Genomic DNA, 57,671 nt, shown 5'->3' with positions numbered 1-57,671 from the left:
AAATACGCTTCGGACCCCAGACCGATGAGCACGACTATCAGTTCAAGCTCAAGCATGCCCAGGAGTTCCTGCTCGAAGGCAACAAGGTGCGCGCTTATGTATTCTTCCGTGGACGCTCAATCCTCTTCAAGGAGCAGGGAGAAGTTCTTCTCCTCCGTTTTGCCAACGACCTGGAAGAGTATGGCAAGGTAGAGTCGATGCCCGCACTTGAGGGAAAGAAGATGTTCCTCTATCTGGCACCCAAGAAGGCCGGCGTGGCAAAGAAGAGCCAGCAGAAGCGCGACCGCGAGGCAGAGGAAGCAAAGGGCAGTGCCAGTGGAGTGGCAGAAGTGGAGGAGGCACCCAAGGACGGTGGCCTTTTCGGCAACGCCAAGAATGGTGCCGAGGCTCTGCAGAAGCTACAGCGCGATTAAGACAAGAGCATAGTGTGCGTAACGTCTTGGTATATACGTTACCACCTATATTATAAATAATAACAATTAAACAATTAACAAAAATGCCAAAAGTTAAGACAAATTCCGGCGCAAAGAAGAGATTCACATTCACCGGTACTGGTAAGATTAAGAGACATCACGCTTACCACAGTCACATTCTGACTAAGAAGACAAAGAAACAGAAGAGAAATCTTGTTCACCAGACTCTGGTTGACAACTCCAACCTGAAGCAGGTACGCGATCTGCTCTGTCTCCGTTAACCGTTAACTTTTTAGTCGAACTTTAAAAGAAAGAAATTATGCCAAGATCAGTAAATCACGTTGCATCTAAAGCAAAGAGAACAAGAATTCTGAAGCTCACCAAGGGTTACTTCGGCGCCAGAAAGAACGTATGGACCGTTGCTAAGAACACTTGGGAGAAGGGACTTACCTACGCATACCGCGATCGCCGTAACAAGAAGCGCACTTTCCGTGCTCTCTGGATTCAGCGTATCAATGCAGCTGCACGCTTGCAGGATATGAGCTACAGCCAGTTGATGGGAGCTCTCCACAAGGCAGGTATCGAGATTAACCGCAAGGTCCTCGCTGACCTCGCAGTCAACAACCCTGAGGCTTTCAAGGCTATCGTTGACAAGGTAAAGTAAATTGAGAATAGGTAAAAGAGCCTCGCTCTTCTATTTATAAGCTATAAAGCGCAAGACTGTAATGGTCTTGCGCTTTTCTTTATCCCCATAACTGGCGGGACCAATGCCATCTTGATGCGATAGAAAGACGCAATGCTGTTTGGCTTGCCAAAGAGTTTGGCCATCGTGAAAATGTTGGTTTCGTGGTTTGAATTTGTGAATTCATGGTTTGAATTCTCGGTTTCATGGTTTGATTTTGTTATTTCATAATTTGATTTTGTTATTTCGTGGTTTGGTTTTATTTTTAGGTTGGTCTCTGGCGGTTTTGGCCTTTTCCCTTTTCCCGATTATGCATCTTGCTTGCTTCGGTCGGCCATTAGGTTTTGCTGGGGCGATAGTGGAGTGGTGCGTTAGGGCAATGTGAGGGGGGATGGACGGGATGAGATGCGTTAAGGGCTGGATCCGTTTGTGCCGAATCCAGCCCTTGATTGTGCTATGGCAACTGACCCGTATTGTTGACTTTACCTTCAGGCTCGGTGCCTTGTTCCTCTGTTTGCGTGTCTGTATGGATGGGTGCGCTGTGGTCGCTGATGGCTATGTCGGCGGGCTGATGGGGAGTGACAGGAGTGACGGGCTGTGAGATGGAATAGACCTGCGGACACTTAGACATCGCGCATAGACAGCGAGATGCGGTGGCGCTGGTGGTCTATGCCTATCACCTTGACCGTGACGTGCTGCTGCAACTTTACCACCGTGCTCGGGTCGGAGACAAACTTGTTGGCCAGTTGGGAGATGTGGACGAGCCCATCCTGATGGATGCCAATGTCGACGAAGGCGCCAAACTGGGTGACGTTGGTCACTATTCCCGGAAGTATCATCCCTTCCTGCAAGTCGTCTATCGACTTGATCGAAGCATCAAACTCAAAGTTCTCCAATGCCATACGTGGGTCTCTTCCGGGCTTCTCGAGCTCTGCCAGAATGTCGTTCAGCGTGGGCAGTCCCACCGTGTCGCTCACATAGCGCTCAGGCTTTATCTGCTTCTGTATCTCCTTGTTCTTAATCAGTTCGGCAATGCTGCATTTGAGGTCCTTTGCCATCTGCTCCACGATGTGATAGCTCTCGGGATGCACCGCGCTGTTGTCGAGCGGATTCTTGGCGCCGTTGATGCGTAGGAAACCGGCACATTGCTGATAGGCAACCGGTCCCAGGCGCGGTACCTTCTTCAATTGGCTGCGGCTTGTGAATGCTCCATGCTCGCTGCGATATGCTACGATATTCTGAGCGAGCGACATGCCCAAGCCACTCACATAGCTGAGCAGATAGGCACTTGCTGTATTGACATTGACGCCAACGTGGTTGACGCAACTCATCACTGTGTTGTCGAGAGCATGCTTGAGTTTGGTCTGGTCTACATCGTGCTGGTACTGACCCACGCCGATACTCTTCGGGTCTATCTTGACCAGCTCGGACAACGGGTCCATGAGCCTTCTGCCTATCGACACGGCGCCTCGCACTGTGACATCCTCGTCGGGGAACTCCTCGCGCGCTATCTTTGAAGCTGAATATATTGACGCCCCATCTTCGCTCACCACGTAGTAGGGGATGTCGCTGAGACTGCCGATTGAACGCAGCCATTCGGTAGTCTCCCTGCTTGCCGTGCCGTTGCCAATGGCGATGGCTTCAATCTTGTATTTGTCTGCCATGTGCAGCAATGCCGCTGCAGCCAGCGCACTCTTACGCTGTGGCGGGTGCGGATAAATAATCTCGTGGTGCAACAGCGTGCCCAGTTCGTCGAGACATACGGTCTTGCATCCATTGGCAAACCCCGGGTCTATGGCCAGCACGCGCTTCTGACCCAATGGCGCAGCGAGCAACAGCTGGCGCAGCCCTTCGGCAAACACGGCTATGGCCTCTTCGTCGGCCTTGTCCTTGCTGCTGTGGGCATATTCGGTCTCTATCGACGGCGCCAGAAGTCGCTTGAGGGCGTCGTCCACAGCCTCACCCATCAGTCGCTGACATTCTCCTTGGCCTCTGACGTAGTGACGCTTGAGTCTGTCGGCACACTGGGCGCGGTCTATGTCGATGCTCACACGCAGCACGCCCTTGTCTTCGCCCCTTAGCATGGCGAGAAGCCTGTGGGACGAACACCGACAGAGCGGCTCGCTGAAGTCGAAGTAGTCACTGAACTTGGCAGCCTCGTCTTGGTCTTTCTGCGCCTTGTTGACTTTGGATGTAATGGTGGCAAAGCGTCTGAACTCTCCACGCACCGCATTGCGTGTGCCCTCGTCCTCGCTTATGATTTCGGCTATGATGTCCTTGGCTCCAGCCAATGCTTCCTCTACGCTGATGCCCTTGGACTTCCAGCGGGCGGCGATGCCCTCTATGTTGCGCTCGCGCTGCAGCATGATGATGTTGGCCAGCGGCTCCAGTCCCTTCTCGCGGGCTATCTGTGCCTTTGTGCGCCGCTTGGGTCGATAGGGCAGATATATGTCTTCCAGCAGGGTGGCGTCCCAGCAGTCGTCTATGCGCCGCTGCAGTTCAGGCGTCATTGCGCCAGCCTCGGTGATGGTGCGCACGATGGTCTCCTTGCGCTTGGCGAGTTCCTTCAGTCGGCTATACTGTTCGTCGATTTGTCCAATCTGCACCTCGTCCATTCCGCCCGTCTTCTCTTTGCGATAGCGGCTTATGAATGGAATCGTGGCGCCCTCGTCAATGAGCGCGAGGGTATTAAGCACGTAAGGCTCTCCGATGTGGAGAGCCTTAGCGATGATATTTGAAAAATTGTTCATATTCAATTGTTTGTCTTTAAGGCCTGCCCCAATATGCTGGGTCCCATTCGGCCTCCACCTTGGCCTCGATGTCGTCGGGCAGGTTGCAGAAGAAGTCGATGCCAGTACGCTTCTCGAGTTCGTCGATGGAGATATATTCGGTCTTGCTTCCTGTAGCGTGGGGAGACCAGATGCCCAGTGCGCGGTAGACGCCATTCTTGACACTCAGGATGGCTATATAGAAGTATTTGGGCACAATCAGTCCGCTGGAGGTATGCGTCATGATGTTCTGGTCGTCTATGGTGGCAGCCTTGACTACATAGAGCGTGTCGCGCATTTTGTCTGTGTTCCACTTGTCACGCAGGCGCACCTCCAATGTGTTCCATACTCCACCATTGTGTCCCTGTATCTGTGGCTGCATATTGGAGAGATAGAACGTCTGGCTGTTCTGCTCGCGCGAACATAGTCTGTCTGACGACGGACAGAGGTGGCCGCGGCTGTAACCGCTTCCCTTGTAGTCGCCGAGGGTAGATTGGTATCTGGAAGGTATGTTGGGGTCTTCGCGGAAATCTTCACTTCGCTTCACGTTCTTCTTGCTATTATCCTTGTGCATCTGGTAGCAGGTCCAGCGGTTGGCTCGCTTGGCGCAATCCCATTCCAGAGAGTAGGTGATGCCGTAGGCCGCGGTGCTGTGGGTAATCACGAGGTTCATGTCGTCGCCCTTGATTTTGGGGAACTCCAATCGCCATACCTCCTTGTTGGCAGACTTGGACACATTGTTGCAGTTCTTGTTGTTGGGGTCTTCGGTGCCTGGCTTTTCTTCACCTCCACCGCCTCCGCCAGTGCTTCCACCGCCGGTAGAGGTAATCTCCTGGAGCTTCACCTTCATCAGCTCCCATGTCGACGAACTGTTGCCGCATGAGTGGTAGAAGGCGATGGTAACATTGCTCTCGCCGAGGAAGCGCGAGGGAATGTCGCAGTTTACAGTGATGGTCTTGTTGAATGTCATCGGGTTTTCGATGTCATCCTTGAGCGTGGTCCACTCTGTCGTGGCGGCGTCGCCGGTAAAGCAGTCGGTGATGAGCACCTTGACGGTCGAACCGGCGTAGTTCATCTTGTAGCTGAACTCCAGGGAAGCCTCAGTAGTGTTGGTGAAATCAAACTCGGATGAATAGAGAAATGTCTCCGAGGGTGTGGTCTTGTTGTCCTTGAATCCTGTGGCTAATGCGCACTTGTACTGTGTGCTGTAGTCCCATGATATACCTTTGGGCGTGGAAACCTCGAATACGCCCAAAGAGTTGGAGAAGTCCTCATTGATAAAGAATTTCTGGAAAGCAGGGTAGCCGATGTCCTCATAGTTGGCGGGACGTGTAAAGACAATGCTGTCAATGTTGGCTTTATCATAGATGTGCTCGTCGTCTCCGGTGAATATACGTACCTTGCCGTAGGTGCCGAGATCAACACGGTCAATCTTGCTGCGGTCGTATAGGTGGTAATTGGCAAGATTCTTATTCTGTGAACTGTGTTTGCACACGGCCATTTTCTCCTGTGCGCCTGCGGTGAAGGCAAACGCAATCGAGAGGATTAAGAATAATGTTTTCTTCATGTCTGTTTATGCTATAGTAATATTTTGCAAAATTAATGGTTTTATCGCGCGCAACCAAGCAAAAACCTATAATTTTCTATCTCACTGCATAAATGACTTGAAAACAGATGGAGAAAAGCGCAACATCAGCATTTCTACTATACCGCGCATGGCCAGATAGGCTATCAGCGCCAGCCATAGAGCGTGGTTGTGGAGTGTGGGGGCGAGGGTAAAATAGAGTGCGAAGAACACTATCGCCGCCAGTGCAGTGGACCACAGCATGGGACGCGTGGCGGTGAGCCCGATGAACAGTCCGTCGAGCAGAAAAGCGGTTACACCGGCGATGGGTATGGCCACAGCCCAGGGCAGATAGGGTAGGGCTGTGCTGATGACATCGTGTTCGGAGGTAAGTAGGTGGAGCAATGGCTTTCCGCCGAAGGCGAAGACGAGGGTGAACACAATGGCGACAATGATGCCCCAGAGAAACAGGCGTCGTGTCAAAGTACTGAAGGTCTTGCGGTCGGCAGCTCCGCAGTATTTGCCGCCCAAGGCTTCGGCGGCATAGGCCAGCCCGTCGAGGAAGAAGGAGGTCAGGGTAAACAGGGTGAGCAGCAAGGTGTTGGCAGAGAGCATCAGGGTGCCTTGGCGGGAACCGAAGGAGGTGAAAAACAGGTTGACCATCACCAGAAAGAGCGTGCGCAGGAATATGTCGCGGTTCACTGCAAAGAAGCGGAGCATCCCGTGGTGCCACTTCGTGCCAGGCTTGTCGCTGTCCCTGTCTTCCACCTTGGTAAGGCTCCTCTTGAGCCACATCAGCGCCATGCCGAAGCCTGTCCATTGGGCTATCATCGTGCCCAAGGCTACGCCCTCGATACGGAGTCCGAATCCGAAGACCAAGGTGATGGAAACGAGCAGGTTGGTGATGTTTTGCGCGATGGAGACATACATGGGGATGCGCGTGTTCTGCATGCCGATGAACCATCCGGTAAGGCTGTAGAGTCCCATCACGGCAGGGGCTCCCCATACGCATATAGAAAAGTAGGTGTCGACGGTCGCGCTCACTGTGTCGTCGGGCTGCATGATGAGGGTAGTGGCATGGAAGATAGCCCGCTGGCAGACTATCATCAGCGTGGCTATGATGAGTGCGGCGGTGATGGACTGGCGTAGCAGATGGCGTACCTGCCGGTGGTCGTTTGCCCCCAATGCCTGCGCAGTGAGCCCGCTGGTACCCATGCGTAGAAATCCGAATATCCAGTAGATGACGTTGAACATCATCGAACCTACTGCCACGGCTCCGATATAGACAGCGTTGCCCATGTGTCCCACGATGGCAAGGTCGGCCATGCCCAGCAGGGGTACGGTGATGTTGGTCACCACAGCCGGAATGGCAAGGCCGAATATCTGCTTGTCTATATCTCTCATCGCGGGTTAGAAATTCAACTTGACATCAATGCCCATGTGGAACGGGTTGGCTTGTTGGGCGAAGACAAGTGGTTTGCCGGTTGCACTGCTTTCCACGACGAAGGTGTTGGGGCGGGAATTGGTGATGTTGCGGCCCCACAGACTTACAATGACATTGCCGCACAATGCGTCGCAATGGGCGCCAAGTGTAGCGTAGAATGGCTGGCTCAGGGTGTTGGCCTCGTTCCAGTAGATGCTGCCTTGGGCGGCCATATTGGCACCGATAACCAGGGCATGTATACGTGGGTTGTGCGTGTCGATGCGGTAGTCAATCGTCGAACCCAATGTGTGGCAAGGGATGAAGGGCACGCGGTGATGGCGGTAGTCTATCTGGGTGGTGGTGTTGCCTGTGGTTGCGGCGTCGCGATAGTCTCTGAATGTCGATTGGGTAAAGGCGTAACTGGCTGTCCATGTGAGGTGATTGTCAAGATGACTTCCTCGCAGAGAAAGTTCTCCACCCAGACTGCGGCTACGGCCTGCGTTGACCATCATTCGGCCGAAACCGTAGTTTCCGGCCATCACCGACAACTGCAGGTTGTTCACGTTGGTGAGATAGACGGCCATATCCATCTGGATCTTATTCCCGGGCAGATTGATGTGGGCTCCCAGTTCGTAGTTCCATGTCGTTTCGGGGGCGTAGGCTATGGTTTTCTCGATATCCTTGTAGTCCTCTTCGGTATGGGGTATCTCGTAGTCGCCACGCTGGCTGGAGTTGTTGCTGAGTTCGGTCTGTAGAATGTCTGAAAACATCTGATAATTGTAGCCACCGGCACGATAACCTTTGCTGATGGCACCATAGAGGTTGGAACCGTTATCGCCAAACTTGTAGCTCAATCCTAATTTGGGCAGAAGTTGGTGGAAATCATTGTGGTAACTGTTGCTGAGTTTGGATAAGAGGTGGCTCGAAGCTGCGCTGCCCATCATCATGACGTTGCAGTTCATCTCCGCCCGCGTGTCATAGTCGAGTCTTACCTTGGAGTAATCATAGCGGAGTCCCAAAGTCAGTGTCAGACGGCGCGTGAGGTCGATGTTTGATTCGTGGAATACCCCTTGGTTGAATGTAGGGAGTCGGAACGTGCCTGGGATGACGCCCAAATCGGTGGTAACTGTTATTCCGCCGCGCTGTTCTATCATCTGCTCAGCCATCTGCTTGGCTCTGTCGGGAGCCATGCCAGTTGCCTCGAAGCGTGCCGCCATTGTCTGTACTATAGCTTTATACATGGCGGTTTGGATGGTGGTTCCCAGCATGTTATCCATATCTCCAAAGAACGCAACTGGCGCTTCGGTCTTGTTCCATTGGTATGAGGTAAACGTACCTGTTGTCCACCGCCACGCACGGTTGGTCTCCGCCTCCGTCAAGCCTATCTGCCCCTTGACAACCATCTCGTGCGTAATCGAGTTTTGGTGTTGGCGTTCTTCCATTTGCATGAAGTCGGCAGCCATATAGTCGATATCCATCAGCATGTAGTCCTTGAGATATTGGAAGCTGGTGGTAGAACTGAAGGTGGTGTTTTCCCAACGCTTGGAGATGACTACGCCGGTGTTGAGCATGTTACGGCGATAGTTGGACTGACGGTTGGCGACAGTGGGTTGAGTTTCGCCGTTCCAGAGTCCGTAGGGGAACGCGTTCTGGCGGACGTATTGATAGTCGAGGATATAGTCGACGCTGAAGCCGTTACCTTGCTGATAGATTAGGCGCAGTTTGCCGCCGGCTTCATTGCTTTTATCAGCTCTCTCACCAGTTGTGTTGTTGGTAAAGAAACCTTTCTGACCCTTATAGAAACCGGCAAGCGACCAGGCAATGTGTTCGTTGGGCTTGGCATAGTGAGCCACCTCAGCATGACGAGTGAAGTGGGAGCCAAGGCCCAGTTTGATTCTCGTGCCTTGATAGTTCATCGGACTGAGGCTATAGGTACGTATCAGTCCGCCCTCAGTGTTGATGCCGTAGAGCGTTCCCTGTGGACCACGCAAGACATCGGCGTGCGCCAACTCATAGTTGTGATAGTTGTATGCGCTCTTGCTCATCAGTGGCAGCCCGTCGGCATAGACGCCCACAGCCGGACTGTTGATGCGTGAACCGATACCGCGAATATAGATAGAGCTGGTATAGCGCGAACCGTAGGAGGGCATCGTAAACGAGGGGACAAAGGCAGAGAGGTCACGTAGGTCGTTCATGGACATACGTTGCAGGTCGTGGGCATCGAGCATCGAACTGCTCAATGGCTGCTGACGCAGATAGAATGCCTCTTTAGGTTGTGACACCACTACTACCTCGTCGATATCCACTACTTTTGATGTGTCGTTGGCTACCGGTGTGACGTAGCGCGATTCGCTTGCTGATGCAGCAACGGCCAGCATCAGCGAAATACATGTAGTTACAATTGTCTTGTTATAGTTCATCCTCTTGTATTGTTGTTTTGAACGGCTGCAAAGGTACTCATAATCCTCTGCAATCCCAATCCTCATTTATGAGGAATTGTGCCGCGATGGCGTCATACGTTGAAGGCGCCGCAGTGAGGACATTCGCCTTTTTTGCGTAGCAGTGCGCCACATTTTCCACAGACATAGGTCATGCGGCTATGGGTGCGGTATTGCCTGATGGCGTATATGAAATACAATACGAGCAGAATATAACCTATAAAATATAAAGAGGTGATGCTGAAGACTATGTAGTCGATGGCGCAAACTGCAGCCAGTCCACTCAGATAGAGTATGGCTTCGCCCGTTGCCAACTGACCGCGCACGTCGTCCAGCACTGCGACACCTACAATCAGCATCGCCCAAACCAGAAGCAGAAATAGCGCCAGTATGGGTGGCACCGACAGCGGGTTGAGTGTCGGGTTGAAGTAGAAGTGCCGCCATACGTCTGGGGCAAATGTCTGGATGCTGGCATAGAGCGTCGCTGCCGACGCCACCAGTAGCGTGAGCAGAGTGGGATAGAAGGAATGGATGTCGCGGAAGTGGACGATGGGTACATCCATACGCTTCAGCTTCCTGATGAGATAAGCGGCAGAGATGACGCATATCACGATAAGGAAAATAAGGAGGTGGGTGTCAGAGAAAGTGGATATGAACTCGGATATGGGATCATCGGGCACGACAGAGCGGAGCAGCTTTCCTTCATGTACCCATCCGAAATGGCGCGAGGCAGTTGCCACCTGTATCCATACAGAGTCTGCCAGGTCCTGTGGCAGTGTGCGATAGTCTGCCACAACCAGATGTTCGCCGTGCCGGACTGTAAATGAGTCGGTGGGCATGTTGCTCAGTACCTCTTCCGGTTGCTGCGCAACGAGCGTAAGCGAGTTTGAGCGTACGATGAAATTATAGTTGACCGTATAATGGTGCAGTGTGTAGAACGACATGGTATCTGTCTGTACGCCAGTGATTTCCCCGGTTACATTCGCGTAACGGTGCGGGCGGTGGTAGCACGACGCCAGCATCGTTATCATCAGCAATAGCAGCGCTGTGTATTTACTCGTTTTCATCATCATTATCCTATTCTTTAGCATAGATATTCATCTGACACTCGTCACAGACAAACTTGAGCTCGAAACTTCTTCCGTCGGCAAGGCGCAGACTCAGAGGCTCTTTCCATTCTGGTTGGCGACCGCCGCGACGCACACAGTAGCCCAGCGCATAGCGCAGACAGTGACGGCACTGCATGATGAGCGGATGTGAGGTCGGCGAGAGCTCGTAGGCAGGAGCCAGCTCATGACGGTGATGCTGTTGGTAGAAGGCGCGGGCTTCGCGGTTGGCTATATTATATAAATAGGTGTGCTGGATGTATTCGCGCTGCCATCCGTTGGGCATCATGGCATCGTCGGCCACCATCTGCTGATTGTCCTGGCTTGAGGTCTGCTCCACAGGAGCCTCTTCGAGTTGTGCCACAACCATTCTTCGCAACTCTGCCAGCAGACTCGACGGGATGAAGAGCATCTCTGCACCCTCGGCTATGCTCACGTCGGCCAGCGTATAGGGCGTGTTGCCCAACTTAGATAGCTGTCTTACGATGTTGTCATGCTGGTTGGTCCGCGCCGGTTGATGTTCAAAGGTCACAGTGGCCCTTGCATGAAGCGCTTCGAGTGCAAAGCCGTCGTCCGTTGTCGATAGGGTCATGTGCAGAGGCAACTTGCGCTCAGCCACAGTTGATGCGAGCAGCTTGGAGAACGCCACATCGTTGTTGCGGTATAGCGCTGCTCCAGGGCGGAGCGACTGCGGCATGCGCTGGGGGAAGAGACGGTTGCCCTCGGCGCGGTTGACGCGGAATCCCTCAAGCTCGTGGTTGCTGTTGAAGAAGCAGAGCCCGTCGCCATTGGCAAACTCGGCCACGCCCGCTACGTTGAACGAGTTGCCGCGTATCTCCTTAACCTTGCCCACATACTCGCCCATGGCCTTGGGGGTGTCAAAACTGGCGATATCTGCCTGGCGGCCGTTGAGGAAGTAATGGGTATAACCTCTATTGAAAGTCTTGCGCAGATTGGGCTCGAAGTGATAGGTCACCTGACCCTTCGAGGCGCGGCAATAGTCGTTGGGACGCTTGCTTACCAGCCTGTCTATCTGCTGCGAGTATGCTGATACGACATTCTTCACATAGTCGGCGTCCTTGAGTCGGCCCTCTATCTTGAACGAACAGGCACCGGCGTCGGCCAGCTGTTCGATGGCATCTATCTGGCACATGTCTTTGAGCGACAGCAGATGGCGCTGGTGCTCTATCTCCCTGCCAGTGGCGTCGACGAGGTCAAACTTGAGTCGGCAGAACTGGGCACACTCGCCGCGGTTGGCGCTTCGGCCGAAGCAGTATTGCGAGGCGTAGCAGACGCCAGAGTAGCTCACGCACAGGGCACCATGGACAAAGACCTCGAGCTCCAGTTCGGGCGAAGCCTTGTGTATCTCGGCTATCTCGTCGAGCGACAACTCGCGAGCCAGCACTACTCTGGTGAAGCCCAGCGACTCCAGCCACAGAGCCTTCTCTGCCGTTCGCGTGTCGCATTGGGTCGAGGCGTGTATAGGCAGAGCCACCCGTCCCACCAGACCCATGTCTTGCAGCAGCAGGGCGTCCACTCCTGCCTCGCGCAGTTGCTCTGCGAGCGCCAGCGTGTCGTCCATCTCGCTGTCGTAGATGATGGTGTTGAGCGTGACATAGACCTTGGCGTCAAAGCGATGCGCATACTGGCACAGCTGGCCGATGTCGTCGACAGAGTTGCCGGCTGCAGCGCGGGCGCCGAAGCGTGCGGCACCGATATACACGGCATCGGCTCCGCAGTCGATGGCTGCGATGCCACATTCCAGGTTCTTGGCGGGAGCCAACAGTTCGAGTTTTCTCATACGTTTATGTTTTCATCTGCCTCTTGACGACAGACATAATGATTGATCCAGTTGTTGTAAAAGAGCGTAGCCGCTGCGCGCCAGTTGCAGTGGGGCTGGGCGCTGGGGTCGTCGTTGGGGTAGTAGTGCTGTGGCAGATTGACATCATCGCGCTTGCCCAGGTCGCGACGGTACTCGTCGCCAAGTGTCCACACGGGATATTCGAAGTGGCCCAATACATAGAAGTCTCTATGCTGGCGCGAGGCGCAGATGCACAGACCGGCTTCGGCCGACTCGGCGAGGATGTCCACGCCCTCGGTATGCTCGATGTCCGGGCGCCTTATCTCGGTATGGCGGCTGTTGGGCATGCTGAAAGTGTCGTCGAAACCGCTGAATATGGGATGGTGCAGATCGGCTGGCGTTACCGTAAACACGCCGAACCTCTTTGCTGGAAGGAGATACTTGGAGATGCCGTAGAAATGGTAAAGCGCAGCCATGGCTCCCCAGCACAGATAGAGCGTGCTGCGCACGTGGCTGTGGGCCCAGTCCATGATGGCCGTGAGCTCGCGCCAATAGTCTACCTCTTCATAGGCGATGGTCTCTACTGGTGCGCCGGTGACTATCATGCCGTCGAAGTGCTCATCTGCCAGTTCGTCGGCATACCGATAGAAGCGTTCCAGATGTTCTGCCGTTGTATTCTTTGAGGTATGCGAGCGCAGCTTCATGAAACTCAACTCTATCTTGTGTGAAGAGTAGGCCAGCACACGCGCCAGGTCGCACTCTGTTTCCTCCTTCTTGGGCATGAGGTTGAGGACCACGATGTGTAGAAGGTCCTCTCGGCGGGCGCAGTCGCGTCCATATCCTTCGATGCCGTCCACGTGTTCGTATCTCAGGGTCTGGATGGCGGGAATACCTTCGGGTAAATATATGGGCATAACTGTTGTGGAATTACTACTTGTCAATAATGTGGGGCGTATTGCAGTTGCAAAAATAGCAAAAACCGATGAAAAACAAGTAGGGCTGTCAAAGTATTTTCTGACAGCCCCCACTTTTATCTTGTCTTACGATGTGTTACCAGAGGTCCAGACGGTTGGCCTTGGGGATAAAGAGCTTGTCGTCCTCCTTCACTCCGAAAGCCTCGTACCACGCATCTACATGGGGCAGAGCGCCGTTGACGCGCCATTTACCCAGTGAGTGCGGGTCGCGCTTTACGCGGTTGCGTATTTCCTTCTCGGTGATGTTCTGGCCCCAAACTCCAGCGTAGGCGATGAAGAAGCGCTGGTCGGCGGTGAAGCCGTCCTTCTGCTTGAGTGGTTTCTCGGCAGTGGCGTTCTTGTAGGCAGTGAAAGCCAGTTGCAGACCACCGTGGTCGGCGAGGTTTTCGCCCAGCGTGAACTCACCATTGGCGTTGAGGTCGGGCAGCACCTTGATGTTGTTGAAGAAGTTGGCATACATATCGGCACGCTCCTTGAAGCCCTCGGCATCCTTGGCGGTCCACCAGTCCTTGAGCATACCGTCGGCATCGTACAGACGGCCCTTGTCGTCAAATCCGTGGGTCATCTCATGACCTATCACTACGCCGATGGCACCATAGTTGAATGCTTCGTCGGCCTTGGGGTCGAAGAAGGGGTACTGCAGGATGCCCGCAGGGAAGCATATCTCATTGGTGGTTGGGTTGTAATAGGCGTTGACGGTCTGTGGGTTCATAAACCACTCATCGCGGTCAACGGGTTTGCCGGCCTTCTCGGCGATATGCTTGTCGTGGGCAAAGGCGCGACAAGCCATCACGTTGTCATAGTAGCTCTTTGATGGGTCTATGGTCAATGCGCTGAAGTCTGTCCACTTGTTGGGATAGCCTATCTTTACGTAGAACTTGTCCAGTTTGCGGTGTGCGTTGGCTTTGGTTTCGCTTCCCATCCACTTCTGGGCGTCGATGCGCTGACCCAAAGCTATCTGCAGGTTGGCCACCAGCTTCTCCATCATCTTCTTGGACGACTCGGGGAAGTAGCGCTGGGTGTAGATTTTGCCCAGAGCCTCGCCCATCTGTGCCTCGACTTGTGCGGTGGCGCGTTTCCATAATGGGTAGTCTTCTTTGCGGCCGCTCATGGTCTTGCCGAAGAAGTCGAAGTTGGCTTCTCTTATCTCGTCGCTGAGGTAGGATGCCGAGCTCATGATGATGTCCCACTCCATGAGCGCCTTGATTTCGTCGGCGGTCTGCAGAGCCACAATCTTGTCCAGACCCTTCATAAACTCGGGCTGTCCCACGATGAGTGTCTGGATGTAGTCCTTGTTTACGCCCTCTGCCAGGCACATCTGCTCGAGCGGGATGTTGGGATAGTGCTCGGCAAACGCCTTCATGGTCATCTTGTTGTAGTTGGCCTCGGGGTCGCGCAGCTCGGTTTCGCTCTTGGAGATGAGGGCGAGGATGGTCTCTTGACGGAACACGGCGTCGCTCTTCTTCTGGGCCTGGGCGGCGTCAAAACCGTAGAGCCCGAACATGCGGGCGATGTGCTTGCGGAAAGCCTCGCGTATGGCCACCGTGGCAGCGTCGTTGTTGAGATAGTAGTCTTTCTGCTCCAGAGTGAGTCCGCTCTGAGAGATGTGCATGATGTTCATGCTCACATTCTTGGAGTCGGCGCCGAAGTATGAGGCATACTGTACGCCATAGCCCTGGGCGGCATACTTGAGCTGGAGCTCGCGCAGCTGGGCCACGGTAGAGGCGCTCTCTATCTCGTTGAGCAGAGCGGCAACGGGGGCTGTGCCCTCGGTATTGCGTCGCTCTACGTTGAGAGCCAGCTTGTAGAAGTCAGACAGTTTCTGCTCGATAGTGCCGGTGGCATATTTCTTCTTTTCCAGGTCGGAGAGGATGGTGTTGATACGCTTGCTGTTGTTCTCCTGCAGCTGGTCGAAACTGCCGTAGCGGCTGTAGGCGGCAGGGAGAGGATTGTTCTTCTGCCATCCACCAGTGGCAAACTGATAAAAGTCATCGGCAGGCTTGACGGTTTTGTCAAGGTTTGACATTACCAGTCCCGACTTGTTCTGTCCCATGCCCATGATGGGCGCCGATATCATGAGGACTATCGGAATAATTGGTTTCAGTTTCATTGTATTGTTGTTTGGTTGTTGATTATTCGTTTTTGAGACTCTCGAGCTGTTCGGAGAGTTCCATCCACTGCTCGTTGGCCTGCTCGAGGGCCTGGTGGGTGGTGGTATACTCGGTCACGAGTTCCATGTCGGCTGCGTTCTCAGGCTGCATGAGCAGGGCGTCGAGTTCCTTGAGCCTCGTCTCCATCGTGGCAATCTTGCGTTCGCACTCTTCTACCGACTTCTGCGCCTTGCGTATGCGCTTCTGCTGTTCCTTGTGCTCGGCATAGGAAATCTTCTGCTGGCTCTGGGGCTGTTCTACAGGCTTGGACTGGGTCACTACAGGCTGTGCAGCCAGTGCCTCGTGGATGCTGTCGGCATTGTGGGCACGCAGATAGTCGTAGATGCCACCGAGGTGCTCGCGCACATGGCCTTGGCCGAACTCATAAACCTTGGTGACCAGACCGTCGAGGAATTCGCGGTCGTGGCTCACGATGATGGCTGTGCCGTCGAAGGCGCGGATGGCCTCTTTGAGCACATCCTTGGACTGCATGTCCAGGTGGTTGGTGGGCTCGTCGAGGATGAGCAGATTGACGGGCTCCATGAGCAGACGTATCATGGCGAGACGGCTGCGCTCGCCGCCGCTGAGCACCTTGACCTTCTTCTCAGAGGTCTCGCCGCCAAACATGAAGGCACCCAAGAGGTCGTTGATCTTCAGGCGCATGTCGCCGGTGGCTACGCGGTCTATGGTGTCGTAGATGGTGATGTCTTCGTCGAGCAGCTGGGCCTGGTTCTGGGCAAAATAGCCTATCTGCACGTTGTGGCCTATCTTTAGGGTGCCGTCGAAGGGGATTTCGCCCATGATACACTTGACGAGTGTAGACTTGCCCTCGCCGTTCTTTCCCACAAAGGCCACCTTCTCGCCCCGCTTGATGGTGAGCGTCACGCCCGAGAAGACGTTGTGGTCACCGTAGGTCTTGGCTACCTCGTCGCAGATGACGGGATAGTCGCCGCTGCGCAGACATGGGGGGAACTTGAGGTGCATGGCAGAATTGTCGACCTCGTCAATCTCGATGGGAACTATCTTTTCCAACTGCTTGAGGCGGCTCTGCACCTGCACGGCTTTGGTCGCTTTGTAGCGGAAACGCTCTACAAAGTCCTTGATGTCGGCTATCTCTTTCTGCTGGTTCTCGTAGGCGCGCAGCTGCTGCTCACGGCGCTCGGCGCGCAGCACCACATACTGGTCGTATTTGACCTTGTAGTCTTCGATGTGGCCGCAGGTTATCTCGATGGTGCGGTTGGTGACATTGTTGATGAAGGCGCGGTCGTGGCTCACCAGCACCACGGCTTTGGCAGACTGGGCGAGAAACTGCTCAAGCCACTGTATGCTCTCGATGTCGAGGTGGTTGGTGGGCTCGTCGAGCAAGAGCACGTCGGGCTGTTGCAAGAGAATCTTGGCGAGCTCTATGCGCATGCGCCAGCCACCGGAGAACTCGCGCGTGGGGCGGTCGAAGTCGCTGCGCTGGAAGCCCAGACCGGTGAGGGTGCGCTCGAGGGTGGCTTCGTAGTTGTCGCCGCCGAGCATCATGTAGCGGTCGTGCTCGAGGGTGAACTTCTCGACCAACTGGGCATAGCTCTCGCTCTCGTAGTCGGTGCGGTCGGCCATCTCCTGCTGCAGCCGCTCGATGCGCTCCTTCATGCGGGTGGTGTGGATGAAGGCTTTGCGGGCCTCTTCGATGACGGTGGTGTCGTCGGCGAGTTTCATCACCTGGGGCAGATAGCCTATGGTGGTGTCGTTGGGGATGGCTACGGTGCCCGAGGTGGGCTTCTGCTGTCCGCAGAGTATCTTGAGCATGGTCGATTTGCCGGCGCCGTTCTTACCCACGAGCGCTATGCGGTCGCGGTCGTTGATGACAAAACTCACGTCATGGAAGAGCGGGCGGGCGCTGAACTCTACAGCGAGATTTTCTATAGAAATCATATTTCTGGTCTTCAATATGCTTGCACGGCTCTGTCTTGCTGGGGCGCAGACGGCAGACAGGGCGTGGCGGTATGTTTATATATTCGGTTTAACTATAGTTCGCGCAGCGGGCATGACGCGCAGACCCGTAGGGGCGACCTCTGTTAGTAAAGTGCAAAATTACGCTTTTTTTTTGTTAAAACCTAACTATCACCGCTTTTTCTCCCGACATCGGGGGAGATAAGGTTGTGGCTGTGGGGGATGGAGCTGGTGGAGGGGCTGTATGCTCGCCTATAGTGGAAATCATCTGCGGTCAGCCTCTGGCATGTAGCATCAATATCGCCTTCGCGGCAAAGTTTAACGCAATGGCTTTCAAGTAGTTTCCAAACTACGATTTACTTGTTTCAAACTGCGAATTACACTTTTCGCGATGCGAAACAAACAAATCGCACCACGATTTCTCCATTTCCAACCCTGCAAATACTTTGTCGATGGTCAGTGCAGAAATGGAGATGGACTCTCTTCGTGCGAGCGGATGTCTGGTGCGATTGTGCTGGGTCGCGGCAACAAAAAACGGGAAGAGTAGCCCCTTCCCGTTGATAGTTTTTGTAGATAATATTTATCCGATGAGTCCGGCCTTACCGATGAAGTAGAGCACGGTGTAGCCGAGAACCATGCTGATGATGCCCATGGTGATACCCGTCTTGAGCATATCGTTCTGCTTGACCAGTCCGGTAGAGAAGGCGATAGCGTTAGGAGGAGTAGAGATGGGGAGACACATGGCGCTGGATGCAGCAAGGGCAATACCGATGATGATGGTAGAGGTGCCGCCAATGGCGCCCAGTTTGTCGCCCATACCTGTACAAACGACAGCAAGGATTGGAACCAGAAGAGCTGCGGTGGCAGTGTTGCTGATAAAGTTGCTGAGGAAGTAGCAGATAAGTCCAGAGATGAGCAATATGGCGATGGGAGAGAAGTCGCCGAAAGGTATACTCTCGATAGCGCGGTCGGCAAGTCCGGTGCCGTTCATGCCCAGTCCGAGGGCGAAACCACCGGCAACCATCCAGATAACGCTCCAGTCAATCTTCTGCAAGTCTTTGCCATTGATGACTCCTGTAAGTGCGAATACACCCATAGGAATGATGGCTACAGTGTTGGCGTCGACACCAGTGACACGGTCGAGCAGCCACATGAGGATGGTGACGATGAAGGTGATGCATACCACCCACATACGCCAGCCGTGAGAAACATGACCCTCAATCTTGAGTTCGATGGTCTTCTGAGTGAAGGGGAAGAACTTGAGGATAAGGCGCCAGCTGATGAACAGGATGATGATGACCAGCGGGAACATGAATGACATCCACTGTCCGAAGCTGATGTTAAGATGCAGCTGCTCATTGAGGGCCTGCAGGGCGATGGCATTGGGAGGTGTACCGATAGGAGTGGCCATACCACCGATATTGGCGGCGATTGGGATGCTCATCGTCAGCGCGATGCGTCCCTTTCCGTTGGCGGGAAGGGCGGCGAAGACAGGGGTAAGGAAGGTGAGCATCATGGCGGCGGTAGCTGTATTGGACACGAACATCGAGAAGACGCCTGTGATGAGTAGGAAGCCCAACAGCACGTTCTCGCTCTTGTTGCCGAAGGGACGGATAAGGTTCTTGGCAAGCAGCACGTCAAGACCCGACTTGGTGGCTGCGATGGCAAGGATGAAACCGCCGAGGAAGAGCATGATGACGGGGTTGGCGAAGGTGGCCATGATGTCCTTGGACTTGAGAAGCTCGCCAAAGGCTTCGCCCTCGCCCTTGAAGCAGGCGATGGAGTTGTCAGACAGAGTAAGACACATTACCGATATGATGGCCAGTGAGGTTGCCCAAGAGGGAATGGCCTCGAACAGCCATGAAAGGGTAGCGAAGACAAAGATGGCTATAACGCGCTGCTGGATAACGGTAAGGCCCTCAATGCCAAAACAGGTGATTGGGAGGTTCCAGATGATGGCGGTAACGGCAATGATGCCGAGCAGCTGCCATACCTTTTTCATCTCAATCTTGTTTGAAAGAACATTTTCTTCAGACATAATCTTTAAGTTTTTAGTTGTTATTATTAGTTATTATGATGTTTACGAATGTCAGGTTCAATTGGGTAGGTGTATTTCTGGTATATATATCCATGTGCGGCATCGGCGCAGGGCCGGTGACGCACATGGATGATATGGAGGTTTACTTGATGTTGGGCTCTTCAAGGTGCAGTCCCTTCTTCTTGTCAACAACCTTGAGGACAAGGCCGATGACGAGCGCGGCAACACCCAAGCCTGCCAGCATCACCAATGGGGCGGTGTAGTTGAGTTCGGTAGCATTGGTAACTCCCTTGTTGGTCATGGTGAGGACCTTGCCGATGAGCAGGGGGAACAGCCACAGGCCGATGTTCTGTATCCAGAAGATAAGGGCGTAGGCAGAGCCGATAATCTTGGCGTCTACCAGTTTGGGCACGCTTGGCCACAGAGAGGCGGGGGCAAGAGAGAACGATGCGCCGAGAACGAGGATGGTCACGTAGGCTACGATGACTCCGCCTACCTGGTTGCCCTTGAATTCGGGAAGAATGAAGGCGAAGGTAAGGTGGCAGGCGATAAGCAGCAGTGAACCCAGAACGAGCATAGAGGCAGCCTTGCCCTTATGGTCTACAAAGTTGCCCAGGATGGGGGTAATGCCCACGGCAAGCAGGGGGAACACGGCAAAGATAGACTCGGCAGACTGACGCATGTAGCCCATGTAGCAGTAGGTGACAAGGGATACGATGGACAGGCAGAGCACTCCGTACTTGAAGCTCTTGTTCTTGAGGAAGTTGAACATGAACGCTGTAACAGCCACCACAAGCATGATGACATACTGGATGATGGTAACAGACGAGGATGCCCAGAAGGAGTCGGCGGGAACCTCAGTAAATGAGAGGTTGCACTGCAGCATGTTTACAGCGTACTTCTGGAAGGGGAAGATAGCTGAATAGTAGAGTACGCACAGCAATGATACGAGCCAGAAACCACTGCTGGTGAGTATCTGTCCCAAGTCGCTGATTTTGAAAGGGTCGTCTTTCTCTTCGGCTTCGCCGGTCTGCGCGTCGAGTTTCTTGTCCATAAAGAAATAGACAACGAGCATAATCATGGCGATGCAAAGCAGCACAACGCCGAAAGCCACAGAGCGTGATACGCTAACGACTCCGCCGAGCTTGGCGAAGAAGGGCGAGAATATCATGCAGGTGGCTACGCCCAGGCGGGCCAATGCCATCTCAGATCCCATGGCCAATGCCATCTCGCGGCCCTTGAACCACTTGACGATACCACGCGATACGGTGATGCCGCCCATCTCGGCTCCGCAGCCGAAGAGCATAAATCCACAGGCTGCCAGCTTGGCAGATGCGGGCATTCCCTCATAGAACGGCGATACGTTCAACTGCTCGAAGACGGGAATGTGGTTGAGGTTATTGGTAAACCAAGTCTCAAGGCCGCTGCCGATAAAGCTGTCGCTGATGGCATACCACTTGATGATGGCTCCCAAAAGCATCACGCCTCCAGAGAGGAGGGCTGTAAAGCGAACGCCCATCTTGTCGAGGATGATGCCTGCAAAAATCAGGAAGAAGACAAATACGTTGAGGAAAGTCTCCGAGCCCTGCATGGTACCGAAGGCGTCAGAGTCCCAGCCTCGCTGTGTCTGCATCAGGTCTTTAATGGGCGAAAGGATGTCCATAAAGATGTAGGCACAGAACATGGCCAAAGCCAAGAGCAACAGGGCCATCCAGCGGATGGCGGCCGAGTCGCGCAGTGTTTTTTGTGTTGTTGTCATTGCTTATATCTTTTTATTGTTTATTTCTTTAACCAGCGGTCAAGCCATGAGAAAAAGGTGCGCTGCCACAGTACACCGTTCTGTGGTTTAAGAACCCAGTGGTTTTCATCAGGGAAAAGGAGCAGTTCGGCAGGGATACCTTTGAGGCGGGCTGCATTGAAGGCACCGAAGCCCTGATTGGCATTGATGCGATAGTCTTTCTCGCCATGGATGCAGAGGATGGGGGTGTCCCAATTATCGACAGCCTTGTGGGGACTGTTGGCATAAGTGCGGCGTGCACGCTCGGTCTGGTCCTTATTCCAGTAGGCGTCGTCGTACTCCCAGTTGGAGAACCAGGCTTCCTCGGTGTCGGTGTACATGGACTCAAGGTTGAAGGCTCCATCATGAGCGATGAAGCACTTGAACCGTTTGTCATGATGGCCGGCAAGGTAATAGACTGAGAAGCCACCGAAGCTGGCGCCCACGGCCCCCAGACGGTCTTTGTCAACATAGGGGAGATTGTTGGCGGCATCGTCGATGGCGCTGAGGTAATCTTTCATGCACTGGCCGGTCCAGTCGCCGCTGATATCTTCGTTCCACTTGCTTCCGAAACCAGGCAGACCGCGGCGGTTGGGGGCTACGACGACATAGCCGTTGGCTGCCATAATCTGCATATTCCATCGGTAACTCCAGAACTGTGATACGGGACTTTGGGGACCGCCTTCACAGAAGAGGAGGGTAGGATATTTCTTGTTGGGGTCGAAGTGGGGAGGAAGGATTATCCATACCAGCATATCTTTGTTGTCAGTGGTTTTCACCCATCGAGGCTCAACCTTTCCGACTGCAAGTTGGTCAAAAATATGCTTGTTTTCATCTGTAATCTGTGTGATTTCAGTCTTCTTCTTGGGGTTGATGACAAAAATGTCATCGGGGTGGCTCATCGAATGACGGGTAACAAGCAACTTCTTGGTGTTACCTATCATCTGGAGGCTGCCGTAGTCGTATTGGCCTTCGGTAACCTGATGGACTTCTCCGCGAAGATTAGTCTGGTAGATGTTGGCACATCCATGCCATACGGAAATGAAATAGATACTCTTGTTGTCAGAGTTCCAGCAGAATGCATCGACATTGGTATCGAGCTTCTCGCTGACGTATTCTTTCTTGCCAGTGGCCAAATCATACACCAGGAGACGGTTGCGGTCGCTCTCATAGCCATTGTGTGCCATGCTGAGCCAAGCAACATACTTGCCGTCGGGTGAGAAACAAGGTGCAGTGTCATAGCCTACGTTCATATCGCCATCCTGATGATTGACGGGCAGGTCCTTCATCGATTTGGTCGGATTAATGGCTGGTTCTTTATAGTCGGCAGGCTTACAGAGATTGCGGGTGGCGTGGCTGTCGATATCATACAGGTAGATATCGGCGTCGGTGGAAATGGCGTAATGCAAGCCGGTACGCTTACGGGAAGAGTAAGCAATCTGCTTGGAGTCGGGGCTCCATGCAAGTTGCTCAATGCCACCGAAAGGAGCAGAGGGACACTCGTAGGGTTCACCCTCCATAATGTCGATACCGTCGGTGATGGCATTGTCGTTGACAGCAGCCATGAAGGGATGGGCGATGGTCTCAACGTAATGGTCCCAATGACGGTAGTTCAGGTCTGTGATGACACGGCCGGTAGCCTTGGGCAAGTCAGAAGGATTCTTCTTGATGATATCATTAAAGGGAATTGACTTGATAAGAATTACCTTGCTTCCGTCAGGCGAGAAACTGAACCCCTCGATATCCAAAGCCGAGTGAGTGAGCTGCTTGCGGTCTGTGCCATCAGGGTTCATTTTCCACAGCTGGCCACCAGAAAGGTAGGCAATCTTGCTTCCGCCTTCTATCCAGGCGGCGTCGCTCTCGCTCTTGGCGCCAGTGGTGAGCATACGCTTGGCAGTGCCGTCCACGTTCATTACATGCAAGGTCTGCTGCCCTTTGTTCTTTTCTACGCTGTAGTAACCTACCTGGTATACCACTTGCTTGCCATTGGGCGAAACCTGAGCTCCACCTATGCGTCCCATAGCCCATAAGGCTTCGGGAGTCATGAGGTCTGAACTGAGTTTGATGTCACTTTTACCAATCATGGTCTGTGCGTTTGCAAAATTGCCGCCCATCCATAGGGCGGCAACTAATGCTATAGTTTTGGCTATCATCATAGTTAATACTTTTTTCTTTTACGAGCCAGCTCTTCTCTCTGTTTCTGCAGCTCGGCCTGCTGTTCCTGCATAGCCTGCAGGCGTGCAGCCAGACCTTTCATCTTCTGAGGGTTGTTCTGGTTCTCCTTGTAGCGTGCTTCAAGGATAGTAAGCAGTTTCTCATCATTGGTGGTCTTGCGGAGGGTCCACATGATGGCAGCCGAGAAGAAGAGGCTGACAAAATAGTAGAAGTTAAGACCCGACGAGTAGTCGTTGAAGATGAAGAAGAACATGACAGGCATGAGGAACATCATCCACTGCATCACCTTCATCTGTTCGGCTTGCTGGCCTACCATCTGGTCGCGCTGCTGACGCATAGTCATCCACGAGTAGAGCAGGTTGGCTACGCAGAAAAGTATACAGGTGAGCGAGAGGTGGTCACCTATGATGGGCAGATTGGTGCCCCATTCGAAGATGGGGTCATAGGTTGAAAGGTCACTCATCCACAGGAAACTCTGACCACGCAGCTGAATGGCGTTGGGCACGAAGTTGAACATGGCAATCCAGATTGGCATCTGTATGAGCATAGGCAGACAGCCCGACAATGGACTTACGCCATATTTGGCATACTCTGCCATCATAGCTTGCTGCTTCTGCATCTGGTCTTCGGGCTTGTCAAATTTGGCGGTGGCAGCTTCGAGTTTCGGTTTGAGTACACGCATCTTGGCGCTGCTCATGTAGCTCTTTTTTACCATTGGGAAGGTGATTACCTTCAGTAACAGTGTGATGAGAATGAGTACCACTCCCATGGGGAAGAGCTTGGACAGCCAGTCGAAAACATAAATGGTGAACCAGCGGTTGATGATGCGGAAGAGAGGCCAGCCAAGGTAAACCAGACGCTGGAGCTCGAGGTCCTTGCCGAAGGTGCTTTGCTCCTCTACATTCTGCAAGAGACGGAAGTCATTCGGGCCATAATAGAACTCAAACTCTGATGGCTGCTTGCCTGTTGGGTCAAAGAACGACTTCATCTTGGCCTGATAGCTCTTCAGATAGCCATCGCCAGACTTTTTGTCATAAGGGATGGAGGTCATAAGAGCGTTGGGCTGGAAATCGTTTTTGGCAATCATCACAGCCGAGAAGAACTGGTTCTTGAAGGCAACCCAGTCTATACGTTCTTCAATGGGCTTGTCGATTTTTTCTGATGTCTCGCTCAGATAATCGGTGCCACCTTCGCTTTCGTGGTAGGTCAGGGTAGCGTATCTGTTTTCAAAGTTGAAGCCCTTCTCCTGCTGACGGCATTTCTCCTGCCAGTTGATATCCATTGTGGAGGTGTTGGGAGCGAAGAGTCCGGCCATGCCTTCTACGCTCAGACGCATGTGGAGCATATAGTCCTTGCCGAGCAGATAGCTCAGCACGATGTTCTTGCCGGCGGCAGCTTCGGCGGTGAACACGACGGTAGAGTCGGTGAGCGCCGATACGTTGAAATACAGGTCCTGGGTAGAGATATTGGTCTCCTTGGCCACCAAGGTATAATTGAGCGACTGTTCGTTCTTGTCAAACAGCACAACGTCGTTCTTCTCCTTGATGTTGTCCTTGTAACCCTTAATCACGGCTTTTTCTACCGTTGCGCCCTTGGTGTTGAAGGTCAGTTCTACATGCTTGTTCTTAAGTACCACGTTCTGCGCAGTACCTTTGAGGGCGTTATGAAATAGTGCAGTACTGTCTTCGAGGGTCTGCTGCAACGCGCGTTCGCGTTGAGCTTTTACGGCATCTTTCTCGGCTTTGGCAGCCTTGTCCTTGGCGGCTTCCTGTTGGGCGAGCTGTTCCTGCTGAGCCTTAATCTCTTCTTCAGAGGGCTGGCTCCACCAGGTAAACCCGATAAACAGCAGCGCTATGAGCACAATGCCGGTAATTGTATTTTTGTCCATGTCTTATTTCTTGTTCTTTATTGCGTGTTTAACGAAATCTACGAAGAGTGGATGTGGCTTCAGCACTGTGCTTTGATACTCTGGGTGATACTGGGTACCAATGTACCACTTCAGTCCAGGTATCTCTACCACCTCTACAAGGTCGCTTTCGGGATTGCGTCCTACACACATCATGCCAGCGCGTTCATATTCGGTAAGATACTGGTTGTTGAACTCGTAGCGGTGACGGTGGCGCTCGCGGATATTCTCCTTCTTATATATATCAAATGTACGCGAACCTTGTTTAAGTATACACTCATATTGACCCAGACGCATGGTACCTCCCATATTGGTGATGTTCTTCTGCTCTTCCATGATGTCTATCACGTTGTGAGTCGTCTTCTCGTCCATCTCGCGGCTGTTGGCGTCGGCATAGCCCAGCACGTTGCGGGCAAACTCGATAACCATCATCTGCATACCCAGACAGATACCAAAGGTGGGGATGTCATGGGTGCGGGTATAGTGAGCGGCAATCAGCTTGCCCTCAATGCCACGCTGGCCGAAGCCGGGACAAATCATGATACCGTCCTGGCCTTTCAGCAGGTCGGCCACGTTGTCTTCCGTAATCTTTTCGGAGTTGATGTAGTTGATGTTTACCTTGTAGTCGTTATAGGTGCCAGCCTGTGAGAGACTCTCGCGAATACTCTTGTAGGCGTCCTGTAGGTCATACTTGCCCACCAGACCGATGTTGACAGTCTCGGTAGCTTTGGCGCGACGCTCGAGGAACTGACGCCAGGGACCCAGTGAAGGCTTCTCGCCAATGGGCTCTTCCACCTTGCGCAGGATGGCGGTGTCCAGACCTTGGTCCTGCATATATACAGGAGCCTCGTAGATGCTTGAGAGGTCTTCGCTCTGGATGACACAGTCGAAGTCGACGTTACAGAAAGCGGCAACCTTCTTTCTTAAACCCTCGTCGAGATACTTTTCGGTGCGGAGGACGAGCACGTCAGGCTGGATTCCCACGCTTTGCAGTTCCTTCACGCTATGCTGTGTGGGCTTGGTCTTAAGTTCGCCCGCAGCCTTGAGGTAGGGCACGTAGGTGAGATGCACATTGACAGCCTTCTTGCCCAATTCCCATTTCATCTGGCGGATAGCCTCCATGAAGGGCGCGCTTTCGATGTCGCCGATTGTACCACCTATCTCAGTGATGACAAATTCATAGTGGTAGCGCTGGCCAAGCATCTTGATGTTTCGCTTGATTTCGTCGGTGATGTGAGGCACCACCTGGATAGTCTTGCCCAGATAGTCGCCACGACGCTCTTTGTCTATTACACTTTTATATATACGTCCTGTGGTCATTGAGTTGGCTTTCGTGGTCTGGATGCCAGTGAAGCGCTCATAGTGTCCCAAGTCAAGGTCGGTCTCCATACCGTCGGCCGTCACATAGCACTCTCCGTGCTCATAAGGATTCAGTGTACCCGGGTCAATGTTGATGTAGGGGTCAAACTTCTGGATGGTGATGTTGTAGCCTCTGGCCTGCAACAATTTGCCGATAGACGATGAGATGATTCCTTTGCCTAATGAAGAAACCACACCGCCTGTTACAAAAATATACTTTGTGTCTGCCACGATTGTGATAATTTAATATTTGTTCAAGTTGCAAAATTACAATAATTTGGTGAACTCTGCAAAGAAAAGGTATTATTTTGTTCCACGCTTTTTCCCTTTTGTTCACGACTTTTGCTTTCGCGGACTTCTAAAACAAAAATTCATTGAGATTTATTTTGTATTTTTCACAGCATGCAGTAACTTTGCAAGCACAAATAGCCACTATACAATTATGAGAATTAAGTTTATTGCCATTATCCTTTTAGGTTTGCTGTGTGATGTTACGTCCGTGTCGGCCCAGTCACGACATTCGCAATCGCTGTCGTCATCGCGCCGACATGCCGCACAAGCCCAGCCGGATATGGTGACTCTCTATATGGATTCGCTGTTGCATTTCCGCGTCCACCAGGACTCTGCCCATCTCGAAGAGTTTGTGCCAACCATGACTGTGCCGGCACTGCCCAAACTGGGGATCGAGTACAAGTTGCTCTTTATGCCGACCACGTTTTATAAAGGCGTGTCCCACAACTTCTTTGATATCGACCGCGATGCCAACCTTATCGACGAGAGTCTGCTGGCGCTCTATCTCGGGCGTCCCGACCTCGTGCGCTCTACGCAGAGCCAGTTGGAGCGTGCTGGAGACATACGTAAGGCCGAGGCAATACATGTCGACCATGCTCCTGAAATCGTTGAGAAGGTAGCCCCCAAGCCCCAGGAGACAGTTGTGGCTCCCTTGGATATTGTGGTGCTGAAACCCAACTTCTGGACATACTCCGGCGACTATTATCTCCAGTTCCTGCAGAATTACATTTCTTCCAACTGGTACAAAGGTGGTGAAAGCAACTACTCGATGGTAGGTTCGATAACCCTCAATGCCAATTACAACAACAAGCAGAAGGTGAGATGGGACAACAAACTTGAGATGAAGTTGGGATTCCAGACCTCCAGACAGGATACGTTGCACACCATGCGAGTAAGCGAGAACTTGCTGCGTCTGACGAGCAAGTTGGGATTGCAGGCATCCAGAAGCTGGTATTATACCATCCAGATGATAGCCGCTACCCAGTTCGTCAGACAGTGGAACAGTAACTCCAATGTCGTTACCACCGACTTCTTGGGCCCGTTGAATGTCAATCTCTCTGTCGGTATGGACTACAACGTCAAGTGCTTGAAGGATAGGCTTACCGGTTCCATCCACTTGGCTCCTCTGGCTTACAATTTCCGTTATGTCAACCGTCTTGAGCTTGCCTCTCGTTATGGTTTGGACGAAGGCAAGCACCAGCTGCACAACTTTGGTTCGCAGTTTACGGTCGATTTGTTGTGGAAGTTTGCCGACAACATACGTTGGAAGACCCGTCTCTATGGTTATACTACCTACGAGCGTGCCGAGCTTGAGTGGGAGAATACGTTTACCTTCCAGTTCAACAAGTATATATCCAGCAACATATTCGTTTATCCCCGTTTTGACGACGGAACCAAGCGCAGTGACCGTCATGGCTATTATCAGTTGAAGGAGTACGCCTCTTTGGGCTTCGCCTATTCCTTCTGATGATGCTTTCTTCGGCGTGCTCAGCCCCTCTGCTACTGTTGCGGTGAGCCCGCGTGCAATATTCGCCTGCCATATTGGCAGGCGGTTACTATATATAATAGGTATTAAGACTAATGATGATGAAATCTATAGGCAGCATAATCAAGGGACATCCCACCATGACCGAGAGTACGGTCTATTCCATGTTGGTGATTTGTGGCATATCACATTTCCTCAACGATATGATTCAGTCGATTATCCCGTCTATCTATCCCATCATCAAGGACAAGTTTGAGTTCTCGTTTGCGCAGATAGGCATTATCACTCTGGTCTTTCAGATGACGTCTTCCATCCTGCAACCATTCACCGGATTCTATGCCGACAGGCATCCACGCCCCTATGCCTTGTCCGTGGGCATGTGCTTTACGTTGATAGGACTTCTGCTGTTGGCTTTTGCCGAGAATTATCTGCTCATTCTTTTGGCTGTGAGTGTGGTCGGCTTTGGTTCTTCAATCTTTCACCCCACGGCATCACGCGTAGCGCAGTTGGCATCGGGAGGAAAGAAAAGCCTGGCACAGTCTATATTCCAGGTCGGAGGCAACGGAGGTTCCGCCCTCGGCCCCTTGCTGGCTGCTGTCATCATCTTGCCTTTCGGCCAGTATGCCATATCCTGGTTCGCCCTTGCAGCACTGCTCGCCGCATTGATTATGATGCGTTTGGGAGCTTGGTATAAGGCGCGCCTGGTCTATGCCCAGCACCATCATCTGCCCACTCCGGCATTGAACGACCACATCTCCCGTGGAGCCAAGTATCGTGCCCTGGCGATACTCATTCTGCTTGTATTCTCCAAGTATTTCTATACGTCGTGTATCACGAGCTATTTCACCTTTTTTCTTATCGACAAGTTTGGTATCAGTGTACAGGCGTCGCAGATATGCTTGTTTGTATTCCTGTTGGCCTTTGCCATCGGCACCTTGGCAGGTGGCGTCTTTGGCGATAGGTATGGCCGCAAGTATGTGATATGGTTCTCCATCCTCGGAGCTGCTCCTTTCGCGATAGCCATGCCTTATGCCAGTCTGCCTTGGACCATCGTCTGCACATTTCTCTCTGGCCTCATCATCGCGTCGGCTTTCTCGTCGATTGTGGTCTATGCCACCGACCTTATGCCCGATAAGGTGGGACTTATAGCTGGCATCTTCTTCGGACTTATGTTCGGTTTGGGCGGTCTTGGCTCCGCGTTCTTCGGTTGGCTTGCCGATAGGACCAGCATCGAGTTTATCTTCCAGGCCAGCGCGTTCCTTCCCTTGTTAGGAGTCATTGCCGGCTTCCTGCCGAATACGCAGAAGAAGTAATTCGTCCATATCTTTATCAGACGGCAGCAATCCTTAGTGTAGCCGCCAGACACCATTGCCTTGACTGTGTTTACTGACCGTCGGCAGGATTTCCTCCACGGTCGTAAGGACTTTCCCCCGCAGTCGTCAGGACTTCTCCGTCAGTCAGCAGCTCGTCCCCGTCAGTCTGTCGCCTTTCCAAGCCAATCATCTCCACTTCCAGGACAGTCTGCTGCTCATCCCCGATAGTCAACTGCTCTTCCCTGATTGTCTGCTGTTCTTCCCCGTTAGTCAAATGTTCTTCCCCGATAATAGGTTGTTCTTCCGCAACATTTTGCAGTTCTTCCCCGACAACCTAAAGGTGTTTCGCCCAAAGTTGATTTCAAACTGGGAATTCGTCAAATCAAACTCAACAACGTATAACTCGAACTTTTAATTCCGCGTTTCCCGCTCCGCCTTCATCCCTAACGCCATCTCCAGCGCTATCAGTAGATATCGTACCCTTTACGGCATCAAGGCGACTGCTTTGTCTATAGCGCAAAATGATGTGTTTACACATATACTTTCTTCATCATTGAGTCCGACTGTTACCAACCCCACTTTGCGTACATCGTCGAGGCGAATATGTGTTCCAATGGGGATTCTTGTGATGACAAGGGTACAAAAAAATCCCTGTGACATAGAAGTCACAGGGATAAACTTATGTTTGAAAAATGTGTCGCTCGTGAATTACTTCTTGTTGAGAGCCAGGTCGATAGCTACAGCGATAGCCACTGTTGCACCTACCATTGGGTTGTTACCAATACCCAAGAAGCCCATCATCTCTACGTGAGCAGGAACTGAAGAAGAACCTGCGAACTGAGCGTCAGAGTGCATACGGCCGAGAGTATCAGTCATACCGTAAGAAGCGGGACCTGCAGCCATGTTGTCTGGGTGCAGTGTACGGCCGGTACCACCACCTGAAGCTACAGAGAAGTAAGGCTTGCCAGCGAGCACGCGCTCCTTCTTGTAAGTTCCGGCTACGGGGTGCTGGAAGCGTGTGGGGTTGGTAGAGTTACCAGTGATTGAAACGTCTACATCCTCGCTCCAGTTGATAGCAACACCCTCGCGTACATCGTCAGCACCATAGCAGTTAACCTTGGCACGAGGACCGTCGCTGTAAGGAATGCGCTTTACAACCTCGAGCTTGCCACTGTAGTAGTCAAACTTGGTCTGTACGTATGTGAAACCGTTGATACGGCTGATAATCTGGGCAGCGTCTTTGCCAAGACCGTTGAGGATGACGCGGAGAGGATTCTTGCGAACCTTGTTGGCCATCTCGGCAATCTTGATCGCACCCTCGGCAGCAGCGAAAGACTCGTGGCCAGCCAAGAAAGCGAAGCACTGTGTCTCCTCACGGAGCAGACGGGCGGCGAGGTTGCCATGGCCGAGACCTACCTTGCGGTCATCAGCTACAGAACCGGGGATGCAGAAGCTCTGCAGACCGATACCGATGGCCTCGGCTGCATCAGCAGCTGTCTTAACACCCTTCTTGATGGCGATAGCGGCACCACAAACGTATGCCCACTTAGCATTCTCGAAGCAGATACGCTGAGTCTCTTCGCACATCTGATAAGGATCAACACCAGCCTCTTCGCAGATCTGATTAGCCTCTTCTACGCTACTGATACCATTTGCATTCAGAGCAGCCAGCACCTGCTTCTCGCGGCGCTCCTGGCTTTCATAACTTACTTTTCTAATCATAGTTGTGTATCTCCTTATTCTTTACGTGGATCAATTGATTTAACAACACCCTGCTCAGCAGTTGTACGACCGTAGCGGCCAGTGAACTTCTTCACAGCCTCGTTGGCGTCCATACCGTCCTTGATGGCTTCCATCATCTTGCCGAGGTGTACATATTCGTAACCGCATACCTGGCTGTCCTTGTCAAGGAACATCTTGGTGATGTAACCCTCGGTGAGCTCAAGATAGCGAGTACCCTTGGCAACGGTACCATAGAGAGTACCAGTCTGTGAGCGCAGACCCTTGCCCAGGTCCTCGAGACCGGCACCGATAACGAGACCACCCTCAGAGAAGGCGCTCTGGCTGCGGCCATAGACAATCTGGAGGAAGAGCTCACGCATAGCTGTGTTGATGGCATCACAAACGAGGTCAGTGTTCAGAGCCTCGAGGATGGTCTTGCCAGGCAGAATCTCAGAAGCCATAGCAGCTGAGTGGGTCATACCAGTACAGCCGATGGTCTCAACGAGACATTCCTGGATAACGCCTTCCTTGATGTTCAGAGACAGCTTGCAAGCACCCTGCTGAGGAGCACACCATCCCACACCGTGAGTGTAACCTGAGATATCCTTAATCTCTTTGGCTTGAATCCATTTTCCCTCTTCGGGGATTGGAGCTGGTCCGTGGTTCGGGCCTTTGGCGACAACGCACATGTTGTCAACTTCCTTTGAATAAATCATGTTGTTCAAAAATAAATATAAAGTACTGTTACTTATTCACGCTTGTCAAGGGCGATACGTTGGTCACGGGCATCCCCTTTTTCAAGCGCAAAGTTATAAAAAACTAAACAAACTACCTAATAATGATGAGGGTTTTTTGTTCTGCCTCATGATTTTTTAGATACCTCAATGGCAAATGCTGCCGTTTTGTCATTCTGAGTTGGCAAACATGACCGCCGCAAGTCAAATCTCAAGGGCAAACACTATTTTCTTGTACCTTACATATTCTTTTTCCGTTTTTTTTGTCTAATTTTGCATCATTATGATAGTAAAAGTCAAAGACGCCGCTCTGGCCAAAGCTGCCGGCGAAGGCATGGATGAGTTTGTGCAGGTAATAGTGGATGCCACCTATGAGGCTATCGGTGGAGAACTTACAGCCGAGACAATGGGGATGCTCAATGCCGACCAGATTACGCTGCTGGCATATATTGCCATGCGCGAAGAAATGATGGATGGTGGCTTTGTCCAGCTTATCCACAACGGTTGGGGACACTTTATCTTCCACAATCCGTTTGACAAGGCTGTGCGTGGTTGGGGGTTGCCTGAACTGTGCAGTCTTATACGCCGTGCGCACAAACTCTATTCCAAGTATCATGAAGAGATAGAGCGTGAGTGTGACGACGACGAGTTTATGGCCATGTTTGAGCGCTTCCCCGAGTTTGACGACCTTGATGACAAGTTTGTTGAGGGCGAAGAGGGTTTCACTTCTGCCATAGCCCACTATGTGGATGAGCATCTGGACCGTTTCTGCGAGATAGAGGCTTGACAGATGGCGGTAACGAGTAAGAAAGGAGAATGAAAAAATGAACAAACAAGAACAGGATATACGCAAGAAGAGCCCTGTGCAGATACGCAACAAGAAAGCCTCGTTTGAGTATTTCTTCGTTGATACCTATACGGCAGGCATGGTACTCACCGGTACGGAGATTAAGTCTATACGTGCCGGCAAGGCTTCGCTTGTCGATAGCTACTGTGTGATAGACCGTGGGGAAATATGGGTCAAGGGTATGAACATCAGCCCTTATTTCTATGGCTCTTTTTCCAATCACGAGGCTAAGGGTGACCGCAAACTTCTGCTCAAGAAGCGCGAGATACGTCATCTCGAGGCCGCTGCCAAGGATGGGGGTTTTACCATCGTCCCTATTTTGATTTTCATCGACGAGCACGGTAGAGCCAAGATGGATATCGCCCTTGCCCGAGGTAAGAAAGAGTTTGACAAACGCCAGACTCTCAAGGAAAAGGAAGACCGTCGGGAGATGGACCGTGTAAGAAAACATTTCTAATTGATTTTATTTGAGACAGGAGTAGGCCGAGGCGTATTCCTGTCAGATTGTTTATGGATATAAGACAACTTGTCAAGCAACGCATACTGATACTCGATGGTGCCATCGGCACGATGATACAAGGCTACGGTCTCTCGGAAGGCGACTTCCGCGGAAGGTTGGACTTGCGCGATGATGTACTGTATGTAGGCAACAATGATATGCTGTGTCTTACCCGTCCAGATATCGTGCAGGATATTCATCGGCGCTATCTTGACGCTGGTGCAGACATGATAGAAACCAATACTTTCTCTTCGCAGCGTATATCCCAGGCTGATTACCACTTGGAGCATCTGTCGGGTGAGATGGCGTTGGCCGGTGCCCGGCTTGCCCGTGAGATGGCTGACCGCTATGCAACGGCAGAGCGCCCTCGGTTTGTACTGGGCTCGATAGGTCCCACCAACCGCACGTGCTCGATGTCGCCGGATGTGGCTGACCCTGCTGCACGTGACCTTGACTATGACACACTGCTTGACGCCTATATGGAGCAAGTCGATGCCTTGGCCGAGGGTGGGGTAGACGCGTTTCTGATAGAGACCATATTTGACACCCTCAATGCCAAGGCGGCCATGGATGCTGCGGTGAGCGTGATGGAGCGCCGTGGCATAGAACTGCCCATCATGCTGAGTGTGACGGTGAGCGACCTGGCTGGTCGCACGCTGAGCGGACAGACGCTCGATGCCTTCTTGGCGAGCATCAGTTCGTATCCGGTATTTTCAGTCGGACTGAACTGCTCGTTTGGCCCATCTCAAATGAAACCGTATCTGGAGGAGCTCGCCCGTAAGTCTCCTTATTATATATCTGCTTACCCCAATGCCGGTTTGCCCAACTCTATGGGGCTATACGACGAGACTGCCGACACTATGGCTCCCAAGATAGGCGCTTTGATAGATGAAGGCATACTCAATATCGTCGGTGGCTGCTGTGGTACTGATGACCATTTTATCGCCCGCTATGTGGAACTTGCTCGTGGCAAGCAGCCCTATGTCCCCTGCGATAGAAGTGAATATCTGCAACTGAGTGGACTGGAGCCGCTGGAGGTTCGGCAGGGTATGTTTGTCAATGTCGGCGAACGCTGCAATGTGGCTGGCTCTCGCAAGTTTCTCAGACTTGTCAAGGAGAAGAACTACGAAGAGGCGCTCACGATAGCCCGCCACCAGGTAAGTGACGGTGCTATGGTGGTAGACGTCAATATGGATGATGCCCTCCTTGATGCTGAAGCCGAGATGAGCCATTTCCTGCGGCTATTGGCATCGGAACCCGACGTGGCACGCGTTCCGGTGATGATAGACTCGTCGAAATGGAATGTCATCCTTGCTGGCCTCAAGTGTTGTCAGGGAAAGTCGGTGGTCAATTCCATCTCGCTGAAGGAAGGAGAGGATGTGTTTGTCAGCCACGCCAAGGATGTCAAGCGCTTCGGTGCAGCCGTGGTAGTCATGTGCTTCGACGAAGAGGGCCAGGCTACTACCTATGAGCGGCGTATCGAGATAGCTCAGCGCGCTTATCACATTCTGACGGAGCAGGTGGGCATGAATGCGTGTGACATCATCTTTGACCCCAACATACTCTCGATAGCTACGGGGCTGGAAGAGCACGACCGATATGCTCTGGACTTCATCCGTGCTACCCGATGGATAAAGGAAAATCTGCCAGGAGCCCACGTAAGTGGCGGAGTGAGCAATCTGAGTTTCTCCTTCCGTGGCAACAACTATATCCGTGAAGCTATGCATGCCGTCTTCCTCTATCATGCCATTCAGGCTGGTATGGATTTTGGTATTGTCAATCCCTCTACGCGTATCACCTATCAGGATATCCCCGAAGACCATCTGCGTATTATAGAAGATGTAGTGCTCTGCCGCCGTAAGGGAGCTGCGGAAGACCTCATTGAACTGGCTGCCCGTCTGAAGCAGGAGCAGGATGCGCTCAAGGCCGGTGGCGCTTTGCCGTCAGCCAATGTGCAGCAAGAGGCTTGGCGAAAGGAACAGCTGGAAGCCCGTCTGCAATATGCACTGCGCAAGGGCATAGGCGATTATCTGGCTGAAGATTTGGCAGAAGCCCTTGAGAAATATCCACGGGCTGTGCAGATAATAGAGGGGCCGCTGATGGATGGAATGTCGGAGGTAGGCAGGCTGTTCGGTGAAGGCAAGATGTTTCTGCCACAGGTCGTGAAGACGGCACGTACAATGAAACAGGCTGTGTCTATACTCCAACCGCATATCGAAGCGGAACGTGACGAGAACCAGACATCGGCAGGGCGGGTAATCTTGGCTACTGTCAAGGGAGATGTACACGATATCGGCAAGAATATTGTTGGCGTGGTGATGGCGTGCAACAATTACGAAGTAATCGACCTCGGTGTGATGGTGCCTGCCGACCAGATAGTGAGCAAGGCTATCGAACTCAAGGCAGACATCATTGGCCTGTCGGGACTTATCACGCCGTCACTGGAAGAGATGGTCTGTGTGGCCCACGAGATGGAGCGGGCGCACCTGGATATACCTATAATGATAGGCGGTGCTACCACCTCAGAGATGCATGTTGCCCTCAAGGTGGCTCCGGTCTATGACGGTCCGGTGGTGTGGATGAAGGATGCATCGCAAAACTCGCTCGCAGCTGCGCGTCTGCTTAATCGTGAAGAGCGTGAGGCGTATAAGGCGGAGCTGGACCATCGCTATGATGAACTTCGGAAGAGTTATCACGATGAGCAGCAGAGACTCTTGTCTATAGACGATGCACGGCGGCAAAAGTTGTCATTGTTCGACAGTCACAGTGATAAAAAATAGCCTTATCTTTGGCAGTTTCTTGATTTTGAAGTAATTTTGCAGTGATTTAATAACATAGGATATGTTTCATAAGAAAAGACGTTGGCACTGTCTGTCTGGACAGGAGCCTACTGAACTTGATAAAAAGGTAATGTATTGGGAGCAGAAAGGAAAGCTGGTGCCAACCCGCGATTTGATTAAGACTCCCGAACAGATAGAAGGCATACGCCGTAGCGGTGTGGTCAATACGGGCTGTCTTGACGAAGTGGCCCGCCAGATACATGCAGGTATGAATACGCAGGAAATTGACGATATCTGTATGCAGTATTGCAAGGACCACAATGCCATCCCAGCCTGTCTAGGCTATGAGGGCTTTCCCAAGAGCGTATGTACTTCAATCAATGAGGTTGTGTGTCATGGTATCCCTAAGGAGGAAGATGTCCTGGAAGAGGGTGATATTGTCAATGTCGATATGACAACTATTGTGGATGGCTATTATGCCGATGCTTCACGTATGTTTGTTATCGGTAAGACTACGCCTGAAAAGGAACGTCTCGTGCGTGTTGCCCGTGAGTGTCTCGAGGCAGGTATGGAGGCTGCCAAGCCTTATTGCTTTGTCGGGGATATAGGCCATGCAGTGCAGCGTCATGCCGAGAAAAATGGCTATAGCGTGGTGCGCGACTTGTGTGGACATGGTGTGGGCCTGAAATTCCATGAGGAGCCCGAGGTGGTGCATTATGGCCATCGCGGTCAGGGTATGTTGATTGTGCCTGGCATGGTGTTTACCATCGAGCCCATGATTAATATGGGAACCTATGAGGTGTTTATAGATGCGGATGATCCTTATGAGTGGGAGGTTATTACTGGTGACGAACTGCCCTCTGCACAATGGGAGCATACATTCGTAATGACAGAGAATGGCGTCGAGATACTTACTTATTAAATCTGCATGATATGAGCGATATATATATATTAGGTATAGAGTCTTCGTGTGATGATACCTCGGCAGCTGTGTTGCGCAACGGAGTGTTGCTGAGCAATGTCACCGCTTCGCAAGAGGTGCATCGAGCTTATGGAGGCGTGGTTCCTGAGTTGGCTTCGCGTGCCCATCAACAGAATATAGTCCCGGTTGTGGACCAAGCTCTTCACCGTGCTGGTATTACCAAGGAACAACTGTCAGCCATCGCGTTTACCCGTGGCCCAGGATTGATGGGGTCATTGTTGGTAGGTGTCAACTTCGCAAAGGGATTGTCACGTGCTTTGGATATACCTCTGATAGATGTCAACCATCTCCAGGGACATGTTATGGCTCATTTTATCAAGGAGAGCGATGATGATACCTCCTGTCCGCCGCTGCCATTCCTTTGTCTGTTGGTGTCAGGTGGTAACTCTCAGATTGTACTTGTCCGTGCCTATAATGATATGGAGGTATTGGGGCAAACCATCGATGATGCTGCGGGAGAGGCCATAGACAAATGCTCAAAGGTTATGGGTCTGGGTTATCCTGGAGGGCCTATAATCGACCGTCTCGCACGCCAAGGCAATCCCAAGGCATATCAGTTCTCCGAACCTCATATCCCTGGGCTGGACTATAGTTTCTCAGGCCTGAAAACATCGTTCTTATATAATCTGCGTAAATGGATAGAAGATGAGCCCGACTTTGTGGAAAATCATAAAGAGGATATTGCCGCCAGTCTCGAAGCTACAATCGTAGATATACTGATGAACAAACTGCGCAAGGCTGTACGGCAGACTGGCATAACCCATGTGGCTGTGGCCGGCGGCGTTTCTGCCAATACCGGTCTTCGCAATGCTTTTGAGGAACATGCCCGTCGTTTTGGTTGGACCATCTATATTCCTCGGTTCAGTTATACCACCGACAATGCTGCTATGATTGCCTGTGTCGGCACATTCAAATATCGTGACCATGATTTTGCCGATATATCTCTGCCGGCTTTCAGTAAAGTGACATTTGAGTAAGTATTGATTATCAACCCATAAATATAATATATAGTGGAATTAGAAAGTAAAATACTCAGCAAGGAAATACTGCAGTATCTCTATGCTGGAGGAAAGACACTGGGAACCGCCGAGAGTTGTACAGGTGGTCGTATTGCCCAAGTGATTATAGCGGTACCTGGTGCCAGTAATTATTTCAAAGGTGGTATCGTTTCATACAGCAATGACGTCAAGGAACGTCTGCTTCATGTCGATTCCAAATTGATAGAAGAACAGACTGCCGTGTGTCAAGGAGTGGCAGAAGCTATGGTCAAAGGGGCTTGCGATGCCTTGGAGTGTGATTATGCTATCGCTGCTACTGGTATCGCTGGTCCTGGTGGCGGCACTTCACAGATACCTGTAGGTACAATTTGGATTGGATATGGTTCTAAGGACGATGTGCGTACGCTCAAGATAGAAGAGGATAATGGCCGTGACATTAATATAGCTAAGGCAACCAATATTGCTTTGCGTCTTTTCCTCGACTATTATAAGGAGAAGAACCCCATCGTTGAAGATACGGATGCCGAAGAGGTAAAGTAAGCCCATGTCTATGAGTATCACCATCGTGGATGCAAAAACAATAAAAAACCTTAATTTTGAAAAAGTTTAGGGATTTATTTTGTTTATTCCGAAAAAAATTGTAATTTTGCACCCTGTTTGGAATAAGTATCTAATTAAGAATCAAAAATTAAGGATAGAAATGTCTAAGATTTGTCAAATCACAGGTAAGAAGGCACAGTTAGGTTGCAATGTGTCTCACTCAAAGCATCGCACAAAGCGCAGCTTTGACGTTAACCTTTTCAGCAAGAAGTTCTTCTATGTAGAGGAGAATTGCTGGATTAGCCTGAAGATTAGTGCCGCTGGTCTGCGCCTTATCAATAAGGTTGGACTTGACGCCGCTCTTAAGATGGCTGTACAGAATGGTTACTGCGACTGGAAAGATATCAAGGTAATCGCCGAGGGTAACAATGTAGATTAATTTTAAGGTTAGGAGATATAACAAATGGCAAAGAAAGCTAAAGGTAACAGAGTTCAAGTCATTCTCGAATGCACCGAGATGAAGAACAGTGGTCTGCCAGGAACAAGCCGTTACGTGACTACCAAGAACCGTAAGAATACTCCTGAGCGCCTTGAGTTGAAGAAGTATAATCCCATCCTGAAGAAGATGACTCTTCATAAGGAGATTAAGTAATAGGAGATTTAAGCAATGGCAAAAAAAGCGGTAGCTACCTTGCACGAAGGTTCAACTGACGGACGTGCATATACCAAGGTAATCAAGATGGTTAAGAGCCCCAAGACTGGTGCTTACGTTTTTGATGAGCGCATGGTTCCTAATGAGGATGTTAAAGCTTACTTCAAGGACTAATATCGGATAATTACGATAACAATATGGATAGAGCTGTAAGACAAGTTGCTTACAGCTCTTTTTTTGTCCCTAAGTTTCAGACGGATTGTTAGCGTATTCTTGTTATGCGTGGTGAATATAGTTGGTCGGTTTGGGGTTGCTAATCCGTTTTTTCGTTGATTGTTGGGTTATAGAGTGAAGGCTTTATGAATATGCTAATGATTGAAGATGTTGTAGACCATTCATGAGCAAACATGCTATCCGGAGGTAGATTGTGTATGTTTCCTCTTATACCGACTGTTGTTGTCGTTATTATAGGTACTTTTGGAGGCGCGCTGGTTGTTAGTTGCCTTCTTGTCTTTTGTGACATGCTCACGTAGTGTTTGATACGTGTCTACGTGATGTTTGATGCGTGCCTACGTGTCATTTGATACGGGCTTGCAATGTGGCTCAAGACAGCTCTGTGGCATAGTTGTGTTTATTGGTATGTGTCGTTGTGAGTCGTAGCAAGAGTGTGGTTAATCAATTTGTCGGCTATTTAGCTGTCGCTTAGTGGCAATAAAAAAGGAGAATAATGTGACTTAATCTCCTTGATTGGGTTATATTTCAAATCGTCTTTTATCTTATTCTGTCTGCCGAACGCACAAGCCTTTCGTCATCCAAAATTCCTTTTCTTGCCAAAAGGTAGCAACCTATAGCGAGAGCGGGAAGCAGCGCAGTGATGTTGATATGGAATGTGCCCATTTTGCTGAATGTGGTTAGGATGGACATAGCATAATAGGCATACCATATTATATTAATGATCACAGCAACCATACACATCTTAGCCTGCTTCTTGCGTGTCTTGTACATGGCGATAGCCATAATTGCCACGGGATATGTGCATAGCATAATGGCGAACAAGGGCCATGAACAGTAGCTGATATTATCTCCTTTTACGAATAATGAATATATACTCATTTCTGTTCCCATACCTTGGGGCTCGATAGTGCCAAGGGGAAAGGTAGAGCAGATGACGGAGACAATAATGGCGAGAAGCAGAAATAATGTTTGTTTGCGTTGTAGCATTATTCGTCTTCCTTTTCTTGTGATGGATCACGCCAGTAGATATTGCCGTCAACAAACTCTTGTGTGGCGAGAAGTGTCGGCTTGGGTAATTTTTCATAGTAGCGTGATATTTCTATCTGCTCTCTGTTTTCAAACACCTCTTCCAGTGTGTCTGTATATGAAGCAAATTCTTGAAGCTTTTTATTCAAATCTTGTTTGATTTCTGCAGCAATCTGATTTGAACGCTTTGAGATGATAGCAACGCTCTCGTAGATGTTGCCAGTCTCTTCGCAAAGATCCATAATGTTGCGAGTTACGGTGTTAACCGGGGCTTTTGATTTCTTGTAATCCATTTCTAATTATTAAAAATATTAATAAGTCATTGTTTTTTATCTGTCGAACGTTGGGATGTTTTCGTCGTTGATATGTGCCTTGATGTATTCCTTGCACTTTGCAATGTATTTCTCCGCAGTGGCACGCTCTTTTGAATCTGGGTATTCATTGATGAAACCATAGCATTCGTCTTCTGCATCTTGATAACGCTCAAGTTGCTTTGATGCCACGCTCTGCTGAGCCAACTCATATTTGCTTTTCATGAGCAAAGTGGCAAATTCTTCTCTGAGCTTGCTATAGGGATAATCTTTTAGTGCGTTTTGCGCCGTAATAATGCAAGCCTCGTAGTTGTTCTCACCAGGACCGCAATTTCCGAAATATGGACCGAGGTCATAATAAAGCTGGGCGTTATACAATTCTTTGCGAACCAATTTGTCCTGCAATTCAAAGAGGCGCTGCTGGGCGCTGGCTTTGTGCTTGGCGTCTGGATAAAGGTCGAGGTATTCCTGGAAAGAAGATATAGCTGAAACTGTTGCCGACTGGTCGAGTCGTGGTTCAGGTGTGCTTTCGTATAGGCTTTGACCTATATAAAACTCGGCATTCTCTGCAAAATCACCTTTGGGGTATGACGAGTAATAACGCTTGAAAGTGGCAGCCGCTCCTTCATAGTCTTTACTGTTGTATTGGGCCATCGCAAGCATATAAAGGCTTTCTTGCGCATTCTCAGTTCCCTTGAGTACTACTATCAAGTCGGTCAGCAAAGTTGTAGTGCGTGTCCACTTGCCTTTAGCAAAGCATTCTTTGGCATATTCGTACTTATATGGAACATTGTTGGTCGTGTAGACCTTGTTGAATTCGTTAGCGCATCCTGTAAAAAGGAGTGCTGCGATTATAGCAGCAAAATGTATTTTGTTCATAATCAAAAAATTGTCATGCAAAATTACAATTATTTCCTCTATGGGCAAAGTAAAAAATACAATTTTTAGGAAAAAAACTCTATTATTAGAGATAGTGGTGACATTTTTTATTTAATTTTGCAATTATGAATTATGATTTGGTATCAGATTATGCTCCCACGGGCGATCAGCCCCATGCGATAGAGCAACTTACTGAAGGTATAGACAGCGGTGACAAAGCCCAGGTTTTATTGGGTGTGACGGGATCGGGAAAGACCTTTACGATAGCCAATGTTATCAAGAATGTGAATAAGCCGACCCTGATATTAAGCCATAACAAGACTCTTGCAGCTCAATTGTATCAAGAGATGAAGGGTTTCTTTCCTCATAATGCCGTTGAATATTATGTCTCTTATTATGATTATTATCAGCCCGAAGCCTATCTTCCCTCCACTGATACTTATATCGAGAAAGACTTGGCTATCAACGAAGATATTGACAAACTTCGGCTGAGTGCAGTTAGTGCATTGCTCTCAGGAAGGCGCGACGTGGTGGTGGTGTCTTCCGTGTCGTGTATCTATGGTATGGGCGGACCTGCTTCCATGACCAACAGCATTGTTTCGGTGAAGCGCGGCGAGGTTAAGGACCGCAATGTCTTTTTGCGGCAGTTGGTGGATGCACTATATATTAGAAATGATGTTGATTTGGCGCGAGGTTCCTTTAGGGTAAAGGGTGATACGGTTGATGTGGCTATTGCCTATAGTGACAATATACTTCGCATCAGTTGGTGGGGAGATGAAATTGACAGCATCGAAGAACTCGACAGTGTAGACCTTCATCGGCTGGCTGACTTTGATGATTATCAGATATATCCAGCCAATATATTCGTTACATCCAAAGAGCAGGTGGATGGCGCTGTAAGGGCTATTCAGGACGATTTGGTCAAACAGATTGATTTCTTCACCCAAATTGGAGATGATATCAAAGCGCAGCGTATCAAAGAACGTGTCGAGTATGATATGGAAATGATCAAGGAACTGGGTCATTGCAGTGGAATTGAGAACTATTCCCGCTATTTTGATGGTCGTCAACCTGGCGACAAACCTTATTGCTTGCTTGACTTCTTTCCTTCAGACTATCTGATGGTTATCGATGAAAGTCATGTGACAGTTCCTCAAATCAATGCAATGTATGGAGGCGACAGAGCGCGCAAACAAAATCTGGTTGAATATGGCTTCCGCCTTCCTGCAGCTTTCGACAATCGTCCGTTGCGTTTTGAGGAGTTCCAAGAGATGACCAACCAGGTCATTTATGTCTCTGCTACCCCTGCTGATTATGAACTCATGGAGTCGGAGGGTGTTGTGGTCGAGCAGATAATACGTCCCACGGGGCTGTTGGACCCTGAAATTGAGGTCCGGCCGAGTGAGAACCAGATAGACGACCTGTTGGATGAAATCCTTACGCGCACCAATCGTCATGAGCGTGTACTCATCACTACCCTTACCAAGCGTATGGCAGAAGAACTTACCGAATATCTTCTGAATCATGATGTGCGTGCCAACTACATTCATAGCGACGTAGCTACTCTCGATCGTGTGCAGATCATGAACGACTTGCGTGCCGGTGTCTATGACGTGCTTGTTGGCGTCAATCTGCTGCGTGAAGGTCTGGATTTGCCAGAAGTCTCACTTGTTGCCATACTTGATGCCGACAAGGAGGGATTTCTGCGTAGCCACCGCTCCCTTACCCAGACGGCAGGGCGTGCCGCTCGTAATGTCAATGGCAAAGTGATAATGTATGCTGACCATATCACCGAGAGTATGCAGCGCACGATAGATGAAACTTCAAGACGGCGCTCTATACAGATGAAATATAATGAGGACCATAATATTAAACCACAACAGATAAAGAAAGAAATCAAGCAGACATTGTCCAAGGAAAAGGCTCAGACAACGCGGCCGACAATCACCTACAAACCATACGTGGAATCGGAAGAGCCAGCATTTGCGGCGGACCCAATTATCATAAAGATGACCAAGGAGCAGTTGGAAAAATGTATAGAACGCACAACTTCACTCATGAAAGAGGCTGCAGAACAGCTTGATTTCATTCAAGCCGCCCAGTATCGTGACGAGGTCATCCGCTTGCAGAAGGAATTGGAAGAAAAATGATATAGCAGTAGGTATAGAACTGTCAAAAAGCGTCATGTGGGCTTTTACTGTCGATGTTCCCCATACTGTCCTTTTTATGTTGAAGATGTAAAAAATATAGTTAAATACATACATTTGTTTCACGGAAACATATCTTTTTTGTACTTTTGTCTTACAAAAATATGTAAATCTTAAGATTATGAAGAAAATACTGATTGCGATTATCGCTCTTTTCCCCTTGCTGTGCCCTGCGCAGAATGTTAAGCCCTTGACGCCTGAACAGCAGTTGGAGCAGGCTCAAAAGCAACTTGAAGAAGCTCAAAAGGCAGTAGAGGCAGCTAAAGCCAATGCTCAAAAAGCCAAGCAGGCAGCTGAGCAAGCCAAGGCCAAGGCTGATGCAGAAAAGGCCAAGGCCGATGCAGAGAAAAAACGCAAAGAAAAGGAGATAGCTGAGAAGCAAGCAGCGATTCAAGCTCAGATAAAAAAGGCTCAGGAAGAGGCGGCTCGGCTCAATGAAGAAGCTGAGAAACTGAATGCCGAAGCCAAGAAGATGAATGCAGAGTCATCTTCTTCAGCTCCACAGCAGAAAGTGGTGGTAACATCTGACCAGACTAAAACTGTAAAGAAGGAAAGTGTGACTCCCGCACCCAAGCAGGAAAAGCCTGCTCAGTATGGCAGTGTCAATGGATGGTCGGCGATCTCTGCTCCTACTCCAACGGTTCGTCAGGAAGTCAAGCCCGAAGTCGATGTAAATACTGAGGTGAAATATCTTGCGGGCGCGGTGCCATTGGTGGATGGCAAGGTCGTTTTTGAATTAAACCTCGATGTTCCTGGTCAGACCGCGAGTGAAATCTATGATAAGGCTTTCGAATATGTCAACAATCTTACCGTAGACGAGAATCAGAAAGATGATTCCCAGTTGCGCAGCAAGATAGCTATTGTCAATACAAACACTCACTCCATTGCCGCAAAGATGTATGAGTGGTTGGTGTTTGCCAATACCATATTGATGAGTGACAAGGCGGAGTTTTCTTATACATTGATTGTAAATTGTGCCGACACCCATCTTAATGTGAGATTGGAGCGAATCTCTTACACCTATGAGCCCAACCGCTCGACAGGATTTACCGAATCGGCCCATAACATCATAGCCGATAAATACGCACTTAACAAGAAGCAGACAAAGGTCGTGCGTCCTTACGGCAAATTCAGAATCAAAACGATTGATCGCAAGGATGAAATCTTCAACGGATTTGTCAACCTGTTTAATTAATCCGATACATTTATGATCATTAATGATAATATCGATCACAATAACCATTTGAAGACTAAACGCCAGTTGCGACTTTTCAAGATACGTAACGTGCTGAATATCCTTTTTATGGTTATTGCGATTGTTGGTGTAGCAATCTACTTTTTGTCAAGTCACAATGTCGGCATTTATGTAATACTGGCAGCTTGTGTATTTAAGTTCGTTGAATGTAGTCTCAGACTTATTCGCTAAGAGATGAAGAAAAAGCTCGTTTTAGCTCTTTTTTGCGCAGTCAGCATATCACTGTCTGCGCAAATAGATAATAATCAATTTGATCAGATTAATCGTGATGTAATGTTGGATAATTCCAACCCGCGTAAGGTCAATCCCGATAGCCTTGGCTCTGATAAGGAAATTCCTAAGGGTATAAAAGTATGGACGGTTGACAAGCGTTTTGGTGATATTGTCCATACTACGCCCGATACGCTGTCTCATATGTTTATGAACAGTATTTTTACTACAGGATTGAGAGGCGAGTTCAATACTACCGGCAATCTTGGAGCACCGCGTATCAACCGCATATTCATTGACCGCAGTCTGGATGGTAACTTCATCTTTACCAATCCATACGATTTCTTCGTCACGGATGTGAGCAATTTTCATTTCACCAATACCTTATCGCCGTTTACCAACCTGACCTTCAATACCTGTGGTGACCGACTTACAGGCGAGGACCATTTTACGGCTAAGTTTGGTGTCAATGCTGGTAAGCGCCTTGGTTTCGGCTTCAATTTTGATTATATTTATGGCCGTGGTTATTATTCCAGCCAAAGTACGTCACATTTCAACTATACGATGTATGGTTCTTATCTTGGCGACCAATATCAGGCGCATCTTCTGATGTCGACCAATCACCAGAAAGTGACCGAAAATGGTGGTATCACCAATGACGACTACATCGTTCACCCTGAGTTGTTCCCCGAGAGCTTCGCCACACCAGATATTCCTACTGTGCTCAATCGAAATTGGAACCGTAATGACAATCAGCATCTGTTCTTTACCCATCGTTACAGCCTTGGCTTCCATCGTACCGTCAAAATGACGGAAGATGAGATTGCGGCAAAGAAGTTTGCCATGGCAGCCAAGAAAGACCAGGAGGCACGTGAAGCCCGTGAGAAGGCTGAGCGCGACGACGAAGACTTTGATGAAGAGGAGTTTGATAAAAACCGTAAGCAAGGGCAGAAGTTTGCCGGTCGTCCTGACAATGCCCGCATTGCAGGCAACGAGCCGACAGATACGCTGAAGACCCAAACCCAAGAGCGGCTTCAGATTACAAGTAAAGCTCAGGCAGACAGCCTGCTCGCAGCGCAGCAACAGTTGGCTGAAGATACTTTGTGGACCAAGAAAGAGTATGTTCCAGTGACCAGTTTCATCCATACAGTTGAGCTTAACAATTACAGCCGTATTTATCAAGCCTATGAGACCCCCGAGTCTTATTATGCCAATGATTATGAGATGGATGAAAAGTATACAGGAGATTCCATCTATGACAAGACTCGCCATCTTGCATTGCGTAATACCTTCGCCCTGTCGCTACTTGAGGGTTTCAACAAGTGGGCCAAGGCAGGCGTGAAGTTGTTTGCCGCCCACGAAATGCGCCGTTATGTCCTGCCTGAAAAAGTTGGAACCTCTTCTTGGAGTGAGAACAATATATATATAGGTGGACAGTTGAGTAAATTCCAGGGTAGGACATTGCATTATTGTGCATTGGCTGAATTTGGTATGACAGGAGAGGATGCCGGAAATCTGAAGGTGGATGCTTCGGCTGATTTGAACTTCAACCTCTTTGGAGATACTGTGACTCTTCAGGCTAATGGCTTCTTCCATCGCAACACACCTTCATTCTATTATCGCCATTACCATAGCCGTCATTATTTATGGGATAATGATGGCTTGTCCAAGGTCATCCATTCTCGCATTCAGGGTATGCTCAGTTGGGAAAAGACCAAAACCAAACTGCGTGTTGCCTTCGACGAGATTTCCAATTACACATACTTCGGATTGAGTTATCAGATAGGGGAAAATTATAACCGTTTGAACAATGATGTTCATGTGCGTCAGAGCGGTGATGCCATAAGTTTGCTTACCCTTCAGTTGTATCAGGACTTCAAGTTCGGTCCCTTCAACTGGGAGAATGTCCTTACTTATCAGAAGTCGAGTGCCGAAGATGTATTGCCCGTTCCTCAGCTTAATGTGTACTCCAATCTCTATCTTCGCTTCAAAATCGCCAAAGTCTTGAAGTGCGACTTCGGCGCTGATGTAAGATATTTTACCAAGTACTACGCACCTGACTATGCTCCTGGTCTGGGCCAGTATGCTGTTCAGGAAGGGCCCAATCGTGTTGAGGTCGGCAATTATCCCATCCTCAATGTCTATGCCAACTTCCATCTTAAGCAGACGCGCTTCTTTGTGATGATGAGTCATGTCAATGCCGGTAGTGGCAATAAGATGTATTTTCTCACCCCTCATTATCCTCTCAATGACAGCATCCTGAGATTTGGACTTAGTTGGAATTTCTATAATTAACCATACAAGTCCAGTAGTTAGCATAGGTATTGTCACACCAGATACGATATCAAACTTGCACCTCGATAGTGGGTTTGATATCGTATCTATCAACCAATAAACAATCTATTTTGTAACCATCATGCAGCAGTTGAACCTCGACATCATGGAATATGTAGAGAATCATATTCTCCCGCGTTATGCTGATTTCGGCAAAAGCCATGGCTTGAGCCACGTTATGCGTGTTATCAAAAACAGTATGGAACTGGCTCGGTTCACCGGTGCTGATATAGATATGGCTTATGTGGTTGCCGCTTACCATGATTTAGGCATGAATGGGCCTCGTGCCATACATCATTTAACTGGCGGTAAAATACTCGCCAGTGATGCGCGGCTCAAAAAGTGGTTCAGTCCAGAACGTATTGTTATCATGAAGGAGGCTGTGGAGGACCACCGCGCGTCAGCCAGTCGCCAGCCTCGCTCCATTTATGGTAAGATTGTTGCCGAAGCCGACCGCGACCTTGATACCGAGGTGGTCTTCAGGCGGGCAATACAGTTTGGACTTGAGAAATATCCCGATATCACCCCAGAGCAACAATGGGAGCGTTTTGTCATGCATATGACCGAAAAGTATTCCGTCAACGGATATATTAAGCTGTGGATACCCAATTCTCCCAATCGAAACAAGTTGAAGCAGATACAGACCATCATTGAAAGCAAGTCCATGCTCCGTGAGTGGTTTGACATGATTTATCAGCAGGAAGTGTCCAAAACCTAAACCGTTCTTGGGAGTAGATACGCCCGGCACAACGGACATCCACATTCTTCTACATGCTGCTACATCTACTTAAAAAGCGAATAGCGAAAGCAAAAAAACAGACAATTATTTTGTATTATCTATGGTTTACATTACCTTTGTATTAAACTAAAAATTTAAGATCGATGAAAGTGCGTTTATCTTTGATGAACTTCTTGGAGTTCGCGGTGTGGGGTTCATACCTCACCTGTATGGGAATCTACCTCGGTAATATTGGCATGGCCGGACATATTGGCGCCTTTTATGCCATGCAGGGTATCGTTTCTATTTTCATGCCCGCTTTGATGGGAATTATTGCTGACCGTTGGATTCCGGCACAACGCCTTTTGGGTATTTGTCATCTTCTGGCAGCCCTCTTTATGTTTGCGGCAGGATGGTATGGTATGGTTAATGGTGAAGGGGCAAGTTTTGCCATTCTCTTTACATTCTATTCATTGAGCGTTGGCTTCTATATGCCCACCTTGGCGCTCACCAATTCCGTTGCCTATTATTGTCTTGAACTCAAGGGCATGGACACCGTCAAGGAGTTCCCGCCTATTCGTGTCTTCGGAACCGTAGGCTTTATCGTTGCCATGTGGTTTGTCGACATCATGGGCTTCAAGAGTACATACGAACAGTTCTTCGTGTCTGGTGCTTTCAGTCTGATTCTCTTCCTTTATACCTTCAGCATGCCTACCTGTCCGCTGAGTGATGATGATAACAAGCAAAGTCTGGTAGACGCTTTCGGATTGCGTGCCTTTGCTCTTTTCAAGCAGAAGCGCATGGCTATCTTCTTTGTTTTCTCCATGCTCTTGGGCATCAGTCTGCAGATTACCAACGGCTTTGCCACCCCATTTATCGAGAGCTTCAAGTCGCTGCCCGAATATGCCGGTACCTTTGGCGTGAAGTATCCCGTCATTCTCTACTCTTTGTCCCAGATTAGCGAGACCCTCTGCATCTTGATGATTCCATTCTTCATGAAGCGTTATGGCATCAAGAACGTTATGCTTATTGCCATGTTTGCTTGGGTAGCCCGTTTCGCTCTTCTTGGCGCCGGCAATCCAGGTGCGGGTGTCTGGATGTTCATCCTTTCGATGATTGTTTATGGTGTGGCTTTCGACTTTTTCAATATCTCTGGTTCGTTGTTTGTCAACGACAATACCGATTCGAAGATTCGTTCAAGTGCGCAGGGCGTGTTTATGCTTATGACCAATGGTATCGGTGCAACCCTCGGCTCTTTTGCTGCCCAGGCTGTAGTCACTGCCTATACAGACGCCAATGGCGCAACCCAGTGGGCCACCTGCTGGTACATCTTTGCAGCCTACGCTTTGGTAGTTGGTGTGGCATTCGCCTTTATGTTCAGACCACGTAAAACAGGAGTTAAGGCATAATGGACAAAACCCGCCTATACATAAAGGGAGTGACGCAGTTGAGACAATTCGGCAATATAGGGTTGATTGTCCTCACCGACGCCGACCAGACAAAGCATCTTAGCATGCCTTGCAATATGGATAGACTTTATGATTTGGAGGGTTTCTTCAAGAAGCGACATACGTCTGTAGATGCGTTGATATCCGTCTTATGGACCATTATCAGAGACCACACTGGCGCCCCTTACGAGGTGCATGTTACCGATGTGAGTAGTGGCAAATACAGAATGGAATTACAAGATGTCGAAAAATCAATTGCATACAAGTTGGAACCTACGGCTGCCATCACATTGGCAGCCGTAGCCGATTTGCCTATATACATAAGCCCGCAGCTGTTTGACATACAGGGCGTGGATTACAATCCCGACAACGAGAAAATGTCTTTGCCACTCAATGTGCTTAGTTACGAGTTGTTGGAGAATGCACTTCGTCGGGCAGTCAAGGACGAAGATTACAGGATGGCGATGGCCATCAAACAAGAGATGGATAACAGAAAAAAATAAGAAATTATGAAAGAAGCACGGTATTTTTATGTACCCCAGGCGTCTGTTCAGAACGAACTGCCTGCCGAAGAGGCAGTACATGCCTTGCGTGTGTTAAGATTGGCTTCAGGTGATGAGATGTTTCTCATGGATGGAGATGGTGGCATTTACAGAGCCAAGGTCACTATGACTTCGTCCAAGCATTGCTTTTATGAGATTGTCGAGACGCTGCATCCCGGCAAGGCTTGGCTCGGAAACATCCATTTGGCCATTGCCCCAACCAAGATGATGGAACGTATCGAGTGGATGGCCGAGAAGGCCACCGAGATTGGTTTTGACGAACTTTCCCTACTCAAGTGCGCTTTTTCCGAACGCAAAGTTGTCAACACCGCGCGTTTGGACAAGATAGTCGTTTCGGCCATGAAGCAGAGCCGAAAGCCATTCAAGCCAGTCGTACACGAAATGGTTGACTTCAACACCTTTATCCAGCAACCACGAACCGGCCGCAAGTTTATAGCGCATTGCTATAATGAGGTGCCACGACTCGATTTGTTTACCCTGCTTACAGCCGACGGGGCGGCTGAAGACTGTACGGTTCTTGTTGGCCCCGAAGGCGATTTCTCTATCGATGAGGTTCGCGCCGCCATCGCCAACGGTTATCAGTCTATATCTCTTGGCGACTTTCGCTTGCGCACCGAAACGGCTGGTCTCATGGCCGTAACCATGGCTCAGTTGTCTCTTAGGAAATAGACACCTTATTAAAATATAACAATGAAGAAGCTCGCATTTTTATTCATTTTGTTGAGCACGTTGATTGTTTCGTGTTCAGACAGCGATGACTATATGGATGCCGTTCCCAAGAAAAGTCCCTTGGTGGTATCCGTTGATTTGATGAAATACAAGGGTATGGATAGGAATGTCTTTATGCGTTCTCTTTTCCATATCCACAATATGACTACCCGCGGCATAGACCTTGCCCAAAAGGTTTATGCCTTTGAGTCTCCCGAAGGTTTTTATGGCCTTTGTTGCTGTGTGTCCGATGAGGACAACCTCAGGGAGCTTATGGGCAAAAACGGTTTCAAACTCACCGATTTCCGCGAATGTACATTCTCCGTTTTGGGCAGTTCCTGGGTAGTGGGTTTCAATGCCAAGTCTCTGCTTGTGATGGGTCCCGTCACTGCGGGCGAGCAGCGCAATCTTATGGTTAAAATGGTCAGCTATCTCAACCAGGATGCCGACAAAGGTTTGCGTGCCTCCGACTTGGTTCATCAGCTCGACTCCATTCACGAGCCTATGGCTATGGTTGCTGCCATGACTTCCCTTCCCGAACTGATGCGCTCGTCACTTATGCTTTGTGCGCCCAAGGATATGGATGCCAACCAACTGTATTATCGTGCAGGCATTTCTGTCAGCAGCGATTATGTTCAGGTCGATGGAGCCATATTTGCAAAGAACCACAAGGATGATGAGACCATCAGAGATTACCAGCTCCGCCAGATGGATATTCTTCGTGGCAAATATGCGTCATATATAGACGAGCATAACTTTGTGTCAATTCTCTTGAACAGCAAGACAACGATGACCGAGCTTACCCAGGGGAAAAACGATTTTGACAAACTCTTCTCCGCCTTGAACGTTGGTTCTGATATCAATTACAGGAAGATTTTTGACACCTCATCGGGAGAGATGCTGGTCAGTGTTCCTACTCATTCCAGCCAACTTCATCTACTTGTTTCACGGCTGACAGCCGACTGGCATCAGTTTGTACCTGCCGATATGAGCGAGAAGCCTATCGGCGTAGCCGAAGATGGAACTTTCTTCATGGGCATTCCATATAAGGAAGTTGCACAACACGGGAAATGGGATGCAGTGATAAAGGGGAAAAGGGCTGCTATGCTCGTGAACCTTGCCGAATTGCAGCGCGTAGCACCGCTGCCATTGCTTCAGAGTGTCCACACGGCATTGGGCAACAGACAGTTGATGGTCTTAACAGTAAAATGATGAAACAGATTCGGTTAAAAAGCGTCGTTCCTAATGTCTTTTCCAGTTGTGCTGACCTGAAATCCGATGTGTGGAACCAGGATGTGACCTTGGAAAAGGGCAAGACTTATTTGGTGGAAGCCCATAGTGGCAGAGGCAAGAGCACCTTCTGCAGTTATCTTATCGGTTATCGCCAGGATTATAACGGCGAATTGCTGTTCGACGATACACCCACGACCACCTTCAGTATGCAGCAGTGGGTTGATGTGCGCCGTTCCGGCATCAGCCATTTGTTTCAGGAACTCCGGTTGTTCCCCGAATTGTCTGCCCATGACAATGTGATGATTAAAAACTCTCTTACCCATCATGTTACGGCCTCTCAGGTAAACCAGTGGTTCGAGATGTTAGGCATATCAGACAAGGTGGATACCCCTATCGCCAATATGTCCTTTGGGCAACAGCAGCGTGTGGCTCTTATGCGAGCCTTGGCCCAACCGTTTGATTTCCTTGTCGCCGACGAACCCATCAGCCATCTTGACGACGATAATGCTGCGGTTATGGCATCGCTCATGATGGAGGAAGCACACCGCCAGGGGGCTGGCGTCATCGTTACCAGTATTGGCAAGCACATGGATTTGGATTATGACAAGGTATTCTGTTTGTAGATTTCTAAAGATTGCTGAAAATGAATTTGATTTGGAAGTTACTGAGCAAACATATAAGTAAAGGCCAACTGTTGGGATTCTTCTTTGCCAATCTCATTGGCTTGACCATCATTCTTTTGGGATTCCAGTTCTATATTGATGTGCTTCCCTGTTTCACAGGCGAAGACAGTTTCATGAACGATGACCAGGTGGTATTGACCAAGGCCGTCCGCTCGTCAAGTGTCGTTTCTGGCCAGACCAATCTCTTTTCTCCAGATGACGTCGAAGACCTGCGAAGCCAGCCGTTTGTAGAATCTTTGGGCGTGTTTTCATCCAACGAGTATCATGCCAATGCGACCATGTCGATTGAAGGCAACACAATTTTCAATTCCGAAGTATATTTCGAAAGCGTACCCGACGAATTTGTTGATATCGACAAGAGTCAGTGGAATTATGCTGAGGGCGATAGGGTAGTGCCCGTACTTCTGCCGAGGTCATATATAACAATGTATAATTTCGGCTTTGCCAAGTCCCATTCGCTGCCTACGCTCTCCGATGGCGTTCTTGGTATGGTCGACATCTCTCTCTTTGTTCAGGGAGATGGCAAGAAAGAGGTGTTCACGGGCAAACTGATTGGTTTCTCTAATAAGATCAGTTCCATACTTGTGCCTCAGTCGTTTATGGATTGGACTAACCGCAACTTCAGTTCTCAATCCCACTCCCAGCCATCACGGATTCTTGTCCATTTTGACAATCCTGCCAGCAAGGAGGTTACCTCATATCTCGAAGACCACGGCTATGAGGTCGACAGCGACCAGATGAACAATGAGAAGACTGCATATTTTCTCAAGTTGGTTGTAGCTCTCGTTATGGTTGTCGGCGCTCTCATCTCTGCATTGAGCTTCTACATCCTCTTGTTGAGCATCTTCTTGCTCGTCCAGAAGAATGAGGACAAGCTGGAGAACCTGCTGTTGATAGGATATACCACGCGCTCCGTGGCATGGCCCTATCAGATGCTTACCCTGGTGCTCAATGTCGGCATACTTCTCGTTTCCATCTGTGCAGTGTTCATATTGAGGGGGTATTATTATGATTATTTGTTGGCATTGTCACCCTCGTTGGACAAGTCGTCACCGATGCTCATGATCGCATTAGGTGTAGGTGTCGTTTTGGTGCTTTCAATGCTCAATTTTATCGTCATTCATAACCGTATCCAACAGATCTGGTATAGTAAAAGGCGAAATAACGGCGTTGTATCATAATTTTAACGCGCTCTTTATGATTAATTAAAAAAAAATACCTATATTTGCACCAAATATTAACAATAGTTACTACGCAGAGTAGTATTTTAACTTAACTTTTATAATATGTTGAGACGTTTAACCATTATTGCTTTAATGATGTTGGCCTTTACAACATCGATTATGGCACAAATTACGACTTCAGGTATTAATGGTAAGGTTACCTCTCAGGGTGATGAGGTTATCGGTGCTTCAGTTACCGCAACCCACCAGCCATCTGGTACCGTGTATCGTGCCGTTACTAATGTTCACGGAAGATTTAACATTCCGGGTATGCGTCCTGGCGGACCTTATAAGGTAGAGATATCTTATATTGGCCATCAGACCAAGACTTTCAACAAGGTTAGCTTGTTGTTGGGTGAATCACAGAACCTTTCTTGTTCGTTGGAAGAAGATGCCAAGATGCTTGACGAGGTTGTCGTTGCTGGCAAGGCAGGTCTTAATGCCACCAAGACAGGTGCGGCACAGAGCATCAATGCTACACAGATAGCCAATATGCCTACTATTACCCACAGCATCGCCGACATTGCGCGCCTTAATCCCCAAATCAATTCAAATGAGCAGGTGGGTTCTATGTCTTTTGCCGGTACAAATACCCGTTACAATGCTTTCCAGATTGACGGTGTAATGAACAACGACGCTTTCGGTCTTACCTACAATGGTAGTAACGGCGGCCAGGCCAACACTCAGCCTGTTTCGATGGAAAGCATTGAGCAGATTCAGATCAACATCGCTCCCTTTGACGTTCGTCAGAGCGGTTTCACCGGTGGCGCTATCAATGCCATTACTAAGAGTGGTACCAACACCTTCCATGGTAGTGCCTACATCTACGGCAACAACGAAAAGCTCGTAGGTCGTCACTTTCTGAACCATGATGGAACTTACGCTGCACCTTATTCTAAAGAGAGCGAGTCATTGTTCGGTTTCACTTTGGGCGGTCCCATTATCAAGGACAAGCTGTTCTTCTTCGCTAACTTCGAGAGCTCAGACAAGTCATATCCTAATGACTATGGACTGGGTACCGGTGGCTCTAAGGTAGATGCCGACCTGGCTGTGAAGATTCTTGACGCTGTCAAGGATATGGCACAACGACAGGGTTATGACTACAATGGTATTTATGCCAACCCCGATATGCGCACTTGGAGCAACAAGGCAAGTGTCAAGTTGGACTGGAACATCAACGACTTCAATAAGTTGTCTGTTCGCTGGAGCTATGTCAACGCCCGTTCTATGAAGGGTGGTGGCGGTATCGCTACTCTGAACACTGGCGACCACATCTATGAGTACAAGTCCAATACCAATACCATCATGGCCGAGCTCCAGTCTCGTCTCAGCCCTGTGTTGAGCAATGAGCTTCGTGCTTCTTATGTAATGGTTCGTGATGCCCGTACTTCTGGTACTCCATTCCCAGCCATCCAGATTTCAAAGGTAGGTAATAACAATGGTTCTGTAAACATCGGTAATGAGTACAACTCAATGGCCAATGGTCTTGACCAGGACGTATTTACCTTCGAGGACAACCTGACATGGTATAAGGGCAACCATACCATCACTATGGGTACACACAATGAGGTGTATAGCTTCTCAAACCTCTTTATCCCAAATCTCTTTGGCTCATATTATTTCCAGAATCCCGATGATTTCTTCAGCTATTATGAAGGTTTCAAGGCTGGCACTCCCGGTATCGGTAAATATATCAACCAGTATTACTTCCAGCAGGCCAATGTAGACGTTACAGGCAATGCCCGTTGGAGAGCCAAGTTCGGTTCTGCCCAGTTAGGTTTCTACATCCAGGACAAGTGGGATATTTCTAACTCTCTGCAGCTTACCTATGGTCTGCGTATGGACCTCCCCTTGTTCTTCGATACTCCTTCTGAGAATGCTCCATTCAACGCGTGGGCTGCCCAGAACGGCTATGGATACAGAACCAATAACAAGCTCAACTCTACACCTATGTGGAGCCCCCGCGTAGGCTTCCGTTGGGATAAGGACAACAAGCACAAGCTCATCGTACGTGGTGGTGTGGGTATCTTCACCGGTCGTGTACCTTTCGTATGGCTGAGCAACAGCTTCTCCAATACCGGTATCCAGATGTCTTCTTACAATGTAAAGCGCAACGATAAGATTACGTTGATTCTGGACCCCAACAAGCAGGCAGAGAACGGTCACCTGCTCAACGCCAGCAGCGGTAACCAGACCATCAACGTCTTTGATAAGGACTTCAAGTTTGCCCAGAACCTTCGTGCCAACCTCGGTGTAGATTTCAAGGCTCTTGGCATCGACTGGACTGCGGAGGCAATCTACAGCAAGACACTGAACGATGTATATTATCAGAACATTGCTTATGCTGAGACCGGCAAGACATTCGGCGACGTGACAGGTATGTATTGGGACAATCGTCCTATGTACGAGCGCGTGACCAAGGGTCTGCCTTTCTCTAATATCTATGCTCTTAAGAACAGCAACAAGGGTTATTCTTACAGCCTCTCACTGAAGGCAGAAAAGAGCTTCGACTTCGGTCTTGACCTTGCTGCTTCTTACACCTTCACACAGTCTAAGAGCCTTTGTCCTGCCACTTCTTCTCAGGCTGCCAGCAACTGGAACAACACCTCTACATATCGTTTCTCCAATGCTCCTGAGTTGGGTTACAGTGCCTACAATCTGCCCCACATGATCAAGGCATCTGCTTTCTATCGTTTCCACATTGCCAACAATAAGAACTTCACCACTACTATCGGTGTTATCTACCAGGGCAGAAGCGGTTCACCTTATTCTATGCTGTATAGTGGTGACCTCAATGGCGACAACGGTCGTGGCAATGACCTGATGTTCATTCCTACTGACGAGCAGATCGACCTGATGCCCTTCAAGGCTCAGGGCAACTATACCGAGGAACTGCAGCGTCAGAATCTGAAGGCATGGTTGGCCAAGACTCCTTATCTCAAGGATCATCGTGGCGAATACTTCAAGCGCAACGCAGACAACCTGCCTTTCGAGAACCACTTCGACTTCCACGTAGCTGAGAAGATGAGCGTGAAGGTGGGCAAGCAGGTACACTCTCTCGAGTTGTCTCTTGACATCCTCAATGTGGGCAACCTCCTCAACAAGGATTGGGGCCGTACCTACGGAACAACTTATTCTAACGAGTTGATTTCTCCTCTGACCTACGATGGTGGCAAGTTCCAGTTCCTCAGCACTCCAGACTATGTCATCAAGTATCCTCAGTCTTACTACAGCCGTTGGCGTGGTCAGCTTGGTCTGAAGTACACATTCTAACGCATAAGAC

General features: G+C 49.9%; 45 protein-coding genes (1 of these 45 cut by a window edge). 25 read left to right on the top strand and 20 right to left on the bottom strand.

The annotated features are described in order from the left end of the window. The 3 genes from infC to rplT form a co-directional block, all read left to right on the top strand. Positions 1 to 413: the 3' portion of a translation initiation factor IF-3 gene (infC, locus tag CIK94_RS07260; protein WP_094422242.1), read on the top strand. 268 nt of this gene lie to the left of the window's left edge; the window shows 413 of its 681 coding nt (coding positions 269-681); its start codon lies beyond the left edge, outside the window; its stop codon occupies positions 411 to 413. 83 nt (positions 414 to 496) lie between these two features. After that, positions 497 to 694: a 50S ribosomal protein L35 gene (gene rpmI / locus CIK94_RS07255; protein ID WP_022311145.1), complete on the top strand. Its 198-nt coding sequence runs from the start codon at positions 497 to 499 to the stop codon at positions 692 to 694. A 38-nt stretch (positions 695 to 732) separates the two neighbouring features. After that, positions 733 to 1,077: a 50S ribosomal protein L20 gene (gene rplT / locus CIK94_RS07250; RefSeq protein ID WP_022311144.1), complete on the top strand. Its 345-nt coding sequence runs from the start codon at positions 733 to 735 to the stop codon at positions 1,075 to 1,077. A 472-nt stretch (positions 1,078 to 1,549) separates the two neighbouring features. Here rplT and CIK94_RS14385 read toward each other — a convergent pair whose 3' ends face one another. The 15 genes from CIK94_RS14385 to CIK94_RS07180 form a co-directional block, all read right to left on the bottom strand. Beyond that, on the bottom strand, positions 1,550 to 1,726 hold the full coding sequence (locus CIK94_RS14385; RefSeq protein ID WP_158215140.1) for a hypothetical protein: 177 nt from the start codon (positions 1,724 to 1,726) through the stop codon (positions 1,550 to 1,552). Next, positions 1,719 to 3,845, bottom strand: coding sequence for a Tex family protein (locus CIK94_RS07245; protein WP_094422240.1), 2,127 nt, complete (start codon positions 3,843 to 3,845; stop codon positions 1,719 to 1,721). The genes CIK94_RS14385 and CIK94_RS07245 overlap by 8 nt, the downstream gene beginning before the upstream one ends. A 16-nt stretch (positions 3,846 to 3,861) precedes the next feature. After that, on the bottom strand, positions 3,862 to 5,430 hold the full coding sequence (locus CIK94_RS14935; protein ID WP_371591646.1) for a DNA/RNA non-specific endonuclease: 1,569 nt from the start codon (positions 5,428 to 5,430) through the stop codon (positions 3,862 to 3,864). Between the two features lie 81 nt (positions 5,431 to 5,511). Next, on the bottom strand, positions 5,512 to 6,831 hold the full coding sequence (locus tag CIK94_RS07235; RefSeq protein ID WP_094422238.1) for an MATE family efflux transporter: 1,320 nt from the start codon (positions 6,829 to 6,831) through the stop codon (positions 5,512 to 5,514). A gap of 6 nt (positions 6,832 to 6,837) precedes the next feature. After that, positions 6,838 to 9,270 (bottom strand): TonB-dependent receptor, encoded by a 2,433-nt coding sequence (locus CIK94_RS07230; protein ID WP_254046160.1) that lies wholly within the window; start codon positions 9,268 to 9,270, stop codon positions 6,838 to 6,840. A gap of 92 nt (positions 9,271 to 9,362) precedes the next feature. Further along, positions 9,363 to 10,358 (bottom strand): beta-carotene 15,15'-monooxygenase, encoded by a 996-nt coding sequence (locus CIK94_RS07225; RefSeq protein ID WP_094422335.1) that lies wholly within the window; start codon positions 10,356 to 10,358, stop codon positions 9,363 to 9,365. Between the two features lie 7 nt (positions 10,359 to 10,365). Further along, complete coding sequence (locus tag CIK94_RS07220; RefSeq protein WP_094388245.1) at positions 10,366 to 12,195, bottom strand: U32 family peptidase; 1,830 nt, start codon at positions 12,193 to 12,195, stop codon at positions 10,366 to 10,368. Continuing rightward, positions 12,192 to 13,109, bottom strand: a complete 918-nt coding sequence (locus CIK94_RS07215; protein ID WP_094422236.1) for a homoserine O-succinyltransferase — start codon at positions 13,107 to 13,109, stop codon at positions 12,192 to 12,194. The genes CIK94_RS07220 and CIK94_RS07215 overlap by 4 nt, the downstream gene beginning before the upstream one ends. Before the next feature lie 136 nt (positions 13,110 to 13,245). Continuing rightward, positions 13,246 to 15,279, bottom strand: a complete 2,034-nt coding sequence (locus tag CIK94_RS07210; RefSeq protein WP_094422234.1) for a M13 family metallopeptidase — start codon at positions 15,277 to 15,279, stop codon at positions 13,246 to 13,248. Between the two features lie 22 nt (positions 15,280 to 15,301). Further along, a complete protein-coding gene (gene abc-f, locus CIK94_RS07205) occupies positions 15,302 to 17,239 on the bottom strand; it encodes a ribosomal protection-like ABC-F family protein (protein ID WP_094386151.1) in 1,938 nt (645 codons plus the stop codon). A 598-nt stretch (positions 17,240 to 17,837) separates the two neighbouring features. After that, positions 17,838 to 19,295 carry a DASS family sodium-coupled anion symporter gene (locus tag CIK94_RS07200; protein ID WP_094422232.1) on the bottom strand — a complete coding sequence of 486 codons (1,458 nt, stop codon included), beginning with the start codon at positions 19,293 to 19,295 and terminating at the stop codon, positions 17,838 to 17,840. Between the two features lie 142 nt (positions 19,296 to 19,437). Then, positions 19,438 to 21,054 (bottom strand): MFS transporter, encoded by a 1,617-nt coding sequence (locus CIK94_RS07195; RefSeq protein WP_094422230.1) that lies wholly within the window; start codon positions 21,052 to 21,054, stop codon positions 19,438 to 19,440. A 20-nt stretch (positions 21,055 to 21,074) separates the two neighbouring features. After that, on the bottom strand, positions 21,075 to 23,225 hold the full coding sequence (locus tag CIK94_RS07190; protein ID WP_094422333.1) for a S9 family peptidase: 2,151 nt from the start codon (positions 23,223 to 23,225) through the stop codon (positions 21,075 to 21,077). 5 nt (positions 23,226 to 23,230) lie between these two features. Then, positions 23,231 to 25,135 (bottom strand): membrane protein insertase YidC, encoded by a 1,905-nt coding sequence (gene yidC / locus CIK94_RS07185; protein ID WP_094422228.1) that lies wholly within the window; start codon positions 25,133 to 25,135, stop codon positions 23,231 to 23,233. Positions 25,136 to 25,138: 3 nt separating this feature from the next. After that, positions 25,139 to 26,743 carry a CTP synthase gene (locus CIK94_RS07180; RefSeq protein ID WP_094422226.1) on the bottom strand — a complete coding sequence of 535 codons (1,605 nt, stop codon included), beginning with the start codon at positions 26,741 to 26,743 and terminating at the stop codon, positions 25,139 to 25,141. Positions 26,744 to 26,954: 211 nt separating this feature from the next. Between CIK94_RS07180 and CIK94_RS07175 the strand changes: the two genes are divergently transcribed. Together CIK94_RS07175 and CIK94_RS07170 are read left to right on the top strand one after the other, a co-directional pair. Then, positions 26,955 to 28,271, top strand: coding sequence for a DUF3078 domain-containing protein (locus CIK94_RS07175; RefSeq protein ID WP_094388252.1), 1,317 nt, complete (start codon positions 26,955 to 26,957; stop codon positions 28,269 to 28,271). Between the two features lie 119 nt (positions 28,272 to 28,390). Then, positions 28,391 to 29,602 (top strand): MFS transporter, encoded by a 1,212-nt coding sequence (locus CIK94_RS07170; RefSeq protein WP_094422331.1) that lies wholly within the window; start codon positions 28,391 to 28,393, stop codon positions 29,600 to 29,602. A 708-nt stretch (positions 29,603 to 30,310) separates the two neighbouring features. Here CIK94_RS07170 and CIK94_RS07160 read toward each other — a convergent pair. Together CIK94_RS07160 and CIK94_RS07155 are read right to left on the bottom strand one after the other, a co-directional pair. After that, a complete protein-coding gene (locus CIK94_RS07160) occupies positions 30,311 to 31,324 on the bottom strand; it encodes a GGGtGRT protein (protein WP_094422222.1) in 1,014 nt (337 codons plus the stop codon). 14 nt (positions 31,325 to 31,338) lie between these two features. Then, the gene (locus CIK94_RS07155) at positions 31,339 to 32,040 is read right to left on the bottom strand and encodes an iron-sulfur cluster assembly scaffold protein (RefSeq protein WP_094386141.1); all 702 of its coding nucleotides are present in this window, start codon (positions 32,038 to 32,040) and stop codon (positions 31,339 to 31,341) included. A 298-nt stretch (positions 32,041 to 32,338) separates the two neighbouring features. Here CIK94_RS07155 and CIK94_RS07150 point away from each other — a divergent pair, with 298 nt between their 5' ends. The 9 genes from CIK94_RS07150 (at position 32,339) to CIK94_RS07110 (ending at position 39,530) form a co-directional block, all read left to right on the top strand. After that, positions 32,339 to 32,845 (top strand): DMP19 family protein, encoded by a 507-nt coding sequence (locus CIK94_RS07150; protein ID WP_094386139.1) that lies wholly within the window; start codon positions 32,339 to 32,341, stop codon positions 32,843 to 32,845. 37 nt (positions 32,846 to 32,882) lie between these two features. Further along, a complete protein-coding gene (gene smpB, locus CIK94_RS07145) occupies positions 32,883 to 33,362 on the top strand; it encodes an SsrA-binding protein SmpB (protein WP_094422219.1) in 480 nt (159 codons plus the stop codon). A gap of 53 nt (positions 33,363 to 33,415) precedes the next feature. Continuing rightward, a complete protein-coding gene (gene metH / locus CIK94_RS07140; protein WP_094422217.1) occupies positions 33,416 to 36,184 on the top strand; it encodes a methionine synthase in 2,769 nt (922 codons plus the stop codon). 61 nt (positions 36,185 to 36,245) lie between these two features. After that, positions 36,246 to 37,106, top strand: a complete 861-nt coding sequence (map, locus tag CIK94_RS07135; protein WP_022311120.1) for a type I methionyl aminopeptidase — start codon at positions 36,246 to 36,248, stop codon at positions 37,104 to 37,106. Between the two features lie 11 nt (positions 37,107 to 37,117). Continuing rightward, positions 37,118 to 38,143, top strand: coding sequence for a tRNA (adenosine(37)-N6)-threonylcarbamoyltransferase complex transferase subunit TsaD (gene tsaD, locus CIK94_RS07130; RefSeq protein ID WP_022311119.1), 1,026 nt, complete (start codon positions 37,118 to 37,120; stop codon positions 38,141 to 38,143). A gap of 33 nt (positions 38,144 to 38,176) precedes the next feature. Next, positions 38,177 to 38,704, top strand: coding sequence for a CinA family protein (locus CIK94_RS07125; protein ID WP_094422215.1), 528 nt, complete (start codon positions 38,177 to 38,179; stop codon positions 38,702 to 38,704). Between the two features lie 160 nt (positions 38,705 to 38,864). After that, positions 38,865 to 39,143 carry a 50S ribosomal protein L28 gene (gene rpmB / locus CIK94_RS07120; protein WP_094386223.1) on the top strand — a complete coding sequence of 93 codons (279 nt, stop codon included), beginning with the start codon at positions 38,865 to 38,867 and terminating at the stop codon, positions 39,141 to 39,143. A gap of 24 nt (positions 39,144 to 39,167) precedes the next feature. After that, positions 39,168 to 39,356: a 50S ribosomal protein L33 gene (rpmG, locus tag CIK94_RS07115; RefSeq protein ID WP_004370497.1), complete on the top strand. Its 189-nt coding sequence runs from the start codon at positions 39,168 to 39,170 to the stop codon at positions 39,354 to 39,356. 15 nt (positions 39,357 to 39,371) lie between these two features. Continuing rightward, positions 39,372 to 39,530 (top strand): DUF4295 domain-containing protein, encoded by a 159-nt coding sequence (locus CIK94_RS07110; protein WP_022311116.1) that lies wholly within the window; start codon positions 39,372 to 39,374, stop codon positions 39,528 to 39,530. Positions 39,531 to 40,127: 597 nt separating this feature from the next. Here CIK94_RS07110 and CIK94_RS07105 read toward each other — a convergent pair. From CIK94_RS07105 to CIK94_RS07095, 3 genes are read right to left on the bottom strand one after another with little or no spacing between them, the layout of a single operon-like run. Then, complete coding sequence (locus tag CIK94_RS07105) at positions 40,128 to 40,577, bottom strand: DUF4293 domain-containing protein (RefSeq protein WP_022311115.1); 450 nt, start codon at positions 40,575 to 40,577, stop codon at positions 40,128 to 40,130. Further along, on the bottom strand, positions 40,577 to 40,909 hold the full coding sequence (locus CIK94_RS07100; RefSeq protein WP_022311114.1) for a DNA-directed RNA polymerase subunit omega: 333 nt from the start codon (positions 40,907 to 40,909) through the stop codon (positions 40,577 to 40,579). The genes CIK94_RS07105 and CIK94_RS07100 overlap by 1 nt, the downstream gene beginning before the upstream one ends. Positions 40,910 to 40,945: 36 nt before the next feature. Further along, positions 40,946 to 41,806, bottom strand: a complete 861-nt coding sequence (locus CIK94_RS07095) for an outer membrane protein assembly factor BamD (protein ID WP_094386220.1) — start codon at positions 41,804 to 41,806, stop codon at positions 40,946 to 40,948. 125 nt (positions 41,807 to 41,931) lie between these two features. Between CIK94_RS07095 and uvrB the strand changes: the two genes are divergently transcribed. From uvrB to CIK94_RS07035, 11 genes are all read left to right on the top strand, one after another. Then, entirely contained in the window at positions 41,932 to 43,956 is a 2,025-nt protein-coding gene (gene uvrB, locus CIK94_RS07090; protein ID WP_094422213.1) for an excinuclease ABC subunit UvrB, read from the top strand. A gap of 178 nt (positions 43,957 to 44,134) precedes the next feature. Beyond that, on the top strand, positions 44,135 to 45,208 hold the full coding sequence (locus CIK94_RS07085; protein ID WP_022311110.1) for a DUF4468 domain-containing protein: 1,074 nt from the start codon (positions 44,135 to 44,137) through the stop codon (positions 45,206 to 45,208). 234 nt (positions 45,209 to 45,442) lie between these two features. Further along, positions 45,443 to 47,773, top strand: coding sequence for a putative porin (locus tag CIK94_RS07075; RefSeq protein WP_094422211.1), 2,331 nt, complete (start codon positions 45,443 to 45,445; stop codon positions 47,771 to 47,773). A gap of 121 nt (positions 47,774 to 47,894) precedes the next feature. After that, the gene (locus tag CIK94_RS07070) at positions 47,895 to 48,530 is read left to right on the top strand and encodes an HD domain-containing protein (protein ID WP_022311107.1); all 636 of its coding nucleotides are present in this window, start codon (positions 47,895 to 47,897) and stop codon (positions 48,528 to 48,530) included. 164 nt (positions 48,531 to 48,694) lie between these two features. Further along, entirely contained in the window at positions 48,695 to 49,939 is a 1,245-nt protein-coding gene (locus tag CIK94_RS07065; RefSeq protein WP_094422209.1) for an MFS transporter, read from the top strand. Further along, positions 49,939 to 50,481 carry a hypothetical protein gene (locus tag CIK94_RS07060; RefSeq protein WP_094386126.1) on the top strand — a complete coding sequence of 181 codons (543 nt, stop codon included), beginning with the start codon at positions 49,939 to 49,941 and terminating at the stop codon, positions 50,479 to 50,481. Before CIK94_RS07065 ends, CIK94_RS07060 begins: the two co-directional genes overlap by 1 nt. A 6-nt stretch (positions 50,482 to 50,487) precedes the next feature. Beyond that, positions 50,488 to 51,210 carry a 16S rRNA (uracil(1498)-N(3))-methyltransferase gene (locus CIK94_RS07055; RefSeq protein WP_094422206.1) on the top strand — a complete coding sequence of 241 codons (723 nt, stop codon included), beginning with the start codon at positions 50,488 to 50,490 and terminating at the stop codon, positions 51,208 to 51,210. A 21-nt stretch (positions 51,211 to 51,231) separates the two neighbouring features. Then, positions 51,232 to 52,461: a DUF4836 family protein gene (locus CIK94_RS07050; protein ID WP_094422204.1), complete on the top strand. Its 1,230-nt coding sequence runs from the start codon at positions 51,232 to 51,234 to the stop codon at positions 52,459 to 52,461. Beyond that, positions 52,461 to 53,105 (top strand): ATP-binding cassette domain-containing protein, encoded by a 645-nt coding sequence (locus CIK94_RS07045; RefSeq protein ID WP_094422329.1) that lies wholly within the window; start codon positions 52,461 to 52,463, stop codon positions 53,103 to 53,105. Before CIK94_RS07050 ends, CIK94_RS07045 begins: the two co-directional genes overlap by 1 nt. A 20-nt stretch (positions 53,106 to 53,125) precedes the next feature. Further along, positions 53,126 to 54,346 (top strand): hypothetical protein, encoded by a 1,221-nt coding sequence (locus CIK94_RS07040; RefSeq protein ID WP_094422202.1) that lies wholly within the window; start codon positions 53,126 to 53,128, stop codon positions 54,344 to 54,346. Between the two features lie 105 nt (positions 54,347 to 54,451). Next, positions 54,452 to 57,661, top strand: a complete 3,210-nt coding sequence (locus CIK94_RS07035; protein ID WP_094422200.1) for a carboxypeptidase regulatory-like domain-containing protein — start codon at positions 54,452 to 54,454, stop codon at positions 57,659 to 57,661. Positions 57,662 to 57,671: the final 10 nt, after the last annotated feature.

The organism is Prevotella sp. P4-51, assembly GCF_002251455.1.
GTDB lineage: Bacteria > Bacteroidota > Bacteroidia > Bacteroidales > Bacteroidaceae > Prevotella.
Note: the sequence above shows the minus strand (reverse complement) of the source record. Positions and strands in the feature narration are given on the sequence as shown.

What these genes read in the sequence shown, in the direction of transcription:
- rpmI (WP_022311145.1), top strand. Translation starts at nt 497, where the DNA reads ATGCCAAAAGTTAAGACAAATTCCGGCGCAAAGAAGAGATTCACATTC.
- rplT (WP_022311144.1), top strand. Translation starts at nt 733, where the DNA reads ATGCCAAGATCAGTAAATCACGTTGCATCTAAAGCAAAGAGAACAAGA.
- CIK94_RS14385 (WP_158215140.1), bottom strand. Translation starts at nt 1,726, where the DNA reads ATGTCTAAGTGTCCGCAGGTCTATTCCATCTCACAGCCCGTCACTCCT.
- CIK94_RS07245 (WP_094422240.1), bottom strand. Translation starts at nt 3,845, where the DNA reads ATGAACAATTTTTCAAATATCATCGCTAAGGCTCTCCACATCGGAGAG.
- CIK94_RS14935 (WP_371591646.1), bottom strand. Translation starts at nt 5,430, where the DNA reads ATGAAGAAAACATTATTCTTAATCCTCTCGATTGCGTTTGCCTTCACC.
- CIK94_RS07235 (WP_094422238.1), bottom strand. Translation starts at nt 6,831, where the DNA reads ATGAGAGATATAGACAAGCAGATATTCGGCCTTGCCATTCCGGCTGTG.
- CIK94_RS07230 (WP_254046160.1), bottom strand. Translation starts at nt 9,270, where the DNA reads ATGAACTATAACAAGACAATTGTAACTACATGTATTTCGCTGATGCTG.
- CIK94_RS07225 (WP_094422335.1), bottom strand. Translation starts at nt 10,358, where the DNA reads ATGATGAAAACGAGTAAATACACAGCGCTGCTATTGCTGATGATAACG.
- CIK94_RS07220 (WP_094388245.1), bottom strand. Translation starts at nt 12,195, where the DNA reads ATGAGAAAACTCGAACTGTTGGCTCCCGCCAAGAACCTGGAATGTGGC.
- CIK94_RS07215 (WP_094422236.1), bottom strand. Translation starts at nt 13,109, where the DNA reads ATGCCCATATATTTACCCGAAGGTATTCCCGCCATCCAGACCCTGAGA.
- CIK94_RS07210 (WP_094422234.1), bottom strand. Translation starts at nt 15,279, where the DNA reads ATGAAACTGAAACCAATTATTCCGATAGTCCTCATGATATCGGCGCCC.
- abc-f (WP_094386151.1), bottom strand. Translation starts at nt 17,239, where the DNA reads ATGATTTCTATAGAAAATCTCGCTGTAGAGTTCAGCGCCCGCCCGCTC.
- CIK94_RS07200 (WP_094422232.1), bottom strand. Translation starts at nt 19,295, where the DNA reads ATGTCTGAAGAAAATGTTCTTTCAAACAAGATTGAGATGAAAAAGGTA.
- CIK94_RS07195 (WP_094422230.1), bottom strand. Translation starts at nt 21,054, where the DNA reads ATGACAACAACACAAAAAACACTGCGCGACTCGGCCGCCATCCGCTGG.
- CIK94_RS07190 (WP_094422333.1), bottom strand. Translation starts at nt 23,225, where the DNA reads ATGATAGCCAAAACTATAGCATTAGTTGCCGCCCTATGGATGGGCGGC.
- yidC (WP_094422228.1), bottom strand. Translation starts at nt 25,135, where the DNA reads ATGGACAAAAATACAATTACCGGCATTGTGCTCATAGCGCTGCTGTTT.
- CIK94_RS07175 (WP_094388252.1), top strand. Translation starts at nt 26,955, where the DNA reads ATGAGAATTAAGTTTATTGCCATTATCCTTTTAGGTTTGCTGTGTGAT.
- CIK94_RS07170 (WP_094422331.1), top strand. Translation starts at nt 28,391, where the DNA reads ATGAAATCTATAGGCAGCATAATCAAGGGACATCCCACCATGACCGAG.
- CIK94_RS07160 (WP_094422222.1), bottom strand. Translation starts at nt 31,324, where the DNA reads ATGATTAGAAAAGTAAGTTATGAAAGCCAGGAGCGCCGCGAGAAGCAG.
- CIK94_RS07155 (WP_094386141.1), bottom strand. Translation starts at nt 32,040, where the DNA reads ATGATTTATTCAAAGGAAGTTGACAACATGTGCGTTGTCGCCAAAGGC.
- smpB (WP_094422219.1), top strand. Translation starts at nt 32,883, where the DNA reads ATGAACAAACAAGAACAGGATATACGCAAGAAGAGCCCTGTGCAGATA.
- metH (WP_094422217.1), top strand. Translation starts at nt 33,416, where the DNA reads ATGGATATAAGACAACTTGTCAAGCAACGCATACTGATACTCGATGGT.
- map (WP_022311120.1), top strand. Translation starts at nt 36,246, where the DNA reads ATGTTTCATAAGAAAAGACGTTGGCACTGTCTGTCTGGACAGGAGCCT.
- tsaD (WP_022311119.1), top strand. Translation starts at nt 37,118, where the DNA reads ATGAGCGATATATATATATTAGGTATAGAGTCTTCGTGTGATGATACC.
- rpmB (WP_094386223.1), top strand. Translation starts at nt 38,865, where the DNA reads ATGTCTAAGATTTGTCAAATCACAGGTAAGAAGGCACAGTTAGGTTGC.
- rpmG (WP_004370497.1), top strand. Translation starts at nt 39,168, where the DNA reads ATGGCAAAGAAAGCTAAAGGTAACAGAGTTCAAGTCATTCTCGAATGC.
- CIK94_RS07110 (WP_022311116.1), top strand. Translation starts at nt 39,372, where the DNA reads ATGGCAAAAAAAGCGGTAGCTACCTTGCACGAAGGTTCAACTGACGGA.
- CIK94_RS07105 (WP_022311115.1), bottom strand. Translation starts at nt 40,577, where the DNA reads ATGCTACAACGCAAACAAACATTATTTCTGCTTCTCGCCATTATTGTC.
- CIK94_RS07100 (WP_022311114.1), bottom strand. Translation starts at nt 40,909, where the DNA reads ATGGATTACAAGAAATCAAAAGCCCCGGTTAACACCGTAACTCGCAAC.
- CIK94_RS07095 (WP_094386220.1), bottom strand. Translation starts at nt 41,806, where the DNA reads ATGAACAAAATACATTTTGCTGCTATAATCGCAGCACTCCTTTTTACA.
- uvrB (WP_094422213.1), top strand. Translation starts at nt 41,932, where the DNA reads ATGAATTATGATTTGGTATCAGATTATGCTCCCACGGGCGATCAGCCC.
- CIK94_RS07085 (WP_022311110.1), top strand. Translation starts at nt 44,135, where the DNA reads ATGAAGAAAATACTGATTGCGATTATCGCTCTTTTCCCCTTGCTGTGC.
- CIK94_RS07075 (WP_094422211.1), top strand. Translation starts at nt 45,443, where the DNA reads ATGAAGAAAAAGCTCGTTTTAGCTCTTTTTTGCGCAGTCAGCATATCA.
- CIK94_RS07070 (WP_022311107.1), top strand. Translation starts at nt 47,895, where the DNA reads ATGCAGCAGTTGAACCTCGACATCATGGAATATGTAGAGAATCATATT.
- CIK94_RS07065 (WP_094422209.1), top strand. Translation starts at nt 48,695, where the DNA reads ATGAAAGTGCGTTTATCTTTGATGAACTTCTTGGAGTTCGCGGTGTGG.
- CIK94_RS07060 (WP_094386126.1), top strand. Translation starts at nt 49,939, where the DNA reads ATGGACAAAACCCGCCTATACATAAAGGGAGTGACGCAGTTGAGACAA.
- CIK94_RS07055 (WP_094422206.1), top strand. Translation starts at nt 50,488, where the DNA reads ATGAAAGAAGCACGGTATTTTTATGTACCCCAGGCGTCTGTTCAGAAC.
- CIK94_RS07050 (WP_094422204.1), top strand. Translation starts at nt 51,232, where the DNA reads ATGAAGAAGCTCGCATTTTTATTCATTTTGTTGAGCACGTTGATTGTT.
- CIK94_RS07045 (WP_094422329.1), top strand. Translation starts at nt 52,461, where the DNA reads ATGAAACAGATTCGGTTAAAAAGCGTCGTTCCTAATGTCTTTTCCAGT.
- CIK94_RS07040 (WP_094422202.1), top strand. Translation starts at nt 53,126, where the DNA reads ATGAATTTGATTTGGAAGTTACTGAGCAAACATATAAGTAAAGGCCAA.
- CIK94_RS07035 (WP_094422200.1), top strand. Translation starts at nt 54,452, where the DNA reads ATGTTGAGACGTTTAACCATTATTGCTTTAATGATGTTGGCCTTTACA.